General features: G+C 41.5%; 35 protein-coding genes and 1 pseudogene (2 of these 36 cut by a window edge). 18 read left to right on the forward strand and 18 right to left on the reverse strand.

Annotated elements, in window-relative coordinates; genetic code table 11:
* From carB to glmS, 4 genes are all read right to left on the reverse strand, one after another.
* On the reverse strand, nt 1-858 hold the beginning of the coding sequence (carB, locus tag I2I04_RS14235; RefSeq protein ID WP_195655302.1) for a carbamoyl-phosphate synthase (glutamine-hydrolyzing) large subunit. Its footprint begins 2,370 nt before the window's first position; 858 of the gene's 3,228 nt are visible here — the first part of the coding sequence; its start codon is at nt 856-858; its stop codon lies beyond the left edge, outside the window.
* 74 nt (nt 859-932) lie between these two features.
* Nucleotides 933-2,081, reverse strand: a complete 1,149-nt coding sequence (carA, locus tag I2I04_RS14240) for a glutamine-hydrolyzing carbamoyl-phosphate synthase small subunit (RefSeq protein WP_143259800.1) — start codon at nt 2,079-2,081, stop codon at nt 933-935.
* Between the two features lie 27 nt (nt 2,082-2,108).
* The gene (locus I2I04_RS14245) at nt 2,109-3,992 is read right to left on the reverse strand and encodes an amidophosphoribosyltransferase (protein ID WP_143259802.1); all 1,884 of its coding nucleotides are present in this window, start codon (nt 3,990-3,992) and stop codon (nt 2,109-2,111) included.
* A gap of 19 nt (nt 3,993-4,011) precedes the next feature.
* Nucleotides 4,012-5,856, reverse strand: coding sequence for a glutamine--fructose-6-phosphate transaminase (isomerizing) (gene glmS / locus I2I04_RS14250; protein WP_143259804.1), 1,845 nt, complete (start codon nt 5,854-5,856; stop codon nt 4,012-4,014).
* 362 nt (nt 5,857-6,218) lie between these two features.
* Here glmS and gltB point away from each other — a divergent pair, with 362 nt between their 5' ends.
* From gltB to I2I04_RS14270, 4 genes are all read left to right on the forward strand, one after another.
* Nucleotides 6,219-10,814: a glutamate synthase large subunit gene (gltB, locus tag I2I04_RS14255; protein ID WP_195471002.1), complete on the forward strand. Its 4,596-nt coding sequence runs from the start codon at nt 6,219-6,221 to the stop codon at nt 10,812-10,814.
* Between the two features lie 69 nt (nt 10,815-10,883).
* Complete coding sequence (locus I2I04_RS14260) at nt 10,884-12,224, forward strand: glutamate synthase subunit beta (protein WP_195655303.1); 1,341 nt, start codon at nt 10,884-10,886, stop codon at nt 12,222-12,224.
* A 214-nt stretch (nt 12,225-12,438) separates the two neighbouring features.
* Nucleotides 12,439-14,106, forward strand: coding sequence for an asparagine synthase B (asnB, locus tag I2I04_RS14265; protein ID WP_195655304.1), 1,668 nt, complete (start codon nt 12,439-12,441; stop codon nt 14,104-14,106).
* Between the two features lie 172 nt (nt 14,107-14,278).
* Nucleotides 14,279-15,046, forward strand: a complete 768-nt coding sequence (locus tag I2I04_RS14270) for a glycerophosphodiester phosphodiesterase family protein (protein ID WP_185911501.1) — start codon at nt 14,279-14,281, stop codon at nt 15,044-15,046.
* A 245-nt stretch (nt 15,047-15,291) separates the two neighbouring features.
* On the opposite strand, the gene I2I04_RS14275 is transcribed toward I2I04_RS14270, so the two are convergent.
* Nucleotides 15,292-15,588, reverse strand: coding sequence for a thioredoxin family protein (locus I2I04_RS14275; protein ID WP_143259811.1), 297 nt, complete (start codon nt 15,586-15,588; stop codon nt 15,292-15,294).
* Between the two features lie 414 nt (nt 15,589-16,002).
* On the opposite strand from I2I04_RS14275, the gene dapF reads away from it, so the two are divergent.
* The 6 genes from dapF to I2I04_RS14305 all read left to right on the forward strand — a co-directional run bounded on the left by dapF (nt 16,003) and on the right by I2I04_RS14305 (nt 23,446).
* Nucleotides 16,003-16,812, forward strand: a complete 810-nt coding sequence (gene dapF, locus I2I04_RS14280) for a diaminopimelate epimerase (protein WP_195655305.1) — start codon at nt 16,003-16,005, stop codon at nt 16,810-16,812.
* Between the two features lie 35 nt (nt 16,813-16,847).
* Nucleotides 16,848-18,080: an LL-diaminopimelate aminotransferase gene (locus I2I04_RS14285; protein ID WP_143259815.1), complete on the forward strand. Its 1,233-nt coding sequence runs from the start codon at nt 16,848-16,850 to the stop codon at nt 18,078-18,080.
* Between the two features lie 185 nt (nt 18,081-18,265).
* Nucleotides 18,266-19,027 carry a hypothetical protein gene (locus I2I04_RS14290; protein WP_195655306.1) on the forward strand — a complete coding sequence of 254 codons (762 nt, stop codon included), beginning with the start codon at nt 18,266-18,268 and terminating at the stop codon, nt 19,025-19,027.
* 149 nt (nt 19,028-19,176) lie between these two features.
* Nucleotides 19,177-19,533, forward strand: coding sequence for a P-II family nitrogen regulator (locus tag I2I04_RS14295; RefSeq protein WP_004303701.1), 357 nt, complete (start codon nt 19,177-19,179; stop codon nt 19,531-19,533).
* Between the two features lie 107 nt (nt 19,534-19,640).
* Nucleotides 19,641-21,080, forward strand: coding sequence for an ammonium transporter (locus tag I2I04_RS14300; protein WP_143259819.1), 1,440 nt, complete (start codon nt 19,641-19,643; stop codon nt 21,078-21,080).
* A 176-nt stretch (nt 21,081-21,256) separates the two neighbouring features.
* Nucleotides 21,257-23,446 (forward strand): glutamine synthetase III, encoded by a 2,190-nt coding sequence (locus tag I2I04_RS14305; protein WP_009040499.1) that lies wholly within the window; start codon nt 21,257-21,259, stop codon nt 23,444-23,446.
* Nucleotides 23,447-23,616: 170 nt separating this feature from the next.
* Here the strand turns inward: I2I04_RS14305 and I2I04_RS14310 are convergent, their stop codons facing one another.
* Complete coding sequence (locus I2I04_RS14310) at nt 23,617-24,195, reverse strand: HdeD family acid-resistance protein (protein ID WP_195470991.1); 579 nt, start codon at nt 24,193-24,195, stop codon at nt 23,617-23,619.
* Nucleotides 24,196-24,367: 172 nt separating this feature from the next.
* Between I2I04_RS14310 and I2I04_RS23275 the strand changes: the two are divergent.
* A pseudogene (locus I2I04_RS23275) lies at nt 24,368-24,481 on the forward strand (GNAT family N-acetyltransferase); the annotation flags it as partial.
* 2 nt (nt 24,482-24,483) lie between these two features.
* Here I2I04_RS23275 and bglX read toward each other — a convergent pair.
* From bglX to I2I04_RS14360, 10 genes are all read right to left on the reverse strand, one after another.
* The gene (gene bglX, locus I2I04_RS14315; RefSeq protein ID WP_143259824.1) at nt 24,484-26,757 is read right to left on the reverse strand and encodes a beta-glucosidase BglX; all 2,274 of its coding nucleotides are present in this window, start codon (nt 26,755-26,757) and stop codon (nt 24,484-24,486) included.
* Between the two features lie 44 nt (nt 26,758-26,801).
* Entirely contained in the window at nt 26,802-28,328 is a 1,527-nt protein-coding gene (locus tag I2I04_RS14320) for a cellulase family glycosylhydrolase (protein WP_195655307.1), read from the reverse strand.
* A complete protein-coding gene (locus I2I04_RS14325) occupies nt 28,325-30,172 on the reverse strand; it encodes a sialate O-acetylesterase (RefSeq protein ID WP_195655308.1) in 1,848 nt (615 codons plus the stop codon). The genes I2I04_RS14320 and I2I04_RS14325 overlap by 4 nt, the downstream gene beginning before the upstream one ends.
* Nucleotides 30,173-30,180: 8 nt before the next feature.
* On the reverse strand, nt 30,181-32,004 hold the full coding sequence (locus I2I04_RS14330; protein ID WP_143259830.1) for a cellulase family glycosylhydrolase: 1,824 nt from the start codon (nt 32,002-32,004) through the stop codon (nt 30,181-30,183).
* 12 nt (nt 32,005-32,016) lie between these two features.
* The gene (locus I2I04_RS14335) at nt 32,017-33,639 is read right to left on the reverse strand and encodes a SusD/RagB family nutrient-binding outer membrane lipoprotein (protein WP_143259832.1); all 1,623 of its coding nucleotides are present in this window, start codon (nt 33,637-33,639) and stop codon (nt 32,017-32,019) included.
* 11 nt (nt 33,640-33,650) lie between these two features.
* Nucleotides 33,651-36,863 (reverse strand): SusC/RagA family TonB-linked outer membrane protein, encoded by a 3,213-nt coding sequence (locus tag I2I04_RS14340; RefSeq protein WP_195655309.1) that lies wholly within the window; start codon nt 36,861-36,863, stop codon nt 33,651-33,653.
* Between the two features lie 32 nt (nt 36,864-36,895).
* Nucleotides 36,896-38,713 carry a glycoside hydrolase family 2 protein gene (locus I2I04_RS14345; protein ID WP_143259836.1) on the reverse strand — a complete coding sequence of 606 codons (1,818 nt, stop codon included), beginning with the start codon at nt 38,711-38,713 and terminating at the stop codon, nt 36,896-36,898.
* A 179-nt stretch (nt 38,714-38,892) separates the two neighbouring features.
* Complete coding sequence (locus I2I04_RS14350; protein ID WP_143259838.1) at nt 38,893-42,852, reverse strand: hybrid sensor histidine kinase/response regulator transcription factor; 3,960 nt, start codon at nt 42,850-42,852, stop codon at nt 38,893-38,895.
* Nucleotides 42,853-43,601: 749 nt separating this feature from the next.
* Complete coding sequence (locus I2I04_RS14355) at nt 43,602-45,941, reverse strand: LruC domain-containing protein (protein ID WP_195655310.1); 2,340 nt, start codon at nt 45,939-45,941, stop codon at nt 43,602-43,604.
* A gap of 296 nt (nt 45,942-46,237) precedes the next feature.
* Nucleotides 46,238-48,097, reverse strand: coding sequence for an SLC13 family permease (locus I2I04_RS14360; protein ID WP_143259842.1), 1,860 nt, complete (start codon nt 48,095-48,097; stop codon nt 46,238-46,240).
* Nucleotides 48,098-48,435: 338 nt separating this feature from the next.
* Between I2I04_RS14360 and I2I04_RS14365 the strand changes: the two genes are divergently transcribed.
* Nucleotides 48,436-50,061 carry a PAS domain-containing sensor histidine kinase gene (locus I2I04_RS14365; protein WP_195655311.1) on the forward strand — a complete coding sequence of 542 codons (1,626 nt, stop codon included), beginning with the start codon at nt 48,436-48,438 and terminating at the stop codon, nt 50,059-50,061.
* 190 nt (nt 50,062-50,251) lie between these two features.
* Here I2I04_RS14365 and I2I04_RS14370 read toward each other — a convergent pair whose 3' ends face one another.
* Nucleotides 50,252-51,397: an iron-containing alcohol dehydrogenase gene (locus tag I2I04_RS14370; protein ID WP_195655312.1), complete on the reverse strand. Its 1,146-nt coding sequence runs from the start codon at nt 51,395-51,397 to the stop codon at nt 50,252-50,254.
* 79 nt (nt 51,398-51,476) lie between these two features.
* Entirely contained in the window at nt 51,477-51,617 is a 141-nt protein-coding gene (locus I2I04_RS14375; protein ID WP_004300101.1) for a hypothetical protein, read from the reverse strand.
* A gap of 359 nt (nt 51,618-51,976) precedes the next feature.
* Between I2I04_RS14375 and trpB the strand changes: the two genes are divergently transcribed.
* From trpB to I2I04_RS14405, 6 genes are all read left to right on the forward strand, one after another.
* Entirely contained in the window at nt 51,977-53,164 is a 1,188-nt protein-coding gene (gene trpB, locus I2I04_RS14380) for a tryptophan synthase subunit beta (protein ID WP_143259850.1), read from the forward strand.
* 48 nt (nt 53,165-53,212) lie between these two features.
* The gene (locus I2I04_RS14385; RefSeq protein ID WP_143259852.1) at nt 53,213-54,619 is read left to right on the forward strand and encodes an anthranilate synthase component I family protein; all 1,407 of its coding nucleotides are present in this window, start codon (nt 53,213-53,215) and stop codon (nt 54,617-54,619) included.
* 145 nt (nt 54,620-54,764) lie between these two features.
* Nucleotides 54,765-55,331 (forward strand): anthranilate synthase component II, encoded by a 567-nt coding sequence (locus I2I04_RS14390; RefSeq protein WP_195655313.1) that lies wholly within the window; start codon nt 54,765-54,767, stop codon nt 55,329-55,331.
* A 4-nt stretch (nt 55,332-55,335) separates the two neighbouring features.
* Nucleotides 55,336-56,331, forward strand: a complete 996-nt coding sequence (gene trpD / locus I2I04_RS14395) for an anthranilate phosphoribosyltransferase (RefSeq protein WP_195470984.1) — start codon at nt 55,336-55,338, stop codon at nt 56,329-56,331.
* A 32-nt stretch (nt 56,332-56,363) separates the two neighbouring features.
* Nucleotides 56,364-57,146: an indole-3-glycerol phosphate synthase TrpC gene (trpC, locus tag I2I04_RS14400; RefSeq protein WP_143259858.1), complete on the forward strand. Its 783-nt coding sequence runs from the start codon at nt 56,364-56,366 to the stop codon at nt 57,144-57,146.
* A 27-nt stretch (nt 57,147-57,173) separates the two neighbouring features.
* A protein-coding gene (locus I2I04_RS14405; protein WP_143259860.1) for a phosphoribosylanthranilate isomerase crosses the window boundary here: on the forward strand, nt 57,174-57,671 show its 5' portion. It continues 132 nt past the right edge of the window; the window shows 498 of its 630 coding nt (coding positions 1-498); it begins with the start codon at nt 57,174-57,176; its stop codon lies off the right edge, out of view.

Below are 57,671 nucleotides of genomic sequence, written 5' to 3' on the forward strand. Positions count from 1 at the left end.
TTCGGGGTCGAAGGCATATTGCACATTACATTCGCCCACAATACCGATGTGGCGGATGATACGTATTGCCAGCTCCCGGAGTTTATGATATTCTTTATTGGTAAGTGTCTGTGATGGAGCAATAACGATAGACTCACCGGTATGAATACCCAGCGGGTCGAAGTTTTCCATATTACAAACAGTGATACAGTTATCGAAGCGGTCACGTACTACTTCATATTCCACTTCTTTCCAACCACGAAGAGATTTTTCCACCAATACCTGCGGAGAGAAAGAAAATGCCTTTTCTACCAAAACATCCAATTGCTGTTCATTATCACAGAAACCGGAGCCCAAGCCTCCCAAAGCGTAAGCAGCACGAACAATCACGGGATACCCCAGTTCTTTTGCTGCGCGACGCGCATCTTCCGCGTTTTCTACAGCTTCACTCTTAATGGTCTTTACATTGATCTCATTCAATTTCTGAACGAAAAGTTCACGATCCTCGGTATCCATAATGGCCTGTACCGGAGTGCCGAGCACCTTCACATTATATTTTTCAAGAATACCTTCTTTGTACAATGCCACTCCACAGTTCAAGGCTGTCTGACCACCAAACGCCAGCATAATACCTTCCGGTTTTTCTTTCTGAATCACTTTCTCTACAAAATACGGAGTCACCGGGAGGAAATAGATTTGATCCGCCACTCCTTCGGACGTCTGTACCGTAGCAATATTAGGATTGATAAGAATTGTTTCAATGCCTTCTTCTTTCAAGGCTTTGAGTGCCTGCGAACCGGAATAGTCAAACTCACCGGCCTCACCGATCTTCAGGGCACCGGAACCCAACAGCAATACTTTCTTTATATTTTCTTTCATTGATTCTACTTTCTGGTTCACCACAGATTACGCAGATTGACACAGTCTTTTTAATAACCGATGGTGAATATGAATTACAATAGTTTTACAAATTCATCGAACAGGAATTCCGTATCCGTAGGTCCACTCGCTGCTTCCGGATGGAATTGTGCAGAAAACCAGGGGTTTCTTTTATGCTTGATTCCTTCGTTAGAGCCATCATTCATATTGATAAATAAGGGTTCCCAATCTGCGCTCAACGTATTATTGTCTACAGCATAACCGTGATTTTGTGAAGTGATGAAGCAACGTTCCGTACCTACCATACGCACCGGTTGGTTGTGGCTACGGTGACCGTATTTCAATTTATAAATCTTGGCTCCTCCCGCTTTCGAAAGCAGTTGGTTACCCATGCAGATTCCGAAGATAGGCAGTTTCTCGTTTGCCATTGCCTTGCGGATATTCTGCACCGCAGCATCACAGGTATCCGGATCCCCCGGTCCGTTGGAAATAAACAGTCCGTCATACTTAAATCCGTTATAATCATAATCCCAAGGTACACGAATCACCTCAACATTCCGTTTCAGCAGACAACGAATGATATTAGTCTTCACACCGCAATCTACCAACACCACCTTTTTAAGTTGTGAGTTAAAACCTGAAAGTTGAGAGTTGAGCTGCTCAACAGGAGTCGTTAATGAGAAAGAATGAGAGGTTCCGTCAGGAAGATAAGAGATTATTTCTTTGCAACTTACTCTGTCTACATAATTAATACTTTCATAATCTTCCATTTTCAATTCATCGTTCTCCACTTCATCGAAAACGATTTTCCCCATCATTACTCCATGTTCACGAAGCACTTTAGTCAGCTCGCGCGTATCAATGCCTGTAATGCCGGGAACTTGCTCCCGTTTCAACCAGTCGCCGAGACTTTCCACTGCGTTCCAATGGCTGTATTCATAAGAATAATCACTTACGATAATCGCTTCCGCATGAATCTTTTCACTTTCCATGAAAGTGGCAAGTCCATTCGGCTCGATAGTGAAAGGAGGAACACCGTAGTTACCTACCAAAGGATAGGTAAGCGTCATCAACTGTCCGGCGTATGAAGGGTCAGTGAGGCTCTCCGGATATCCGGTCATGGCAGTATTAAACACTACTTCGCCCGCCACCGGCTTCTCGTAGCCAAACGACTTACCGGAAAACCGGCTCCCGTCGTCAAGGATTAATGTCACATTTCTCATTCTTATTATTGAATCGTTGTATGGTTGTTAGAATTGATACATTTGTTCTATATAGTCGATGAACGCCCGGTTCACCATTTTCACACCTCCCGGTGTAGGGTAGTTGCCGCTAAAATACCAGTCGCCTTTATGATGCGGACAAGCTTCGTGCAATCCCTCCAACGGTTGATAGACGATTTCCACTTTCGCCTTGGTTCCCTTGGGTGTCAGCAGTTCCACCATTTTGGCTGAGATTTCCTCATCAGTGAACGGAGCATAAATGTCTTTCACATAGTTTACCATCTGCTCTTTCGGCAGTCCTACCTGCTCTTTCGACTTACGATATGCGGCCGCAATCACATCTTTCATATCCCGTTCCTTTAAAAGTTCGACAGCAGCCCTGAAGGCGATAAACTCGCTCATCTTTGCCATATCAATACCGTAATAGTCAGGATAACGCACTTGCGGAGAAGAAGATACAATGACAATCTTCTTCGGACCGAGGCGGTCGAGAATACCGATGATACTTTGTTTCAGCGTAGTACCACGCACAATGCTGTCATCGATAATCACCAGATTATCGACACCGGGTACAAGACTTCCGTATGTAATATCATACACATGGGCAGCCAAATCATTACGGCTGTTTCCTTCGGCGATGAACGTACGGAGCTTAATATCCTTGATTGCCACCTTTTCGCTGCGAATGCGACGGGAAAGAATAACTTCCAGTTCTTCCATATTCGGGTTATGGCCCAATGCAGCGATCTGCTGCACTTTCTCTTCATTCAAGTAATCATCCAGTCCCTGCAACATTCCGTAGAAAGCAACCTCCGCAGTGTTGGGAATAAAAGAGAAAACCGTATGATCGATGTCATTATTGATTGCTTTCAGTATTCTCGGAACCAACTTTTCGCCCAACCGTTTCCTTTCTTTATAAATATCGACGTCACTGCCACGGGAGAAATAGATACGTTCGAAAGAACAGGCCTGATTTTCGCGCGGCTTATTGATTTGCGAAGTACGTATCTTACCTTCTTTGCTAATCAGCAACGCCTGCCCCGGTTGCAGTTCCTTGATTTCCTCAAACGGAACATTCAAAGCTGTCTGGATAACCGGACGTTCGGAAGCAAGAACAGCTATCTCGTCATCCTGATACCAAAATGCAGGCCGGATGCCCCACGGGTCGCGAATAGCGAAAGACTCACCGCTTCCGGTCAATCCGCAGATAACATACCCCCCATCCCATTCGCGACTGGAAGTACGCAGTACGTTTGCCAAATCAATATGTTCTTCTATATAATGCGTGATGCTCATACCCGTAAGCCCTTCGGCTTCGGCAAGATTGAATACACGCTCCACTTCACGGTCAAGACGGTGTCCCACCTGTTCCAACATGATATATGTATCGGCATATTTACGCGGATGCTGGCCAATGGCAGTGATACGGGCAAATATTTCGTCCACATTCGTCATATTGAAGTTTCCGCAAAGAGCGAGATTCTTGGCACGCCAGTTATTTCTTCTTAAGAATGGATGCACATAAGAGATGCCGGATTTTCCTGTAGTGGAGTAACGAAGATGCCCCATATATACTTCCCCGGCAAAAGGCAGGGTCCGTTTGGCATACGCAGCATCATGTAACTGTTCGGGAGTGAGATCCTTAAAATTGTTTTGAACATTTTCAAAAATCTCCGTAATAGCCCCGGAACCTAAAGCACGTTCACGAAACATATATTCTTCACCCGGATTCGCTTCCAGTTTCACACATGCCAGTCCCGCACCTTCCTGTCCACGGTTATGTTGTTTCTCCATCAACAGGTAGAGTTTATTAAGACCGTACATCCATGTTCCGTACTTTTTCTCGTAGTACTCCAACGGTTTAAGCAAGCGTATCATGGCAACGCCACATTCATGTTTCAATTGTTCCATCTATATACTATTTTAACTTTCACTCTACCGTTACCGACTTCGCCAGATTTCTCGGCTGGTCTACATCCATCCCTTTACATACCGCAATGTGATAAGCAAGAAGCTGGAGAGGTACCGTCGTAATTAACGGATCGAGACACTCTATTGTTTCAGGAAGTTCGATACTGCAATCGGCGATCTTGCTGATAACCGTATCTCCCTTCGTAACGAACGCAATCACTTTTCCTTTCCTCGCCTTGATCTCCTGAATATTACTTAGCACTTTTTCGTACAGTCCATTCTGCGTAGCAATCACCACTACCGGCATTTCCGCGTCAATCAGGGCAATCGGTCCGTGTTTCATCTCGGCAGCCGGATAACCTTCGGCGTGAATATACGATATTTCTTTCAATTTCAACGCACCTTCCAATGCAACAGGATAACTATATCCGCGTCCCAGGTAAATAAAATTATGCGCATACGTGAAAGTTTTCGATAACTCCGCCAGGGTATCATTCAGTTTCAGCACTTCTTTCATCTTCTCCGGAATATGATTTAATTCCCGTACAATTGAAAGATAATGCTGTTCGTCAATTGTTCCTTTCGTTTTGGCAAGCGTCAATGCCAGCATTGCCAACACAGTGACCTGTCCGGTAAACGCTTTGGTGGAAGCGACTCCGATTTCCGGACCTACGTGAATATACGAACCAGTGTGAGTGGCACGGGGAATAGAAGACCCGATAGCATTGCAAATACCATATATAAATGCTCCGCGGCTTTTTGCCAATTCCACAGCAGCCAATGTATCCGCAGTCTCACCACTTTGGGAGATTGCTATCACTACATCCTGTCCGTCAATCACCGGATCACGGTAACGGAATTCGGAAGCATACTCCACTTCCACCGGTATGCGGCAGAAACTTTCAATCAGATGCTTTCCAATCAGTCCGGCATGCCAGGAAGTTCCGCAGGCAACGATAATAAACCGCTTGGCATTCAACAACTTTTCCCGATGATCGATCACAGCGGAAAGTACCACATTGTCGGCTTCCACATTGATACGTCCGCGCATACAATCATGAATACAATCGGGCTGTTCGAAAATCTCTTTCAACATAAAATGCGGATATCCCCCTTTTTCCAGCTGGCCGAGATTAAGCTCCACTTTTTTAATTTCAGGTGTCATTTCAACATTACTCAAATTGACCACCTTCAGTTCTTTCCCCAGATGGAGAACAGCAATTTCTCCGTCTTCCAGATAAACCACCTTATCTGTATATTCTACAATCGGAGTGGCATCCGAAGCAAGGAAGAACTCGTCCGCTCCAATCCCCACTACCAGCGGGCTACTCTTACGGGCAGCAATAATCTCATCAGGATGCTCTTTATCAAGAATCGCAATCGCATAGGCACCAATCACTTCTCCCAACGCCAATTGAACGGCTGTCAGCAAACTGACTTGATTAGTGACTTTCATGTATTCTATTAATTGAACAAGGACTTCGGTATCTGTACTACTTTTAAAAATATAGCCTCTGGCTTGAAGTTTTTCTTTGAGAACGGCGTAGTTTTCAATAATACCGTTATGAATGAGAGCGAGCTTTTCGGAAGAAGAGTAATGAGGGTGGGCGTTAGCGGAACAAGGTTCCCCGTGAGTAGCCCAACGAGTATGGGCAATTCCGATTGTACCGGAAATATCTTTTTGCGTGACGAAATTTTCAAGATCGGAGACTTTTCCTTTCGTCTTATACACATTTAACTGTTGGTCATCACTAATAATTGCTACCCCCGCGCTATCATATCCACGATACTCCAGTCGCTTCAGCCCTTTTATAAGGATAGGGTAGGCTTTTCGTTTACCAATATAGCCTACTATTCCACACATATTATAATATTTTTATTTCGACTGCAAATATACACATTCCAAATAACATAAAGACAACAAAAAGCATATTTATTTGACAGAAATGCATAAAAAAGTTACAAACACATCAAAACGTTAAATAATATATTATTTTTAGCTCAAAAAGAAACAAATTACAATTAGTTTCCCATTAACACAAAAGAGCTAACAAATTAAAAGTAAATCTCCTTCTTTCAATTACAAATTAAAAGAAGACAGACTCTTGTTTTCATTTCGTGTTACAGAAAAGTTATATTTTACTATCATTTTGAAATTAAACCATTAATTTTGCCGAACAAATTGACACTCCAATTAGGTATTATCATACAATAAAGCTAGTAAGAATGAAGAAACAAGAACTTTTTAACAACGTAACAGAAGGATTCCCTTACCAACGACAGCCCAAACAGATGGGCTTGTACAATGCGGCATACGAACACGATGCCTGCGGTGTTGGTATGCTGGTAAACATTCATGGAGAAAAGTCACACGACATTGTTGAGTCGGCTTTAAAGGTATTAGAGAACATGCGCCACCGCGGCGCCGAAGGTGCGGATAACAAAACCGGTGACGGTGCAGGTATCATGCTGCAAATTCCGCATGAGTTTATTTTATTGCAAGGTATTCCTGTACCCGAAAAAGGACGGTACGGCACAGGATTGTTATTTTTGCCGAAAAATGAGAAAGACCAGGCAGCTATTTTAAGTATCATTATTGAAGAAATCGAAAAAGAAGGACTCACATTGATGCATTTGCGCAATGTGCCCACCTGCCCTGAAATTTTGGGAGAATCCGCCCTGGCAAACGAACCTGACATCAAACAGGTGTTTATCACCGGATTTACAGAAACGGAAACGGCCGACCGGAAGTTATATCTGATCCGGAAAAGAATCGAGAATAAGGTCAGATTGTCATCCATTCCGACAAAGGACGATTTTTATGTTGTTTCGCTTTCTACAAAAAGCATTATATATAAAGGTATGCTTTCGTCGTTACAACTGCGCAACTACTATCCGGACCTGACGAATAGCTATTTTACCAGCGGACTGGCACTGGTGCACTCTCGTTTCAGCACCAACACATTCCCTACATGGGGATTGGCACAACCATTCCGCCTTCTGGCACACAACGGTGAAATCAACACGATCCGTGGTAACCGCGGATGGATGGAAGCCCGCGAAAGCGTACTCTCCACTCCTACTTTAGGTGATATCAAAGAACTTCGCCCGATTATACAACCGGGCATGAGCGACAGTGCTTCTCTGGACAATGTACTGGAGTTCCTGGTGATGTCGGGGTTGAGTCTGCCACACGCTATGGCTATGCTCGTGCCGGAATCTTTCAACGAAAAGAATCCCATCAGTGAGGATCTGAAATCATTCTACGAATACCACTCTATCCTGATGGAACCGTGGGACGGACCGGCTGCACTTCTCTTCAGTGACGGACGATTTGCAGGAGGTATGCTCGACCGCAACGGTCTGCGCCCTGCCCGTTATCTGATTACTAAAAACGATATGATGGTAGTGGCTTCGGAAGTCGGTGTGATGGATTTCGAACCGGGAGACATCAAAGAAAAAGGTCGCTTACAGCCCGGTAAGATCTTGTTGGTGGATACGGAAAAAGGGGAAATTTATTATGATGGAGAACTGAAAAAACAGTTGGCTGAAGCCAAACCTTACCGCACCTGGCTGGCTACGAACCGAATCGAACTGGATGAACTGAAGAGCGGACGCAAAGTAGCTCATCAGGTAGAAAACTACGACTGCATGCTTCGCACTTTCGGCTACTCCAAAGAGGATATCGAAAAACTGATTATGCCGATGGCAAGCAGCGGAGCAGAACCGATCCATTCAATGGGTAATGATACTCCGTTAGCTGTACTTTCGGATAAGCCGCAATTGCTTTACAACTATTTCCGGCAGCAATTTGCACAAGTGACCAATCCGCCCATCGACCCGCTCCGCGAAGAACTGGTGATGTCATTGACTGAATACATCGGGGCAGTCGGCATGAATATTCTGACCCCCAGCGAAAGCCATTGCAAAATGGTCCGCCTGAATCATCCGATTTTGAGCAACACACAACTGGATATTCTTTGTAATATCCGTTATAAAGGTTTCAAAACAGTCAAACTGCCCATGTTATTTGAAGTAGCGAAAGGGAAAGCCGGATTGCAGGAGGCACTGAACAGCCTCTGTAAAATGGCGGAAGAATCTGTGACGGAAGGCGTAAACTACATTGTCCTGACCGACCGTGACGTGGATATTACCCATGCAGCTATTCCTTCATTGCTGGCAGTAAGCGCCGTTCATCACCACCTGATTTCAGTCGGCAAACGTGTACAAACAGCATTGATTGTAGAAAGCGGTGAAATACGTGAGGTAATGCACGCTGCGTTATTACTGGGTTTCGGAGCAAGTGCCCTGAATCCTTACATGGCATTCGCCGTTCTCGACCGCTTGGTTAAAGACAGGGATATTCAGTTGGATTATGCCACTGCTGAAAAAAATTATATCAAATCCATCTGCAAAGGCTTGTTTAAAATCATGAGTAAAATGGGGATCTCTACCATCCGTTCTTATCGTGGCGCAAAGATCTTCGAAGCCGTCGGTTTGAGCGAAGAATTGAGTAAGGCTTATTTCGGCGGACTCGGTTCGCCAATCGGAGGTATTCGCCTGGAAGAAATAGCCAGAGATGCCATTGCTTTCCATGAGGAAGGATTTGAAAAAATCAGAAATGGAAATGAAGGAACACAGAGTAATTCTCAATCTTCTACTTTCAACTTTCCATTATTAAAAAACAACGGTTTGTATGCCTTCCGCAAAGACGGAGAAAAGCACGCATGGAATCCGGAAACAATCAGTACACTGCAATTGGCTACACGGCTGGGAAGTTACAAGAAATTTAAAGAATACACTCATCTGGTAGACGAAAAAGAGAAACCTATTTTCCTTCGTGACTTCCTGGGATTCCACCGTAATCCGATTTCTATCGATCAGGTAGAACCGGTGGAAAACATTCTGCGTCGTTTCGTCACGGGGGCCATGTCTTTTGGTTCTATCAGCAAAGAGGCTCATGAGGCAATGGCTATTGCCATGAATAAAATCCATGGACGCAGCAATACCGGTGAAGGTGGCGAAGACGCTGCCCGTTTCCAACCGCTGCCCGATGGCAGTTCCTTACGAAGTGCAATCAAGCAGGTAGCTTCCGGTCGTTTCGGTGTAACGGCAGAATATCTGGTTAATGCGGACGAGATTCAGATTAAGATAGCACAAGGGGCAAAGCCGGGTGAAGGTGGACAACTTCCGGGATTTAAAGTGAATGATGTGATTGCGAAAACACGCCATTCCATTCCGGGAATTTCACTGATTTCTCCCCCGCCTCATCATGATATTTATTCGATTGAGGATTTGGCACAATTAATCTTCGATCTGAAAAATGTAAATCCACAGGCCAAAATCAGTGTGAAACTGGTAGCAGAAAGTGGCATCGGTACGATTGCCGCCGGCGTGGCAAAAGCAAAGGCGGACCTGATTGTCATCTCCGGTGCTGAAGGGGGAACAGGTGCTTCTCCGGCTTCTTCTATCCGTTATGCGGGCATCTCACCGGAATTGGGATTGAGCGAGACACAGCAGACATTAGTTTTGAACGGACTTCGTGGTCAAGTAGTTCTGCAAGCCGACGGACAACTGAAAACCGGGCGTGACATCATCTTAATGGCGCTAATGGGTGCCGAAGAATATGGCTTCGCCACCTCGGCATTGATTGTATTAGGGTGTGTAATGATGCGTAAATGCCATCAGAACACTTGTCCGGTGGGAGTTGCCACACAGAATGAAGAATTGCGTAAACGCTTTCATGGGCGTAGTGAATATTTGGTAAATTTCTTCACATTCCTGGCACAGGAGGTCCGCGAGTATTTGGCTGAAATGGGATTCACCAGAATGGATGATATTATCGGGCGCACAGACTTGATCGAACGCAAGCCCGTTGCCAACGACCCGAATCCGAAACATGCGTTAATCGACTTCACCAAATTGCTGGCACGCATTGATAACAACGCGGCTATCCGCCATGTCATCGATCAGGATCACGGTGTTTCTACTGTAAAGGATGTAACCCTTATTGATGCGGCACAGGAAGCTATTGAACATGAGAAAGAGATTTCTTTAGAATATACGATTGCCAATACAGACCGTGCAATAGGTGCCATGCTCTCCGGAGTGATTGCCAAGAAATACGGTGCCAAAGGATTGCCGGAACATACGCTGAATGTGAAGTTCAAAGGCTCGGCAGGTCAGTCTTTCGGGGCTTTTCTCGTACCGGGAGTTAACTTTAAACTGGAAGGTGAAGCGAACGATTATCTGGGTAAAGGATTGAGCGGCGGGCGCATCTCCGTATTGCCTCCTATCCGCAGCAACTTCGAAGCCGAAAAGAATACAATTGCCGGTAATACCTTGCTTTATGGAGCAACAAGCGGTGAAGTATATATCAACGGTCGTGTAGGAGAACGTTTCGCAGTTCGTAACTCCGGTGCAGTTGCCGTAGTGGAAGGTGTGGGCGACCATTGTTGCGAATACATGACAGGAGGTCGTGTCGTAGTCCTCGGGCAAACCGGACGTAACTTCGCAGCCGGAATGAGTGGCGGTGTGGCTTATGTATGGAACAAGGATGGCAACTTCGATTATTTCTGCAACATGGAAATGGTGGAACTGTCACTCATCGAAGAAGCCAGCTATCGGAAGGAGCTACACGAACTAATCCGCCAACATTATCTGTACACAGGCTCAAAACTAGCCCGTACCATGCTTGACAACTGGAATCATTATGCAGACCAGTTCATCCAAGTAGTACCCATCGAATACAAAAAAGTATTGCAGGAAGAACAGATGAGAAAATTGCAACAAAAAATTGCAGACATGCAAAGAGACTATTAACCGGCACCGGCAAAGTGCCGGAGCCAGGTTTCCATGCGGAATTATTTGAACTTAAAACTGAAAAACAATATGGGAGATCCTAAAGCATTTCTAAATATACCTCGACAAGAGGCGGGATACCGCCCTGTAAACGAGCGAATCGCTGACTATAGTCAGGTAGAACAGACTTTGAATACAAACAGCCGTAAATTGCAGGCGTCACGCTGCATGGATTGCGGTGTACCTTTCTGTCATTGGGCATGCCCGATAGGAAATAAACAACCGGAATGGCAGGATGCATTATACAGGGGAAAATGGAAGGAGGCATACGAAGTATTGTCGTCTACTTGCGATTTTCCGGAATTTACGGGACGTATTTGTCCTGCTCTTTGCGAGAAATCGTGTGTGTTGAAACTTTCCTGCGATCAGCCGGTGACTATTCGCGAGAATGAAGCAGCTATCGTGGAAGCGGCTTTTCGTGAAGGATATATACAGGTAAAGACGCCGAGAAGAAACGGAAAGAAAGTGGCGGTGATTGGTGCGGGTCCTGCCGGATTGGTAGTGGCTAATCAGCTGAATTTAAAAGGATATAGCGTTACTTTATTCGATAAGGATGAAGCACCCGGAGGGTTATTACGGTTCGGTATTCCTAATTTCAAACTGGATAAGAATGTGATTGACCGACGGATGAAGATATTGGCTGCAGAAGGAATACAGTTTGAAATGGGAGTAGAAATAGACGTCAATCATTTGCCGGAAGGATTCGACGCTTACTGCATCTGTACCGGAACGCCGACTGCACGTGATTTGAGTATTCCGGGACGTGAACTGAAAGGCATCCATTTCGCACTTGAAATGCTGGCACAGCAGAACAGGATTCTGGCAGGACAGACTTTCCCGAAAGATAAATTGGTGAATGCCAAAGGCAAAAAAGTACTTGTGATAGGTGGCGGAGATACCGGTTCCGACTGCATCGGAACCAGTGTGAGACAGGGAGCCGTCAGTGTCACTCAAATCGAAATCATGCCGAAACCTCCTGTCGGCTACAATCCGGCTACTCCTTGGCCGCAATGGCCGGCAGTCTTCAAAACGACTTCCAGCCATGAAGAAGGTTGTACACGCCGCTGGTGCCTGGCTTCCAATCAGTTCCTCGGAAAGAATGGAAAAGTGACAGGTGTAGAAGTGGAAGAAGTGGAATGGATTCCGGCAGCAGATGGCGGACGTCCCACGATGAAACCAACAGGGAAGAAGGAAGTCATCGAAGCTGATATGGTATTATTGGCGATGGGATTCCTGAAACCGGAGCAACCGAAATTTGCAAAGAATGTATTCCTTGCCGGTGATGCCGAGACTGGTGCCAGCCTGGTGGTACGCGCCATGGCGGGCGGACGAAAGGCCGCTGTGGAAATAGATGCTTATCTGAAACAATAAGTTCTGCAACAGTATACAACAGGAAGCTCGATCGCTATTACCGGTTCGTTCCATATCTGTGGAACTAAAAGATAACAGATATGGAACTAAAGGGAAACAGTTGTGGAACTAAACGATAACAATTATGGAACGAATTAAGAATAGCTAGTCAGCTTCTTAGAAATAGCGAATAAACAATCAACAGATTACATTACCCCCTCTAAAAATTAAAGTTATGTGTGGAATAGCAGGTATACTCAACATCAAAGTTCAAACGAAAGAACTAAGAGATAAAGCACTGAAAATGGCCCAGAAGATCCGTCATCGCGGACCGGACTGGAGCGGAATCTATGTAGGCGGAAGTGCCATCCTGGCACACGAACGTCTTTCCATTGTCGACCCGCAGAGTGGCGGACAACCGTTATACTCTCCCGATCGTAAGCAGGTGCTCGCCGTCAACGGTGAGATTTACAATCACCGTGATATTCGCGCTAAATATGCGGGAAAATATAACTTTCAAACCGGAAGTGACTGTGAGGTAATTCTTGCCCTTTACAAAGATAAAGGCATCCATTTTTTGGAAGATATCAGCGGTATCTTCGCTTTCGTTCTTTATGATGAGGAAAAGGATGAATTTCTGATTGCCCGTGATCCGATAGGGGTTATTCCTTTATATATAGGAAAAGATAAAGAGGGAAAAATCTACTTCGGCAGCGAGTTGAAAGCTCTCGAAGGATTTTGTGACGAATATGAAGTATTCCTTCCCGGACATTATTTCTATAGTAAAGAGGGAAAAATGAAACGTTGGTATTCGCGCGACTGGACAAAATATGAAGCTGTAAAAGAGAATGATGCACAAACCGATGATGTGAAAGTGGCATTAGAAAATGCCGTACATCGTCAGTTAATGAGTGACGTACCGTATGGAGTACTTCTTTCGGGTGGGTTGGATAGTTCCGTCATCTCCGCCATTGCCAAAAAATATGCGGCAAAGCGTATAGAAACAGACGGTGCAAGCGATGCATGGTGGCCCCAACTCCACTCTTTCGCCATCGGTCTAAAGGGCGCCCCCGATTTGATTAAAGCGCGTGAGGTGGCCGAATATATCGGTACCGTCCATCACGAGATCAACTACACTATTCAGGAAGGTCTGGATGCTGTTCGCGATGTTATTTATTTCATCGAGACGTATGATGTAACTACCGTACGCGCTTCCACTCCCATGTATTTATTGGCGCGTGTCATCAAATCAATGGGTATCAAAATGGTGTTGAGCGGTGAAGGCGCCGATGAAGTTTTCGGAGGTTATCTGTACTTCCACAAGGCCCCCACTCCACAGGCATTCCACGAAGAAACAGTACGTAAACTTTCAAAGTTGCACATGTACGATTGCCTCCGTGCCAATAAAAGTTTGTCAGCATGGGGAGTAGAAGGGCGCGTCCCTTTCCTTGATAAAGAGTTTCTCGATGTAGCAATGAACCTGAACCCGAAAGCTAAAATGTGCCCCGGAAAAAACATCGAGAAACGAATTGTCCGCGAAGCCTTTGCCGATATGTTACCGGAAAGTGTGGCTTGGAGACAGAAGGAGCAGTTCAGTGACGGTGTAGGATATTCATGGATTGACACATTGAGAGAAATCACAGCAGCTGCCGTGAGCGATGAGCAAATGGAACATGCTGCCGAACGTTTCCCGATCAATACGCCACAAAACAAAGAAGAGTACTACTATCGTAGCATTTTCGAAGAGCATTTCCCCAGTGAAAGCGCAGCACGCACCGTCCCCAGCGTTCCTAGCGTAGCCTGCTCCACAGCAGAAGCACTGGCATGGGACATCGCTTTCAGAAATCTGAACGAACCTAGCGGACGTGCAGTGAAAGGAATACATGAAGAGGCCTATACTTAACTGATAAAAAATAACGGAAATAGTAAATTCTGTTATTCTTTTGTAGCATTTCTATTCTAAAATCCCAAGGATTAACGCAGATTAGCATATTATCGGCTGATTTGCGTTATCTTTTTTATAATTTTGAGGCCAAACCCAATTAAATCTATCAAACTTTTAAAAGACCAAACAAATGAATTTAAAAAAAATGATGATGGCTTCTGCCCTTCTAATGGCTGCTTGCTGTATGCAGGCACAGACAAAAGTGATAGCTCACCGCGGTTTCTGGAAAACTCCGGGATCATCGCAGAACAGTATTTCATCACTTCTAAAAGCAGATTCCATCGGTTGTTACGGTTCAGAATTTGACGTATGGATCGCGAAGGATAACAAGTTAGTGGTTAACCACGATCCCGTATACAAGATGAGGCCGATGGAATATTCCAAAGGTGATGCGCTGACCGGACTTAAATTATCCAACGGAGAAAACTTACCCAGCCTGGAACAGTATCTGGAAGCCGGAAAAAACTGTAAAACCCAACTGATTCTCGAACTGAAAGCACATAGTAACAAGAAACGCGAGACTAAAGCGGTGCAGGGAATCGTTGCCATGGTAAAGAAAATGGGATTGGAAAACCGTATGGAGTACATCACATTCTCTCTGCATGCCATGAAAGAGTTTATCCGTCTGGCTCCTGCCGGTACTCCGGTATTTTACCTTAACGGAGACCTGTCTCCCAAAGAACTGAAAGAACTCGGTGCTGCCGGTCTTGACTATCACATGGGAGTGATTAAGAAACACCCCGAATGGATCAAAGAAGCCCACGACCTCGGCTTGAAAGTAAACGTATGGACAGTGGACGAAGTAGAAGACATGAAATCGCTGATTGAACAAAAGGTAGATTTCATCACCACTAATGAGCCGGTCATCTTACAAGAAGAGCTTAAAAAGCTTCAATAAGAAAAAATATTCACATATTAAACAATTCAACATCTGGGCTGTAAGGAAACGAAATCTTCCTTTAAAAGAAACAGGTTGTTTCTCGGTGTCAAACGGGTGTTTCCTTTTAAAGGAATCACCCGTTTCTTTAAATGGAAAATCATCTTCTATAACGCTCTAAATACCAACACTTTAAAAGTGTCATTTTTTTTAATTAAAAAGAAAAGGGATCTTCCTATGAATAACAATAAAAGATTACAGACAATTCATTGGAAATCATCCAATACTTCTTTTAATTCTTCTACTGTAAGCTCTCCTACCTGTCTCCATAGTTCATGACTATTATGCAATAGAAGGAAAGCCGGTACTGTTTCTACATTATGTGCATCGGCAATTGCTCTATTCTCTTCTGCATTCACTCTAATCAATTCTACAGTTCTCTTTTCGTAAGTTCGAAGCACAGGTCCTATCCACTCATAATGAGGGGACCAATCGGCATAGAATACCACCAACACCAGATGGTTGGTTTTAATTGCTGTTTCTAGTTGTTTCTCTATATTCATATCGCTACGTTTTTATATTAATGATAGTGCTAAAACAATGAATACAGAAAAAGGTTCTTCAAAATATCCCGCAAGCAATATGATAGAGAAATAAGGTTTTTCACTTTCATATCGTCAAAAGAAAAAAGATGTATTTCCTGTTTTTATAACTGGTTTCATCGATTATCAGGGCTAAATATTCTTCATATATTATGAAAGGATATGCAAAACGATTCACCCAAATAACAATTTATTAATATAGATATATATATAATTTCAAATTATAACTAAACATAGTCGTATAAAAGGCGATTATAAGTTTAAAGAAAATAAATAGAGATTAGACATACTTTTCAGCAAAATATAAAGCAAAAAGTCATACCTTTGTATCGTAATAAAACAAAAGGATACAGCAACCAATAAATACCAATCAAAATGACATCAAAGATTAAGTTCACTAAAATGCATGGAGCAGGAAATGACTACATATATGTAGACACGACCAGATATCCGATAGCAGACCCTGAAAAGAAAGCGATCGAATGGAGCAAGTTTCATACAGGAATCGGAAGCGATGGACTTATATTGATTGGTGTCTCTGATAAAGCAGATTTCAGTATGCGTATTTTCAATGCCGACGGTTCGGAAGCAATGATGTGTGGCAATGGCAGCCGCTGTGTAGGCAAATATGTATATGAATACGGATTGACTGATAAAACAGAAATAACTTTGGAAACACTATCGGGAATTAAGATTCTGAAATTGCAGGTAGAGGAAAAAACAGTCAGTGCAGTCACCGTAGATATGGGCAGTCCGCAAGAAACAGGAGAGATTGATTGGGGAAAGAAATATCCTTTCCGATCTACTAAAGTATCAATGGGTAATCCTCATCTCGTCACATTTGTTGATGACATTACCCAAATTAATCTTCCGGAAATTGGTCCTGAACTGGAGAATCATCTTCTCTTTCCCGACAGAACGAATGTAGAGTTTGCACAGTTCGTCGGTAAAGACACCATACGGATGAGAGTGTGGGAAAGAGGATCGGGAATTACTCAGGCTTGCGGGACAGGTGCTTGCGCCACAGCAGTAGCCGCCTTCATCAACGGACTTGCAGGAAGAAAAAGCGATGTGATAATGGATGGAGGAACAGTTACCATCGAATGGGATGAAACCTCCGGACATATATTAATGACCGGACCGGCAACCAAGGTTTTCGATGGAGAGATTGATGATAAGTATTAAGTATTAGATTTTGCAGAACTTAAAACAATAACAAGATGGCATTAGTAAACGAGCATTTTTTAAAATTACCGGGAAGTTATTTATTCTCGGATATAGCGAAAAAGGTAAATACTTTCAGGATAACGCATCCCAAACAGGACATCATCCGGCTAGGTATCGGCGACGTTACGCAGCCACTTCCTCCAGCCTGTATAGAAGCAATGCACAAAGCAGTAGAAGAACTGGCCAGCAAGGATACATTCCGCGGATATGGTCCTGAACAGGGATATGATTTTCTGATTGAAGCAATCATAAAGAACGATTTCGCTCCACGCGGGATTCATTTCTCAGCATCCGAAATTTTCGTCAACGACGGGGCTAAAAGCGATACCGGAAATATAGGTGATATTCTTCGCCACGACAATAGCGTAGGTGTTACAGATCCCATCTATCCGGTTTACATAGATAGTAACGTTATGTGTGGACGCGCCGGGGTACTGGAAGAAGAAACGGGTAAATGGAGCAACGTTACTTATATGCCTTGCACAAGTGAGAACAACTTTATCCCGGAAATTCCGGTCAAACAGATAGACATCGTTTATCTCTGTTATCCGAACAACCCGACAGGGACCACCTTAACCAAACCGGAACTGAAAAAGTGGGTGGATTATGCCCTGGCAAACGATACACTGATTCTGTTCGATGCTGCTTACGAGGCATATATCCAGGACGAGAATGTCCCCCACTCTATCTATGAGATTAAGGGAGCTAAAAAGTGCGCGATTGAATTCCGTAGTTTTTCAAAAACGGCAGGATTTACAGGAGTACGCTGCGGATATACCGTGGTTCCGAAAGAGCTCACTGCCGCCACTCTGGAAGGCGATCGCATACCACTCAACAGATTATGGAACCGACGCCAGTGTACTAAGTTCAACGGCACTTCTTATATTACTCAACGGGCAGCAGAAGCCGTTTACAGTGCAGAAGGCAAGGCTCAGATTAAAAAAACAATCGACTATTATATGACCAACGCAAAAATCATGAAGGAAGGACTGGAAGCGACGGGATTGAAAGTATACGGCGGAGTCAACGCTCCTTACTTGTGGGTGAAAACTCCGAACGGACTTTCTTCATGGCGATTCTTTGAACAGATGTTGTATGAAGCCAATGTGGTCGGGACTCCCGGTGTAGGCTTCGGACCAAGCGGTGAAGGGTATATCCGGCTGACTGCATTCGGCGAACGCAACGACTGTATCGAAGCGATGAGAAGAATAAAAAACTGGCTCTGATTGAACGAATAATGGATAGCGGGAAATGGAAAGTTCAACATCCCCCATTAAACGAACATCATCATTCCCGCATGATCAGTTATCCATGATCGGTTATCTATAAAAAACGATAGTATTTTGCGCGCTACTATATAACAAATGGACCGTACATCCACATTTTTCTAACTTTTAAAGGTAAAAAGACGATGAAAACGACGATTAACAACAAATTGGGGGTAATAACAGTAGCATTATTACTGTCAGGACTTGTCCCGTCTACAATGATGGCACAAGATAAGGTAGAAGCTTCCGTTGGAGCAGATTTGGTAAGTGGTTACATCTGGCGCGGCCAGAATTTAGGCGGGGTTAGCGTCCAGCCTTCACTGGGAATCTCTTACAAAGGTTTATCACTCGGAGCATGGGGATCGGTGGGAATTGAATCCCAAGATGCAAAAGAGTTTGATTTAACTCTCGGTTATTCAATGGGTGGATTTAGTGTTTCAATAACGGATTATTGGTTTGATAAAACATATACAGGGGATGTAGATGAATACGGAAAGGAGATTTATACAACCAATAAATATTGCCAATATGGAGCCTATTCTACGGCTCACGTATTTGAAGCACAAGTGGGATATGATTTCGGTCCGCTAGCCGTCAACTGGTACACAAATTTTGCAGGTGCCGACGGTGTGAAAGGAAACGGCAAAAGAGCTTACTCTTCTTACCTCGCACTTAGCGCACCATTCAAATTGGGAGGTCTCGACTGGACAGTAGATTTAGGTATGGTTCCCTGGGAAACGACTTTTTATAATGGCTATACCAGTGGATTCTGCGTAACAGACATCAGTCTCGGAGCATCCAAGGAGATTAAAATCACAGATTCCTTCTCCATACCGACATTTGCCAAAGTAACAGTGAATCCACGCACTGAAGGAGCCTACTTTGCTTTCGGACTAAGTTTTTAAGAGAGAGAATTTACAATACAAAGAGTGTATAGGGATTAGAAAAGGTAGTTAGAGTTTAGATTTTATCGGTTTGTTGTATGGTAACCTGCTATGGCTGCCGCTACCCTATACCTCTTTCTTTTACAAGACATACTAATATTTTAAGGTATATGAAAAAGATTGAAGCTATTATCCGTAAGACCAAATTCGAGGACGTAAAAGACGCTCTTCTCGAAGCGGACATCGAATGGTTCTCTTATTACGATGTAAGAGGCATTGGAAAAGCACGGCAAGGACGTATCTACCGTGGCGTAGTATATGACACCAGCACCATTGAACGAATTTTGATCTCTATTGTCGTACGCGACAAGAATACCGAGAAAACAGTGCAGGCTATCATCAAAGCTGCACAGACCGGAGAAATCGGTGACGGACGTATTTTCGTCATTCCTATCGAAGACGCTATCCGCATCCGCACTGCCGAACGTGGTGACATAGCCCTCTACAATGCAGAACAAGAACGTTAATCGGCAGCGGCAAGGTGCCGCTCCCAGGTTTCCTTGCGGATTATAACGTTTATAAAGAGGTTTACAACATCACTAATAAATAATAGGTATAAAATAAGATAATTATTATGGATACAAAATATAAAAGCCATAGCTTCGTAAAGCTGTGGATAGCCACTACTATATTCATTTTGTGCTGTTTTACTACTGATATGTCGGCACAAAACACAGCCGCTGCCGATACAGTTACAGCAGTTACAGAAACAATTACCGAAGTCGTTGCCGCTCCTGCCGAAGAAGCATCAGCCGCTCCCGATACGGTTGGAGAATTAGCTCTTGGATTGAATACTGTATGGATGTTGCTTGCAGCAATGCTCGTATTCTTCATGCAGCCGGGATTTGCATTAGTAGAAGCTGGTTTTACCAGAGTGAAAAATACTGCCAATATTCTGATGAAGAACTTTGTAGATTTCATGTTCGGCTCTTTACTATACTGGTTTGTCGGTTTCGGATTGATGTTCGGCGCAGGTGGATTCATCGGAATGCCCCACTTCTTCGACCTTTCTTTCATTGATAATGGTTTGCCAACCGAAGGATTCCTCATATTCCAAACCGTATTCTGTGCGACAGCATCTACAATTGTATCAGGAGCCATGGCAGAACGTACAAAATTCTCCATGTATATCGTCTACACCATCTTCATCAGTGTACTGATTTATCCGATATCCGGTCACTGGACATGGGGCGGAGGCTGGTTGATGAACGGTGAAGAAGGTTCTTTCATGATGAATCTCTTCGGAACCACATTCCATGACTTTGCCGGTTCCACAGTCGTTCACTCTGTAGGCGGATGGATTGCTTTGGTAGGTGCTGCCATTCTTGGTCCCCGTATCGGTAAATATAGTAAAGAAGGCAAATCAAAAGCTATCCCAGGCCATAGCCTGACTATTGCTGCACTAGGTGTATTCATTCTTTGGTTCGGATGGTTCGGATTCAATCCCGGTTCTCAATTGGCAGCAGCAACCGAAGCTGACGCTATCGCCATCTCCCACGTATTCCTGACTACGAATCTGGCAGCTTGTGCCGGTGGTTTCTTTGCTCTGTTGGTGAGCTGGATGAAATATGGAAAACCTTCTCTGTCATTGACACTGAATGGTATCTTGGCAGGACTGGTAGGTATCACAGCAGGATGTGACGCAGTATCTCCTGCAGGAGCAGCCTTAATAGGTGCAATATGTGGTGTCGTAATGATATTCTCCGTTGACTTCATTGACAAGGTTTTAAAGATTGACGATCCGGTAGGTGCATCTTCTGTACATGGTGTTTGTGGCTTTTTAGGAACTATTCTTACAGGTTTGTTCTCCACCAGTGAAGGTTTATTCTATGGTTACGGTTTCGGATTCCTCGGTGCACAAATATTCGGAGCATTGATAGTAGGTGCATGGGCAGCCGGCATGGGATTCATCATTTTCAAAACGCTTGATAAGATTCACGGACTTCGCGTTCCGGCACGTGTAGAAGAAGAAGGCCTTGACATTTACGAACACGGAGAATCTGCTTACAACTAATTTAGTGATGAACGGTTTAGTGATTAGTGAAAGACAGCTACGCACCACTTACTACTAATCACTCCCCCGCTAATCACAGAAAAAACTTCCGGACAGGTTTGATCGCCTTTCCGGGAACTACATAACAAAGTAATTATTTACTCTAACATATTTAACAACAAATCAAATCAGGTATTATGTCAAAACTTAGATTCAGAGTAGTAGAGACAGCTTTCAAGAAAAAGGCTGTTGAGGTAGCAACACCTGCCGAACGTCCTTCGGAGTATTTCGCCAAGTATGTATTCAACAAGGAAAAAATGTTCAAATACCTTCCCAGCAAGGTATACAATGCACTGATTGACGCCATTGACAACGGTGCTCCGCTAGATCGCAGTATTGCCGATGAGGTAGCTGCCGGCATGAAGAAATGGGCCATCGAAATGGGTGTTACTCATTACACGCACTGGTTCGCACCGCTGACCGAGGGTACAGCTGAAAAGCATGACGCTTTCGTTGAACATGACGGCAAAGGCGGTATGATGGAAGAATTCACAGGTAAACTGCTTGTACAACAGGAACCGGATGCTTCTTCTTTCCCGAATGGCGGTATCCGCAATACATTCGAAGCCCGCGGATACAGCGCATGGGACCCCTCATCACCTGCTTTCATTGTAGATGATACACTTTGCATCCCAACTGTGTTTATTGCATATACCGGCGAAGCTCTCGACTATAAAGCTCCCTTGCTGAAAGCATTGCGTGCCGTAGATAAGGCTGCCGTAGACGTATGTCGTTACTTCAACCCGGAAGTGAAAAAAGTAGTTGCTTACTTAGGCTGGGAACAGGAATACTTTCTCGTAGACGAAGGATTGTATGCTGCACGTCCGGACTTGCTAATGACCGGTCGTACTTTGATGGGACATGACAGTGCCAAAAACCAGCAGTTGGAGGACCACTACTTCGGTGCTATCCCCACCCGCGTAGCCGCTTTCATGAAGGACCTCGAAATTGAAGCGTTAAAGCTGGGTATTCCTGTTAAGACTCGTCACAACGAAGTTGCCCCGAACCAGTTCGAATTGGCCCCTATCTTTGAAGAATGTAACCTTGCTAATGACCATAACTTGCTGATTATGTCATTGATGCGTAAGGTAAGCCGCCGTCATGGTTTCCGCGTACTACTTCATGAAAAACCTTTTAAGGGCGTCAACGGATCGGGTAAACACAACAACTGGTCGTTGGGAACTGACACGGGCATATTATTAATGGGACCGGGTAAGACTCCGGAAGATAACCTGCGTTTTGTTACATTTGTTGTTAACACACTGATGGCAGTTTATCATCATAACGGATTGCTGAAAGCTTCTATCTCCAGTGCTACCAACGCTCACCGTCTGGGAGCTAATGAAGCACCTCCTGCCATCATCTCCTCTTTCCTCGGAAAACAATTGTCACAGGTATTGGATCACATTGAAAACAGTACGAAAGATGACTTAATCAGTCTTAGCGGTAAACAGGGAATGAAGTTGGATATTCCGCAGATTCCCGAATTGCTGATTGACAACACTGACCGTAACCGCACCTCTCCTTTTGCTTTCACCGGAAACCGTTTTGAGTTCCGTGCCGTAGGTTCCGAAGCAAACTGTGCGTCTGCCATGATTGCATTGAACTCTGCCGTAGCAGACCAATTGGTGAAGTTTAAGAAAGACGTGGATGCTTTGATTGAAAAGGGGGAACCTAAAGTGTCTGCCATTCTTGAAATTATCCGTGGATATATCAAGGAATGTAAAGCGATTCATTTTGACGGCAATGGTTACAGCGACGAATGGAAGAAAGAAGCAGCCCGCCGTGGATTGGATTGCGAAACCAGTGTTCCTGTTATCTTCGATAATTACCTGAAGCCGGAAACAATTGCCATGTTCGAAGCTACCGGCGTAATGACAAAGAAAGAACTGGAAGCCCGCAACGAAGTAAAATGGGAAACGTACACGAAGAAGATTCAGATCGAAGCACGTGTATTGGGTGACTTGGCTATGAATCATATCATTCCGGTAGCCACTCAATATCAAACGGATTTAATTAATAATGTCTATAAGATGCAATCTCTTTTCCCGGCAGAAAAGGCAGCGAAATTGTCTGCTAAAAACCTGGAACTTATTGAAGAGATTGCCGACCGCACAGCCTTCATCAAGGAACATGTAGATGCAATGATTGAAGCTCGTAAGGTTGCGAACAAGATAGAAAGCGAACGGGAAAAAGCCATTGCCTACCACGACACGATCGTTCCGGCACTGGAAGAAATCCGCTACCACATCGACAAATTGGAACTCATTGTTGACAACCAGATGTGGACGCTTCCGAAATACAGGGAACTGTTATTTGTGAGATAGAAAAAAAGAACGGTGAACAATAAACAGTAGACGGTAAACCAACTGTATTTTTAGACTACAATGTATTTACCGTTAACCATTCACAGTTCACCGTTATGAAATTATCTATTTCTTTTGTTGGTTGTTTTAAGTTTGCGGGGAGGGGTGCTGTGAAGCAGTCCTCTTCTTTTTTATTCGATTATCTTTGCATCCTCAATATCATCATCATCATGTACTACCGGAGTCTTTGGACGACGACGGTCAAACTTGAACCAGTTGATTAATTCGGTAAGCGAATAAACCAAACTACTCACACCAATAATTATAAATGCAGTATTACGTGCTCCTGTCGGATTAAACAAAGCGATGATACCCGCAATGAGAATCAATGAAGGAACCAGATAAAACGCTCCCGGAACAGGCATCCACCGACGTGCCATCGATAAAGAAGCAATCTGTTGCACTCCTCCCATTATCAGGATAAATCCCAATAGAAACATCAGAACATCTGCAAAGAATTCAGGCATCACAATCAGCCAAAGTCCAAATAATAAACTACCGATTCCTTCTATCGGGAAACGGGGAGCCGCCTCACCTTCCTGTCTTTTCCGACCGAAATAGCCCAAAAGGCTGATAACACCGGGAATCAAAAAGGCAACACCAACTGTTATGACAATATAACTGGCAGCCGCATTGGGCCAAATCACGAGCACCAATCCTATCACAAGTGCAAAGAGAATGCGAATAAGGGAATAATTCATTGTTTTCATAAATTCTATATTTTTTTAACCGATTCTGTTCCAATACTTTTGCGAATATAAGTGTTTCTACTGATATATAAAAATAACAAATAAACATTGTAATAAGTTCGTAATAATATCGTTATGACGATTACATCTCACATTGATATTTTTGCAGAAAATTTAGACAGTTCCCTTTCATAAATCAGCGGCTAATGAGTTCGACAAACAATTTCCTCCAAAAGAAATTGAGGTTGGCACTCCGTCACAAAAAAGATTTGATTTGCTGGTAGTAATGAGAAGAAAAGCGATTTAAGGTCATTCAACCTTAAATCGCTTGGTTTGTACATCACAGGAGTTCGGTCCTACCATGACATCAAATTCTCCTGGCTCGTAGATATATTCCAAACCGGAATTATAGAATCTCAGATCATTTTCCGTGATAACAAACTTAATGTCACGACTTTCGCCACTCTTCAGGAAAATACGTTCAAAACCTTTCAGCTCCTTCACCGGACGGGCAATCTCTGCATAAATATCACGAAGATATAACTGCACAATCTCGTAACTGTCATAGTCTCCTTTATTGGTGACAGTCACAGAAACCGTTAACTCACCGTTTTTAGGTAAAGTTTCCGAACTAATCTGAAAATCACTATAAACAAAGTCTGTATAACTCAAACCATATCCGAATGGATACAGAGGCCCATTACTCTCATCCAGATAATTACTGGCATAACGATTGAATATACGATTGTCAGGATCAGGACGGCCAGTATTCAGATGATTGTAAAATAATGGCAACTGTCCTACCGAACGCGGGAAGGTAGTTGTCAGTTTACCACTTGGAGATACTCTACCGAACAATACGTCAGCAACTGCATCCCCCGTTTCACTACCACCAAACCAGACATTCAAGATAGAATGTACATTTGTAGCCTCCCAGTTCAAAACCAAAGGACGACCCGTGAACAAAAGAAGTATGACAGGTTTGCCCGTCTTTACCAAAGCTTTTAATAAGTCTTGTTGAGCATCAGGTATCTCCAGACTGGTACGTGAAACCGATTCACCACTCATTTCCGCACACTCACCCAAAGCAGCTACAATCACATCAGCACGGGCAGCTATACGTAAAGCCTCATCCAATAACTGCCGGTTGTCTCCACGTTCAAGCGGCCGAATACCCATAGCCGCCTTTTCCGTTTCTGCATCATAATATATGTTACTGCCTTTCGCGTACAGTATTTCAGCCTTATCACCCACTGCCGAACGGATTCCTTCCAATAATGTTCCGTGCCGGGAAGGAGTACATGTCATACTCCACATTCCACACATATTATTACGCGCATCTGCCATCGGACCAATCAGGGCAATCTTTCCTTTTATGTCCAAAGGAAGTAAACGATGATCGTTCTTCAACAAAACAAAAGTTTCAGTTGCAATCGTACGGGCGGAAGAACGATGTTCGGCCGTATAAAGTTTTTCCCGGGTACGCAGAGTATCACAATATTTATACGGATCAGAGAATAATCCCAATTTATATTTGGCTTCCAGAACACGACGGCAGGCCGCATTTATCTGTTCTTCTGTTACTTTTCCTTCTTTCAGAGATTCCTCCAGTGTGTTCAGAAAACCACAGGAAACCATATCCATATCTGTCCCTGCCTGCAAAGCACGTATGGAAGCTTCTTTCAGAGGGGCGACACCGTGAGAAGACATTTCGGCTATCGAATTATAATCTGTTACCAATAGTCCCCCGAAGCCCCATTCATCCCGAAGCAGATCAGTCAGTAACCATTTATTGGCCGTAGCAGGAATACCGTCGACGATATTAAAAGAACTCATGACACTGCCTACACCGGCATTAACGGCAGCTTTATAAGGAGCCAGAAATTCGTTATACATACGCAGGCGGCTCATATCCACCACATTATAATCACGTCCTGATTCAGACGCTCCATAAAGTGCAAAATGTTTCACACAGGCAAGTATTTCATCGTTGCCCTGCATATTGTTTCCCTGATAACCACGCACATACGCTTTAGCCATTAAAGAACCCAGATAAGGATCTTCTCCGCTCCCTTCTGCGATACGTCCCCAACGGGCGTCACGACAAATATCGACCATCGGGCTGAATGTCCAGTTAATACCGTCTGCGCTGGCTTCAATGGCAGAAATGCGTGCCATACGTTCGACGACCAGAGTGTCCCAACTGCAAGAAAGTGCCAATGGGATCGGAAAAATAGTTTCGTAACCGTGGATAACGTCTGCACCTACAAGTAGAGGTATTTTCAACCGGCTTTCTTCTACCGCAAGGTGTTGCAGGGCATTAATTTTCTGAATACCCTTGACATTGAAGAAGCCGCCGATTTCCTGTTTACGAATCATATCGCTAAGTTCACCATTCATCACCGAACCTGTCACAAGATCACCACCCGAAGGCAGGTTTAATTGCCCGAGTTTCTCACGGAGAGTCATCCGGTCCATTAAGTCAGTAATGAAACAGTCCATTTCATTCTCGTGATGATTTTGGGATAACAGAGTCGGTATTAATAATATATTATATATAACTAAAAGACAATATCTTTTCATTCTTCTCATCATTAACATGAACACTTAAATTAATTACCTTACTTCTAATCAGTGACTTCTTTAAACAGTTCAAATTTATCCAAAATAGGTCCTCCATTCGTTCCCGGAGTAACACACAAGACACTCTGTCCTTTGGGTAAATTGATATAGATTTCTGTTTCTTCAAATTTATCATACCAACCACCTGTATTCGGACAACGGATTACCTGACGTGAATTCCCTATTTGCAAATTAAGACCCACATCTTCTCCACTTGTATAGCGTATCTTAAATAAGCACTCACCAGCATTTTCAGTAACGACATTAAAGGTCAAACTACAATTACCAAAGAAATCCTTCACCACCTCACCGTTTGAAGCATAAGGGTTGGCTATAATAGAAAGAGAGCTTCCAGTCATTTCGCATTTCTCTGCCTCAATCAAACTTTTTTGTTCCCAATCCCTAATATCCTTACCTTGCAGAATAGCGAGAAGAACACCATCTTTTATGGCTTTATCCGTGTTACAGAAACCAAAAATAGATTTGTAATCCCAGCATGCATAAGCAACTTTCTTTTTCTGAAATATGGAGATTAAATCTCTGTACCAGTTATAACGTGAAGCATGGTTTCCAAACGGTAGACAGCCGAATTCTCCACAATATAATCTTACCCCATTCTCTTTAGCCACTTTTAATGCCTGTTCTATTTCATGGGCAATGGTCCTTTTACTATACATTCTTTTATAAGGAGCAACAATCTTTTTCTCTTCATCAGACAATTTCTCAAAATCCTTTTCATTAATTAAATCACCCGGATATGTCAATGTCACATCAAGTTTGGCAAAGTCTGTCCACGACGCACGATAATGGGTCAATAGATAAGGTTCATAACAATGGAATGTTAACATGATATTACGATCACCTTTAGGTATCTGCAAATCTTTTATCGTATTAACACTGTTATAAGAATTAGATCCTAATATAAGCATACGCTTGGGTGCTACTTCCCGTAGCTCCTTTATCAGGCGCTTTGCCAATTCATTCCAAACCCCATTTTCCGGAGCTACCGGCTCATTCAATAGTTCATATGCCAGTAAATTCTCCGGATACTTTTCCAATTCCCTATTTATAAGCTTCCACAAATGAATAAACTTGTCCTGTTCAATGGGGTCTGCCCATAGAGGTCTCTCATTGTTACCAAAATGATGAGAACGAAGAATATGAAAATCAACAATTATCCGCATTTGAAACTCACGGCACCAACTAATTGCCTGATGCATCAATCCCATCGTTTCTGCATCTACATCCCCTGAAGGAGTGAATAACTGTTCTTCATCAACCGGCAAACGTAAATGGTCAAATCCCATCTTTTTAAGAAAAGCGACTTCGTCCTTGCCAAACTTACTTTTCCGCAACTCACCCCTATCTTTACTTTGAGAAAGCCAGTGGCTAATATTCACTCCCCTCGTAATTTCGAAATTTGACTGTAGACTTTCCATCTGGACATTTCCCCATATTGTATGGTTAGTCCACATCACCGCAATTATAATCAATAATACTGTAACTCTCATTCGAACAATCTGATTCATCATTTTCTTTCCATCTTTACAACATTAACTTTATCCAAGTTGGGACCTCCATTGATTCCCGGAATTATCACGATAGTATTTTCCCCTTTTAATAGTGTTACTGCCATTCCTGCAAATTGTAACTTATTCCACCAACTACCGGATGCAGGACAATTCAGATTCTGTTGTACTCCTCCATTTACTTGAATCCGGACGGCAGCATCCACCTCATTCATATAATATACACTCAATTCATATAAGCCTTCCTCTTCTACTGCTAAACTCAAGTTCAAACGTGCATCTCCGTAAAAATTAGTTAGAAGGCGCTCGCCTGAAGCATATGGATTATCGCTCAAAGCCACTGATGTGCCACTTGAAGTTCCACTTTCAGCCTCAACCATATAAGTCCCTCCAATATTGCTCTCACCCCTAAAAGGAATCAAAGGTAACCCCGCCTTGTTTCGCATATATCCCAACATAAAATTATGGAAACAATAACGGATATGCTTAGGAACAGCAACCTTATCTGAAGAAACAGTGACTACATCACCATCCCCAAATGATATATCCGATGCCGGATAGAAAACATAACATCCATCGACCAGTGTTTTTCCATCTGACAGCTCGAAATTTTGAAGCACACTATTCTTATCAATGTCCATCCAGCCACCACCCACATTTTTAAAAGTTAGTAAAACTCTACCATCCTCCATACACATTCCCTCAAAAGAAGGACTGGTAGAGATTATTTCACCATGCTCGTAAGTTTGGCTCAAAGCCAAATGTGCCAGACGCATACCTACTCCTTTTTTATTTGCCGGATGTATCTGATTCTCCTCTGATAATGCAACCAAATCATTTGTGCAAACCATACCAGCCGGCATAATCTCTTTCTGAACTTCATATTGGACCTCACGCAAAAGAGCAGAAACAATTCCTGTGGCTCCATTATCTTCTGGCAAAGCATACGGTGCAATCTCAGCATAATAAAAAGGCATATTTTCACCCGTCCCCAAAGAGCCTTCCCACAATGAACGCCACGATTTTACCAACTCTTTCATATTCTTCCGATATTCATACCATTTCCAGACATTCGATTCTCCCTGATACCACAGAAATCCTTTAGCTGCATACTTATGACATGGATAAAGCATACCATTATATTTATCTCCACCGGGTAGCCATGATTCTATATCAGAACCACCCCAGGCAGCAACTACCAGTCCAACAGGAACATTCAACTTCTCCTGTAGCTCCAACGCAAAATAATAAGCAACAGCACTAAATCTTTTTACTTGTCCAGAAGAAGCAACCAGCCAGTCTCCTTCCAATTCATTTTGGGACACAGTTGCACTGTTGCGTTCAACCGTCAACATACGAATATCCGAATGTTTATCAGCATTTGTCACAGCCTCTTCCATATTATCTACAGGACATCCCTCCCAGCCTCCTAAAGGCATCTCCATATTCGACTGTCCGGAACATATCCAAACTTCCCCGATCAATATATTCCGTACGATTAATGGGGCGGAAGCGCCATCATCAAACGAAAGCGTCTGCGTTTCAGGACCACCGGCAGGCGTCATAATAGACGCCTGCCATTGCCCTTTACCATCAACATTCACTACTATATCCTGCTTTATCCAAGAAGCTGATATTGTAACTGTACATTTAGGTGTAGCTTCTCCCCACAAAATTACTTTTGAGTTTTGCTGCAATACCATGTTATCACTAATCAAATGAGGCAACTTTATTGAAGTAGGAGCCTTACTCACAGGAATATCATCATTAACAGGTGTCTCCGAATCTCCACACCCATAAGCGAAGCCAGCCATCCATAGAAAAAACAGAAATATATATTTTGCCATATACCTACTTACTTCTTTATTTTACAAACCTCAAATTTATCAAGGATAGGACTTCCCATTGGTTCCGGAGTGAAAGATATTGTGTTTTTACCAGCCGAAAGATTTACAACAGTCTTTGTATCTGTAAATTCACTCCACCAACCTCCGGAGTTCGGACAAGGTATCATTTGCTTCACTCCGTCATTCACTTGAGAGTAAATCCACACGTCAGTACCACAAACGTAACGAATCTTCAAATAATAAACTCCCTCCTCTTCAACAGTCACATCAAATTTCAAATTAGAATCTCCCCAAAAATGATTCACATGTTTTCCTCCTGAAGCCGCAGCATTGTCTTCTATAATCATAGTGCCTCCGCCTTTTTCACAATCCTCTGCCTCAACAGCATAAATGGTAGTCAGTTCCGCTCCTTCTCTCCCTAACAATATATCGACTAAAGTGGCATCCTTCAATCCTCCGTCAGGAGTACAGAAACCAAAGAGCGCATTGTATTCCCATGCACCATAAGAAATCTCGGTCTCATTAAAAATAGAAACTAAATCACGATACCACGCATAACGTGAAGTCAGATTAGAATAAGGCAGGCAACCAAATTCACCACAATACAATTTCACTCCTTTTGACCGAGCTGCCGTAACAGCCACATTGATGTTATTCAAAATAGATTCACGGGTATATTCCTGTTTATAGGGACGCACAATCTCCTGTTGATCCGCAGGAAGATTATTGAAATCTTCATCTCTGACCAAAAGTCCCGGATAATTCAATGGTAAATTAAGATTGGCAAAATCTGTCCAACTAGCATGATAGTGAGTCAACAAGTAAGGCTCATAATAATGGAAAGTCAACATTATATTTTTATCTTCACTTGGTATCTGCAAATCACTTATTGTAGACACGCTATTCCATAAGTTAGAACCAATTATCAACATTCTTGCCGGGGCAACTTCACGCAATTCTGTTATCAGGCGATTCACTAACGTATTCCAAATATCACTGCTGGGAGCTACAGGTTCATTCAGTAACTCATACGCTAACATATCATCAGGATATTGTTGAAGCTTGTCATGAATTGTTTTCCACATCCGTACAAACTTATCCTGCTCTTCTTTACTAGTCCATAGAGGTTTATTATCCGCTTCATAATTATGGGACCGCAGTATATGAAAATCAAAAATCAATCTCATATCATACAATTGGCACCAATCTGCAGTTTTATATATCAGATTCAAAGTTTCTTCATCGACTTCACCTGATTCCGTAAACAACTGCTCTTCATCCACCGGTAACCGCAAATGGTCAAATCCCTGCTGACTTAAAAAGATAGCATCAGTTTCCTTAAACTTATTCTTCCTTTCTTCTCCTCTTGCACTACTTTGTGAGAGCCAATTACCGATATTCACTCCTTTGTGAATTTCAAAACCAGAAAACTCTCCGCCAATACCCGTTGAGTACACATTAAGGTTCACTTCCCGAGTGGTTTCATAGCTGGCAGTACTTACAACCAACTTCAAACGATAAATTCCCGGAGTCTCATTGCTGTATTTAAATTCATCTCCAGTTCCCTCTTGTACTCCATCCACATACCATACAGCTTCTGCATATTCAAAAGGAGTATAAATAGCCTTTATCGTAATTGTCTCCCCCTGCTTTACATTGAGTTTTCCCAATTCCCCATTTTCACCTTTCATTGGTAATGTAGGACTTGTTGCAATGATGCGAGGATAATTATCTGCTGAAATAGATTCTTCTGCCGCATCATCATTGCACGCGGCTATTAGTACATAAAAACTAATAAAAAAAATTGATTTTATAATATTCCATGTTTTCATAATCATAGTATTTTATTCTTTGTCCCACCAAATTCTACAATTCCAGTTATCTTCTCCTCCCATTCTTCCGACTGCTTCATAATATCCGGTCGGATTATAAGTCTGCTCAAATAACGGGTACTTCAATCTTCTGGGAATAGTACGGGAGTCTTTGACTGCCGCGCCATATTCTGTTGAAGGTTTCAATACAGGATATCCCGAACGTCTCCAGTTAGAATAAGCTTCTGACGGATTAATCAAATGTAAAATCCATAATTGCTCATTGATAAATTGTAATTGTCCATCTTTATCTGATGGTAGCGGATTCCGGGACAGATAACTGGCCATTTCCGTATTGGAGACTTCTTCTCCCAGATCAAATTTTTTCAGTAATCCCATGGCTGCCTTTACTCCATTTGAATAATGCACCTCTACTGTTTTACTGTCATTTATGGCCGGCCAGCGAAGTTTTGCTTCTGCCAGTAAAAGTTCTGTCTCTGCATAGCTCATAAAGATGGCAGGAGAATCTCCCTTTATAAATCCCTTGTTCAGTTGTGGACGACATTCCTTTCCGTAATACGTATCTCCATCCATAAACCCAGCAGGCCAATTATCCCACCAATAGAATCCTGGTTTTACTGCTTCTATTGATTCCAGTTGCTTCGGGGCCTTCTCTATAATAAAATCCGTCAAATCTGTTCTTAAAAATGGATCTGTTGAATCTTCCGCATAACATCTTCCTAAAATCAACAGACGGGGATCATTGGTCGTTTTTAACTTATCCCACATCGTAGTACAGAAATAACACATAGGAGCATTCTCCCGGCTACGCCACAACTGCGCCAAGCCATTACGTCTGAACTCCGTTTCGTCCCAATCCAATAAATCCATATAATGAATTAATGCATCATCTCCAGCCCCCAAAAGCCCCGATTCAATATTACAAATAGCAGTCACCCATTCTTCCGCGAGCTCCGGAGCTACTTTAACCAATCTCATTGCAATACGAAGGTTTAAAGTATTGGCAAACTTTCTCCACTTCTTTAGATCACCACTATAAATTATATCACCGGTCAGTTTATCAGCATTTTCATCCAGTTGCTCCTCCGCTTCCAGAAGTTCTTTATGCATGTCTTTATAAATCAATTCCTGCTCATCAAACTTTGGGGTAACATTTCCTGTTATATACCCCTGCTCTGCCTCAAAATATGGAATATCACCATACATATCAGTCAGGATAAGAAAAAAGTAGCATTTCAGAATCCGGGCCACCGCATTTATATTTTTCTGTTCAACATCCGCCTCCGTTCTCCAAAGAATATCCGCCAGATTTTTCAGATGACAAGTATAAATACGCTCCCATGGTTGTTGAAACTGTGCATCATCAATCAGGTATTCGCCACCAAAATGCGTTGCCGACCAGTCACCTTGCAGTTGTTGAACAAAACCTGAATAATAATAGGCAAACGGTTGTTCCATCAGCCAATCACCACCCATACATAATTGTATGTAGGATAACTGTGAGTTCGGATCGATAATCGTAGCCACTACTGGATTTTTATTAAAATCCTCATAGTCTATGCAACTACTAAATCCCATCAAAAGGACACTTAATAGCAAAGAGTGCATCCACTTTATATTCAATATTCTTTTCATAATCGGACAATTTAAAATTTAATATTCACATTCAATCCAAAACTTCTTCTGGAAGGTAACGAACCATATTCCAACCCTATAGCAGAAGTATTATAATTTGAGTCCGGATCAATATTCGGTACATTTTTATAGATAATAAAAGGATTTCGCGCAACAAATGAAACACTTAACGATTCAACATAACGCTCTATCAACTTTTTGGGAAAGGTATATCCGAATGTTAACTCACGCATCTTGACGTAACTATTATCATAGATAAAAGGTGAAGCTGTCTTATCACAGATATATCCCCAATAATCGTATGGAGCAATCGCTTTGGTATTTTTCACCCAAGATACATTGCCTGCGGCATCCACTTGCTTAACAACTCCTTCTGCAACATACCCACCGGTAGATTGCCAATTTCCTTCAACAACTCCAGCTTCCAAACGCTGTTCTTCCGATTTATGCCATTCGTCACGTCCCCTTACAGTATATGCTGCCTTACCTGATTTGGCCAAGCCACGTGCCGTCATGGAATAAATATCTGCTCCTACTTTAATATCAAAAATTGCCGATAAAGTAAATTGCTTATATCTGAAAGTAGTCGTTAGTCCCCCTGTCCAATCCCAGGTTGCTTTCCCTAACTTTTTCATATCACTGGTTATTTCAGGCAAACCGGAATCAGCATTGATAATCACGTCTCCCTGTTCATTTCTCAAGAAATCCTGCCCCATAATCACTCCGTATTCTTCTCCCGGAACAGCCAGTACCTTTACTCCCAGCCAACGGGCAGCTGCCAATTCCAGACTCTCGATTCCTGTTGACAAGGACTTCACTTTATTACTATTCTTCGAGAAGTTAAAATTAAAATCCCAAGAAAAATCTTTCGTTTGAACCGGTGTCGTATTCAATGCAATCTCTACTCCCGAGTTTTCTATTTCCCCTGCATTTATCAGTTTGGTACCATAACCTGATGTTACTGATGTGGCAACATTCATAATCTGATTATTACTGTTTTGTTTATAGTAAGTAAAATCCAATCCGATCCGGTTATTCAGAAACTTTAAATCCACTCCAATCTCAAAAGAATTGGTTTTGGATGGTTTCAGGTCTTTATTAGGAATAGTACCCGTACTAATATATCCCGTAGAATAATTACCAAAGGTTTTGTCCGTCATAATGTAGTTCAAATCCAACATGAAAGGGTCTGCATCACTACCGACTTGTGCCCAGGAAGCTCTTAATTTACCAAATGAGAAAATCGGATTCGGCTTAATCAATTCTGAAAACAAGAAGCTTCCACCAACTGAAGGATAAAAATAAACGTTATTGTTTACCGGCAGTGTGGACGACTGGTCCCGTCTTAACGTCACATCTGCATACAGTAAATCTTTCCAAGAAAGGTTTACCATTCCAAATAACGAATTAATCTCTTTACGCCAACTACCTTCCGTAATCTCTTTTTGCAGGAAACTTTGCAGAGCCACTGTCTCATGCATTGACATATTTTTAGCTGTTATGGTATGGGACTTATTATCTACGTGATACACATTCCCTCCTAATGTAATTCCATAATTGAAGCGTTTGAAGCTATTTTGATAATTAGCCATAAACTCTACATTATAAGACTTATTTTCAAAAGTTCTTTTTTGTAATTGTCCCAATAAAGTACTAGGGGTAGAATATGGAATATAATCCATAAATGAGAAGTTCACGTTTTCACCACCACCGGTCAATTTGAAATACAGATTCTTATTTACACTATATTTAAATGAAGCGACCGCAAAATACTGGTCTTTCTGTGTCGTATTCTTCATTGCATATTGCACCCAATAGGGGTTGATATTCCAGACATCTCCTCGATTCCAGTCGTAGTAGGTTCCATCCGAATGTATATAATTATCCTTCAACCATACCTGATCAAAGTTTCCTGCCAGATTCATCAGATTGTTAGCTACATTCGTTCTCGAGTCTGCCAATGCCGGACGGTTCTTTACATATTCATTTACGTAATTGACTTTGAAATCAACTTCCAGTTTCTCTGCAAGCTTAAAGAATGTTCTTAAATCAATCGTATTCCTGCTTATCTTGGCATTAGGCATAATATCCTTATTAGTCAGATTCGTATATGACAATCTTATACTGTTGTTCTCTTTGGCAGAACTTAGAATCAAAGAATTTGTGGCTGTAACACCTGTGTTAAAGAATCCCTTTATATTGTCTTTCCTGTATATAAAAGGACGAGTCACTCCATCAAAATACTTAAAAGCAATTCCTTCATCGTATCTGGGTCCCCAACTGGCACAAGCCGATTTTGCATCATCATCATTCAGATTTATTCTTCCATCCCATCCCTGACCGAATTCTGTCTGAACATCATCATATTCTGTAAGTTGCTTTTCAAAAGTAACGGTTGAGTTTACCTCCACTCCTATCGTCCTGCGATTCTGATTCTTTTGTGCTTTCTTGGTCGTTATAAGAATAACTCCATGCGCAGCACGACTACCGTATAAAGCAGAAGCAGCAGGACCTTTCAACACAGACATGGATTCAATATCATCGGGATTGATGGACGAGATTCCATCTCCCAAATCATATCCTCCATAAGCACCGGCCGAACCGAAATTAGAATTATCCAACGGTACACCATCTACTACATAAAGAGGTTGGTTGCTACCAGTTAAAGAAGTATTACCTCTAATAATTACTCTCGTACTTCCGGCTGGGCCACCAGCTGTTTGAGAAATGACCAGTCCCGGAATCTTACCAGCCAATGCATTTATAACATTGGTCTCTTTCGCTTTTTCAAGTTCTTTTCCTTTCACGTCACTGACAGCATATCCCAAAGCTTTCCTGTCACGTTTAATACCCAAAGCAGTCACTACCACTTCATCAAGTCCGGCAGTTTCCTCTTTCAATACAATATCATAGGTACGCTGTGAATTGATTTTCAGTTCTTGTTCTCTATAGCCGATATAACTTATAATGAGAACACCACCGGGAGGCAGCACGATCTCAAAATTACCATTAACATCGGTTACCGTACCATGTGTCGCATTCTTAATTTTCACAGTCGCCCCTATCAGTGCCTCTCCTTTCTCATCAGAGACTTTTCCTTTAATCTTCCAATATTGCTGTTGCTGGGAACTCCCCGTGTTTTCCAACGTAGTATTTGCATAACTTCCTTCAGACCAAAGAAAAGCCAGCAAGACACAAGCCATTAAAAATCTTAATTTTTTCATATTGTATTAAATTTATAAGAGTTATTCTATTACTAACGCAATGCATTACATATCTTCTCATTTATTTTTCGTAAGCGTTCTTCATCAAGCTTTATAACCTTACGGTCATAAGTCAGTAAACCATTTATTTCAATCTCAACATCAGAGGTTTGTGTATAAACAGCAGCGGAAAAACCTCTCGGAATAAGTTTATACAGCATATCCGCATATTTCTGATATTCGTCAGTAGCCTCTTGAGAAGAATTGAATTGTACGTATCCCCAATTCTTATCCGGTTCCCACAGATGTTCTTTACAGATCATACCAATTCCACCGAACTCTCCTAAAACATTTGCTCTTTGAGCATCATAAAGATACATTTCAGGAGCCGGATAATTATGTAAGTCAAGCATATCCCCACATGTATAATGATTGCCGCCACTTGCCGGATTCACTAAACGAGACGGATCATATTGTTTGGTCCAAGCTGCAATCTCCGGTGTTTTAAATTGTCCCCAAGCCTCATTAAATGGAATCCAGACACCAATACAAGGATAAGAATATAAGTAATCAATGACTTCTTTCCATTCCTTACGATAAATCGCTTCCGATTCTGGAGAACGTTTAAAATCAATACCATCAAAATAACTCCGGTTTTGCCATTCATAATTACGATCACCACTTGGCATATCCTGCCACACAATAATCCCTAGCTGGTCGCAATGTGTATACCATCGGGCCGGTTCCACTTTGATGTGTTTACGAATCATGTTAAAGCCAAAGTCTTTTGTCTTTTGAACATCATAACGCAAAGCCGCGTCACTGGGAGCTGTATAGAGGCCGTCAGGCCACCATCCCTGATCCAAAGGGCCAAATTGAAACAAGTCCTGATTATTTAGTTGCAACCGCACTATGCCATCCTTATCCCGTCGGGTTGAATATTTCCGCATGGCGACATAACCATTCACCTTGTCCATCGTTTTGCCATTGCTTTCCAAAGTCACCTCTGTCTTATAAAGAAAAGGAGATTGAGGAGACCATAGTTTGACATTTTCAGGCATTGCCAGTTCAATAACCTGTTTATTTACAGCTACTCCTTCAGCAACCAGCTGTTCACTATCAAATACTTTCACTCTTACCCGGCCGGTAAAGTACTCACTGGTAGTAACCGCCACATTGATTCGACGTAAATCAATATCAGGCGTCGTACGCACGTTTGTGATATGGCAAATAGGTACAGGCTCCAGCCAAACAGTCTGCCAAATACCTGTAACAGGAGTATACCAAACACCTTCGGGACGTTCCACTTGCTTTCCTCGTGGTTGTACTCCTTTATCTGTCGGATCCCAAACACGAACAGTCAGCTTATTTCCTCCTTTTTTTAAGGCGGAAGATATATTAAATGAAAAAGGTGTATACCCACCTGTATGTTCTCCTACTTTAATATCATTCACCCATACATCGGTTTTCCAGTCCACAGCTCCGAAATGAAGAAGAACATTCATTCCATTCCACTTCTCGGGTACATTAAATATACGGTTATACCATACTTCCTTTTCACCTCCCACTCTTTTTCCCACTCCGGACAGTGAAGATTCAACAGCAAAAGGGACTAATATCTTACCATCATACACAACGGGGGCTTCCATACCTTTAGGAACAATGGCATAATCCCAACAACCGTTCAGGTTCATCCATTGGGGACGCTCCATTATGGGCCGCGGATACTCCGGTAATACATTATTCGGGTCTATCTGCTCCCCCCATCGAGTCTTTATTTTGTCACCTGCCGGCGACCATTGCGCAAATGCTGCAACATTAAAAATCAATATAAATAAGAATAAAAAAATAGGCCGGATGAAGTTCTTCATAAATTGCTTCGTTTAAAGTTAATAATAGATTTGATACTTTGTTTTCACGTATCCAAAAGTAGCCACTACCCTCTAAATTCAGTAGAATTATTGAAGCTATTCATATAACAATCGAATCAAAATCTTCATTTGATTCGATAATTGCCTATGTAGAAAGGATAATTGCAGAGAAAGGTTGTCTACATCTCCACAAAGTCCTTTGGAAGTACCCCAAATTGTTTTTGGAAGCACTTTGCAAAATAAGAAGGAGTACTAAAACCAACCGCATAACAGACTTCATTTATTTTATAAGATTTATCTTTGAGAAGTACAGCTGCTTTCTTGAGACGCTCTACCCGAATATAATCATTGGGAGTCATATCAAGTATGCCTCTAATTTTCCGGTTCAAGCTGGAACGACTCATGTTCAGTAACTGTGCCATATTATCCAGATTAAAATCCGGGTCCTGCAAATTATCATATACTATTTTATTCAATTCTTCCAGAAAAACCCTATCGGCATTCGTTTGTGCCATCGTTGCTGTAAACACAAAAGGAGAATGGCAGAATGCCTGTCTTAGTTTCTCACGATTACAAAGCAGGCTCTCAATTGTAGCTATCAAATATTCTACAGAGAAAGGCTTTTCAATATATGCATCTGCTGCCAGCCTCAATCCCTCTATTTTCGATTCAAGATTTGTTTTGGCAGTCAACAGTAGTACAGGGATATGACTATACGTAAGATCTGTCTTCAATTGATGACACAATTCCATCCCGTCCATCCGTGGCATCATAACATCGCTAATCAATAAATCAATATTTGCATTCTCCAATACTTCAAGAGCTTCAACTCCGTCTTTTGCTTTCAGAACAACATAGGCCGAAGATAATTGTTTAGCTATAAATGCCAGCATATCCTGATTGTCCTCCACTATCAGAATTACAGGAAGATGAGTTCCCTTTTCCAGTTCTTCTGCCATCAGATTTTCAAGATCTGATGTTTTTTCTTCCTCCTCTAATACATTCTTCTGTAATTCCTGTGCTTCCTCTACATGGCTGACTGGAATTTCTAATGCAAAACAATTGGCTCCTTCCATATTTTCAAGACATAAGGTTCCATGATGTAACTCTGCCAAAGAACGTGCCAAAGCAAGACCGAGACCGGTACCGGAAGCATATTTTTCGTTGTTCTGAACCTGAACAAAAGGTTGAAAAATCTCTTCCCGCATATGAATGGGAATAACAGACCCGTCATTGCATACTTTTATTATAAAGCTGCTTGCATTGCACTTTACTGTTATAGTTATATAAGTAGTTGCAAATTTCACAGCATTACTCAACAAATTGCTTATAATTTTAATCAACGCTTCGCGATCGACAGCAGCGGAAATCTTTTCCGAAGGCAAATCGATAGAAAGTTTTATATCTTTTTGTCGTGCCAAAGATGTAAAACGGATATAAACTCCATACACTATTTCCTGAATATCACATTCAGATAAAATGAGTGTGAAACTATTATTGGCTGTTTTGCGAAAATCCAACAACTGATTTATAAGATTCAATAAGCGGTCAGAATTTTGCTTCATGATAACCAAATCCTCCCGCACATCATCTGCTAAAGGTTTATCTTTCAAGATACACTCCAAAGGACCTTTGATTAACGTCAACGGAGTCCGTATTTCATGTGCTACATTCGTAAAAAAGTTAATTTTGGCAGAATAAAGTTCGCGTTCTTTCCTTTGCTCAAACTTTTCCATTTGCTGCATATGCTTGCGAGCCATCCGACGCCTGGAATATCGTATAATAGCATAAAAAGCACACAATAATAAAAGAAGATAAACAGCATAAGCCCATCCCGTCAGATAAAACGGCGGACGAATATAAATATGTAATTTTAATGGCACATCATTCCAGACTCCGTCACTGTTCACTCCTTTTGCATAAAGGATATACGGTCCATATGGCAAATTAGAATAACTGACTAATGATCCCCTTGCTTCATACCATTCTTTATCAAATCCTTCCAACTTATATAATAGTTTATTCTGATCTAAAGTAGAATACCCCAGTGTCGCAAAGCGAAATGAGAAGGAATTTTGAGATGCGGTCAGTTCAATGGAGTCTGACACCGTTATACTCTGTTTCAAAGGTGATCCTTTTGTATTTGGTATTACTTCTTTATTGAAAATCATAAAGTCCGTTATCACCAAAGGAGATACATAATCATTATCGATAAAAGTAGACGGATCAAAAGATATAAGCCCTGTAATACAGCCAAAATAGATTCTTCCATCCGCCGTTTGATGACTTGAACGGTAATTAAATTGATTGCTCAATAGTCCATCGGCAATGGTAAAGTTTTTAATAACTTTGGTGTCCGGTTGGAAACGAACTAGTCCTTTGTTTGTGGTCAGCCAAAAAACACCACGCTTATCTTCTATAATCTGATGAACAACATCACTTGGTAGTCCGATAGAATTCGAATCATAACATTCGAAAGTTCCGGAATCTGAAACCAATCGACAGAATCCTCCACCTTCAGTAGTAAACCATAATTGATGACGGCTATCTTCAAAGATACTTAGAATTTTATCAGAAGATAAGCTTAGTGAATCATTTTCCTTATGGTAGAAATGAATACACTTTTGCTTCTCTGTTTCTAACTTATACACTCCATTAAAGGTTGCCAACCAAAGGTGTCCTTTTAGGTCTTCATGCAAATCATAAATCAAAGTAGGTGGGACAGATTCAATTCGTGAAAAGCAATCATTCTCATTATGATATTCAAATAGTCCGTCAGCAGTACCCAGATATATTTTACCGGACACTGTGCGTCGAATCACAAAAATATCACTGGAACTCAACCCACAGGAATCTTTTTTCCGGTAAGTTTTCACAGCATTCGTCTGTAGATTGATTCGATTAAGTCCTCCTGAAAATGTACCAATCCACAAAAATCCATTCTCCAGACATAATCCATGAATATTATGATAAATAGAATGATGATGGAACGGTTTCAGCTCCTTTGTCGTAGGATTATAATAAAACAAACCTTTATCCTCTGTACCAATCCACAAATTTCCTTTTTCGTCTTCTACGATTTCCCGAACACGTTCACCCAGTTCTTCCATTCCTTTATGAGGATATATTTTCTCAAAGAATGTATATTGTTTAGGGTAATAGTTTATTCCTCCAAAATAAGATCCAATCCACATTCCTCCTTCTTTATCTTTATATAAAGAATAGACAACATTATCTGATAATGCATAGGAAGTTCCCACCAAACTTTGAATATGGGTTATAGAACCTTTCTTGATGTTATAAGTATAAATACCGGATTCCGTACCGATCCACAACTCATTTTCAGAATAGAGCGCAATTTCCCGCACGTAAACATCATCGCCTTTATCATCTACAGATAGCAACGTACGGACTTGCCGGGTCGCCAAATTGATTTCTTTCAAGCCTTTAGTCAAGCCAACATATAACAGATTCTCTTCTCCTTTAATTATTTTATTGACTACTTCATTCTTAAAGGGTTGGGTACCATCCTGTGCGATAAAAGGATATACAGTGTTGAAATTATCAAGAGTAAAATACAGATTATCGGCATAAAAAGCTCCCCAACAAGTTCCCTGATCGAACAAAAAGTTTTTCATACCGGCCCAGGGTATTTTTAATTGTACCAAATCTTTTTGTTGTGGGTGAAAACAAAAAAATCCATCAGCAGAAGAGATATAAATGCCATCTTTATTCTCATCAATCATATATACAGAACGGGTAATACCTAAACCATCAGCAGTCTTTACATCAAAAAAATATGTATTCTCACATGAAATAGAATAAATATAGACTCCGGCATCGGTACCGATCCAGATCTGTCCGTCCTTATCTTCATAAAGTGCAGTAACACAATTATTACCCAGCATACCATTAGCTTTGCAATATACTTGAAAAGAAGTTCCATCAAAGCGATTCAATCCATCTTTAGTGCCAAACCACATAAAACCAAGATGATCTTGCAGAATAGCATATATACTATTCTGTGATAAACCATCATTAATGTTCCATGAACGGAAATAATATTGATTACTAGTCATTAAATTAGCGAATAGCAATGCAGGACAACTAATTAACACTAATAACAAAAATCTTTTCATAATATTAGATATTTAAAAATAAGCCTCAATCACATAGTGAAATCACTCTGCATATTTAGTCTCTCACCTTGACAAATATACAAAATATTAGTAATTGACAACTATTTCACTATTATTTCCTATTAAATAAATTAGGAGAACTTCTTTCTATTTTACAAAAAGTCACTACTGACACTTTGTAATTCTTAATCTATCAGAAATCGCTTCTTTCCTCCCTTTACGCTGGAGTAAAGTATTTCTGCCAACGTAGAGGCATTTAACAAAGTCACTATTATATAATCAAGCATGATATATACACATTTTGATAGATCAAGAAAACTTTTAAAATCTAAAAAGCATCATCTATACCAATAAAGTTCCCTTTTATTCTTTTCTATTTATCATTATCAAAGACCGAAATAGAAAAATCAATGGAAGGAAAGTAGAAAATACTAACAATATTTACGACATAGCGACACTATCCCAATGGTTTGCTTACTCTATCCATAGCTTTTGGTGACATTATCCGCATCTTTTGCTTACTTTATCCTTATGTTTTTCACAAATATAACGATGCTTTTCCGATAAAAACACGGTGTTTTTGTACAAAACAAGCAAAATTTTCAGCATTTTAAAGGTTTTTGCTTGCTAACAGAGAGAAATAACAAAACATGTGAGATAGCAAAATCCCTGATTACACAAACAATCGTCAGTATAATCAGGGATTCTAAAACTTTATGTAAAAAGTGTAGAGATGACGAAAAGTTTATTTAGTACAGAATCACCTTATCACTGCTAACAGTCTTATACCAATCTGTAGTTGAGCTCTGATCGTGTGCCCAATCTGCAAATTTAGAATATGCGTTCGTTATCACTGTTGTTTCTATTGGATAAGCAAATTTATCAGGAACACACAGAGCCCATGTATTATTAACAGCCTTGATTACCTCGAGCACTTCATTATCTGCCAATTGACCATTCGCCGTAGCCGAATTAAAATGAGTCAAATGGATTTCCGTTCTCTTTTGACCTATCCCCTGATAAGCAATGAAGAAGTCTAAACCATCTGTCACACTAGGGACAGATATTGCATTCTTAAGTTTGACGTTCACTTCAAGAGTGTATATATCGGTCAGAGGAGTACTAGTATTCCCTGTATTCAACATGGGACGTTGTGCTCCTGTATATCCATATATATAATGTGCATCTCCAAATAAAGGAATCACAAGTTCATTACCATTCGTTTCATAAGATGCATTTTCAAATATCCCGGAACTTAATGAGGCGGTACGTTGAGCAGCGCCTGCACCAAAACTTACCTCTTCTACATTATTTTTATCTATTCCTCGTATTCTCAAACCAGCACCTAATTGTTTCACGGCACCAACCGCCCGAAGGTCGATTTTATATTTCAGTTCTTTCACGTCATTACCGGCTGCAGGCAAAGTTACATTCAACACAATATCATTGAAATCATAATCTCCTGCTTTCGGATAGTTATCTTCGAAAGCATAAGAATAAACCGCATATCGGATCTCTACATTATCCGGTTCTTCATCAGAGTTATATCCTTCTTTAATACAGTCACCGTCAGCAGGAAATATAAATTCTGCTTTACCCGGGTTACAATAGGTAGCACCTTGCTGCAATCCTTTATTTGTCAGCCAATCAAAAGAACTCCATTCCCATTGATTTTTACCATTAGATGTTTGATCCGTTATTTCACAAATAATATTATTCGTTACTTTTGAATTAGAATAAGCCAAACCGGAAGTATTGTCTATTGTATGAATTCTTAATAAGGCAGTTCCTTGTGTCGGACCGATAACTGTTCTGAATAAATTAGCTTTGCCCGTACAAGTCAACATGGATTGTGCTTCCATCACGATATTATTATTATTTCCATTACCCGTCAATTCTTTGCAAACAGCTTCGGAAGTATTTCCCATAACAAGTGTACCAAATTGTAATTTTCCTGCCTTCAGATAACAACCGTTTTTAATATTAGTATTGTTGTTACCATCTATATTTTCAACTTCAATCGTTCCATGATTTATCAATGTGGTACCATTGGTAGAAGCATTATAAGAATTCAGTTTAAGTGTTCCATAATTCACAAAATCAACTCCACTTCCAACTCCATCAATTTTCAAAAAGTCACAATCAATCGTACCGGCATTATAGTTCGTACGCCCGGCCGAACTATTTGTTATCTGAATACCTCTGTCGCCTACAATACTTCCTTCCTGCATCACAGTTATATAAGAAGCTTGAGTTAATACCAGGCTCCCATTTTTAGCGACCTCTATCTTTCCACCATTCTCAACTATAATTTCTGTGATATTAGAAAATTGATTACTATTTTCTATAACCCATGTGCTTCCTTGAGGAACAATTACTTTCACAGCTTGGGCTCCGCCACTACTTCCAGTGGTAGTTAAGCCTCCACTAAAAGTACCATTCGGAATCTTAAACCAACGTTCTTGTTCCTTGAATACAGGCAAATTAGCATACTCAAACCATCCGAAACCTGCCCCCAAATCCCAACCGTTTTTAACTTCAGTAGCCGTCATTTTTTTATCACTAATAAACTCTGCTGTATATGGAGCTTCCACAACTGGTATACTAGTCGCCACAGCTCGTGACATAGAACGTGTTGGCGTACCTTTGTCTCCAAAATGCACTGTCACTGTACCATTTTCAATCGCTGCCGGTTGAACCAGATAACGTTTGTGCTCATCAATACGTGCAACAAACACCTTATCAAGCGCTGTTGCACAATCCATCCCCACATTCAAAGTCGTACTTTGATTGACAGTTTCTTCCGCTAAGAGTTTTGCTGTACTTCCCGGACTTAATGGATCGGCATCAAATATTTGTATCTTATAATCTATTCCCTGATCTCCATTGACTGATACATGCGCCGTCACGCTTCGTGACATTGTCCAATCACCATCAGGGTCGATGTTTTTTACAGGAAAAGTTTCTTCGTAAATTTGTCTCAGTTGATCTGCATTAAACAGATTTTTCTCATTATCAACACAACTGATAAAACCGATGAAAGACGCTAATAACGAGAAAGTGAATACTTTTGCAATGTTCTGTTTCATAATCTTTTAATGCTTTAGTTTGTTTTATTTGTGAAAAACACAAATCACTACCAATCAATAATCAGTAATGGATATACAAAGATAATTGTATTTATAAACATTATACAGATTACGTCGCATTTTCCGATTTGCAGTTAACATCTTTTAAGCCGCCTCACTCTAATTATTTATATTGAAAGACTGTTAGTTATATCGTTGAATATAAAAGTTTAATACTACTTATTCAACAGCATATAGCAAAAAAAGAGTTGCATATTTCTTTCATCTCTCCCCATTGACAAGATAAAAATCAAAGACTAAAAGGGAAAAATCAATGGCAATACAAAAATCATCACGATTCCCATAATAATCTGCAACGGCAATCCCACTTTTACATAATCCATAAAGGTATATTGTCCGGCAGGCATCACCAAGGCATTAGGCGGTGTAGAGAATGGAGAAGCAAAACACATACTTGCACCTACCGTCACGGCAAACAAGAAAGGAACCGGACTGACTCCAATCTGTATGGCACTTTGCAAAGCAATCGGAGCAAGCAAAACAGCGGTAGCCGTATTACTAATAAACATCGTCATCAACGAAGTTGTAAAATAAATACCTGCCATCAATGCAATCGGTCCGTATGATCCCAATCCGTTCACCAATGTATTGGAAATATATTCTGAAGCTCCCGTTTTCTCCAATGCCAGAGACATAGGGAGCATGGCAGCAATCAATACAATACTTTCCCAGTTGATCGTTTTATAAGCCGCTTCCACATTGCGGAAACATCCCGTGAGCACCATCAATATACCCGCTATCATAACAGCTGTAACCGGAGCAACCGGAATGAAGTCAAAAACCATCATTGCCACCATTAATACCATAATAGCAGCTGCTACCGGAGCTTTATAATCTAACGTAACTTTAGCCGCTTCCGCCAAAGGTTGCCCCAAAACAACCCAATCAGAATCTTCCTTACTAAGACGGGCAATATTATTCCAGGTTCCTTGTACCAAAAGCACGTCACCACTATGAATACGCTCATTCCCCAAATCTTGTAATAAGTATTCCTTTTTACGACGAATCCCCAATACGTTCACATTATACTTATCACGGAAACCAGCTTCTTTAATTGTCTGGTTTATCAAATTAGAGGATGGCATCAATACTATTTCAGCAATACCAATATCATAAAAATCCAGAGAGCTAGCCGTGTTTTTTGTTTCTTCCGTTGCATGGTCGCCCAAGATCTCCAACAGGTAATCTTCCGCAAAGAGTTGCACCTTATCAAAGTCTCCAGTCACATACAAAATATCCTCTACTTCTAACATCGTGTCCGGTGCAGCAAACTTTTGAGTAATCGTTTTCAGAAAACGATGTTGCGATGCATCACCACGACGAACTTCCATAATATTCAGCCCGTATTTACGGCGAACATCCAAGTCAATAATTGTCTTCCCCAAAAGCCGTGAATCTTTTATCACCTGTAAACGAAACAAATTACTGGAGAGTCCATATTCATTAACCAACTGTTTCAATGACTTGCCCGAACGTTTATTATCATCTTTCTGGCCTTTTTTAGAAAGAAACCATTTACTAAGCGGCATCAGAACCAGTGTACCGACAATTACACAGACAATGCCGACAGGCAGGAAAGAGAAGAAAGAAAGCGGCTCAAGTCCGGCGGAAGTCAACGTATTCTGTATCACAAGGTTCGGCGGAGTACCAATCAAAGTCATCATACCTCCCATACTACTTGCAAAAGCCAACGGCATCAACAGCCTGCTGGGATTCATGCCGGCACTCATCGCCAGACTAACAACAATAGGAAGCATCAATGCCACCGTACCTGTATTACTGACAAACGCACCAATGACAGAAGTCACCAACATCACCAATAGAAACAACCGAATCTCACTGGTTCCCGCAAGTTTAAGAATTCGGGAACTAATCATTTTTGCCAGTCCCGTCTGAAAAATAGCCCCTCCTACTACAAACAATCCGATCATCATAATGACTACCGAATTGGAAAAACCGGAGAGTGCCTCGTCAGGAGTTAATATCTGAAAAACAAGTAAGGCTATCAGCGCACATAGTGCCACAATATCCGAACGAATCTTACCGTTCACGAAAAAGACAGCCGAAAGAACGAGAATAATAATAGTTATTATCATACGTAATTAAATGATTGTTTTATTTTGACTCTATCAAAACGAATTTAGGTGAACAAAAATAGAAAATACTCCAGCGTTATTAAAACAAATTAGAAATGATTTTAGTTCATGAGACATCATTTAATATTTTAATACATTTCCCGGCTAAAAAAAAGATTCAAAACCAATCAGAACATCATACCATACAGGAAATAAAAGATACCATATAGCCATATCCATTCCATCATATATGATTACAGCCTTACAATATAATGTTGAAAAGCAATATATTTATGTATTATCTTTTGATAGTTAGAGAACAATTCATATCTTTACACCCTATTTATATCAAACATTTTATGGCAAACAATATTTTGTTAATTTTATGGATTGGCGAAGCACATTGGGGTTATAATTATTTACTGGTAATTATTTTACTCCTTATCATCAGCATCTTATTATATAGAATCCGCAAATTACAAAAAACAATTAAAAAGACCAATCATTCCTATCGTTTCTCTTTTGATATTCTCGACAACCTCCCTTTTCCTATCTTCGTAAAAGACATTACAAATGATTTCCGATACTATTACTGGAATAAAGAATCGGCCGCTCAATCCGGCATTAGCAGTGAAGAAGCCATCGGACATACAGACTATGAAATATACGGAGAAGAAAGAGGAGAAAAATACCGGAATATAGACAAAGAACTTGTACAAGAAAACAAAGTATATCGCAAGGAAGAAAAATATACCACCCCCGATGGAATCACACATGATACGATTGCCGTAAAATCAATTATTTCATGGGAAGGAGAAAAAAGATGGCTGTTGGCAACCCGATGGGATATCACTCAACTCAAGAATTATGAAAGAGAATTAGTTGCAGCCAAAGAAGAACTGGAAAAAGCATTGAAGAAGCAGAAACTAGCTCTAAAAAGTATTGATTTCGGACTTATCTATATTGATAAAAACTATCGGGTACAATGGGAAGAAACAAGACAAATCGCCAGTCTGGTAAAAGGAAGACAATACATACCGGGAAAAATTTGCTATCAGACCAGTGCGCTCCGTAATGAACCGTGTAGACAATGTGCTTTCAAAAAAGCAATCGAACAAGGCAAAATTATCCGACATACAATCAGAATAGACGATGTAGATTTTGAAGTGACCGCAACTCCCGTTTTCGGTGACGAAAAAGAAACTGAAATTATTGGCGGATTACTTCGTTTTGAAAACATCACTGAAAAATTAAAAATGAACAGGATGTTGCAGGAGGCAAAGGAAAAAGCCGAAGAATCCAATCGACTGAAATCTGCCTTTCTCGCTAATATGAGCCACGAAATACGAACCCCACTAAACGCAATTGTAGGATTCTCCGAAATGGTTTGTCAAACAGAGGAGGAGGAAGAAAGACAGGAATTCGTAAAAATTATCTCCAACAACAATATCTTATTATTGCAACTGATAGACGATATTCTGGATCTTTCCAAAATCGAAGCCGGTACTATGGAATTCACATTTGCGCAAACTGACATTAATGAACTGATGGAAGGCATTTGCAGACAAATGCAAGAAAAAAACTCTTCACCAGAGGTACAAATCGTATTCAGAGAGAGAGCAGATCAATGTATTATAAATACGGACCGCATACGTTTATCACAGGTTATCATCAACTTTACAAATAATGCCTTAAAATTCACTTCCAAAAGTTCTATCGAAATGGGATACCGGATTGATGAAGCAAGTGATGAAATATACTTTTATGTAAAAGATACAGGTATCGGAATTCCTGCTGACAAAATAGATAAGGTGTTCGAACGTTTTGTCAAACTGAATTCGTTTATTAAAGGAACAGGACTCGGACTAGCCATTTGCCGTATCATAGTAGAACGACTGGGCGGAGTGATCGGAGCAGAATCTAAAGAAGGAGAAGGTTCTTGTTTCTGGTTCAAAATTCCAAGAACAGAGAATATTGAGAAATAACAAACAGAATGTCTGAAAAGCTTTTAGTAAAAAAAAACAACCCTTACTACTACAAAAAAAGAAGAGCACCCTAAAAGTTTTGTGACTAACTTTCCGAATGCTCTTCATATCTTGCAGCAAAGAGATCTTTTCGTTTTAGAATCTTTCAGTTATCTTCCTAATTCTACTATTTCTCTTATGTAGGAATATGCTAAAGTGCAGTCTCTAATATTCTACGAGCGACAGCACCTGTTACATTTCCATTCTCGCCATATTTAGCACCACGCTCATTGAAGCGGCGTTCGATTTCCAGAATAGTTTCCTGTCCGATGTTCTCTTCATGCAAACGTGTAGTCAGTCCCAGTGAACGGAAAAATTCTTCGGTACGGCAAATCGCTTCATCAATCCGCTCTTCTCTCGTACCGGAAGTAATTCCCCAAACTCTTTCACCATACTGCAAAAGCTTATCTCCTTTTTCTTCATGAAGCACTTGCAGAGTAGCAGGAAGAACAATAGCTAACGTATGGCCATGTGTCAATCCGTGCAACGCAGTAATTTCATGCCCGATCATGTGAGTAGCCCAGTCTTGAGACACTCCCATAGCAATAAACCCATTCAATGCCATTGTAGCCGAAAGCATAAAATCAGCCATCAGTTGATAATCATGCTGGTTTTCACGAATTTTCGGAGCGATCTCCACCAAAGTTTGCAGAATACCTTCCGCCCAACGGTCCATAACGCGACTCTGTCCGGAAGTAGTCATATATTGCTCCATCACATGAACAAAGGTATCGGCCAATCCACAAGCCACCTGATGAGGAGGCAAGGTAAAGGTTACTTCCGGATCGAGAATAGAGAAGATTGGATAGTTGGCATAAAAAGGATATTTCTCTTTCGTTTCGCGGCGGGAAATAACTGCTCCGTTATTCATCTCCGAACCGGTAGCCGGCAAAGTCAATACAGTGGAAAGAGGTACAGTATGAGTTACCGGTCGGCCGGCAAGTACTAAATCCCAGGCATCACCATCATACAGGATTCCTGCGGAAATCAATTTCGTACCATCAATAACAGAACCGCCGCCAACAGCCAGCAAATAGTCCACTTTCTCTTCTTTTCCCAAAGCAATAGCTTTACGGAGAGTTTCGATGGCAGGATTGGGCTCGATTCCCCAGAATTCTACCGTAAAATGGTCCTTTAATGCTTCCTTTACTTGATCGTACACTCCGTTTTTCTTTACGCTTCCGCCACCAAAAGTAATCATAATACGTTTGTTGGATGGTATTTCTTTAGCCAGCCGGGCAATCATCCCTTTTCCCATGATCAGTTTCACGGGATTTTGAAAAATAAAATTTTCCATATCTTAGTCTATTGTTATTATTGGGGTTATTAGTCACTATCCTTGCAAAGATACATGATTTATCCGAACCCTGTCAGACTCAAGCAAAGAATTGTTGTGCCACGGAAGGAACCATAGCCGACAACCAGGGTTTCATATCCTCCGCTACCAATAACCAATACAATAATAATATAATGAAAATGGCAATAGCGATACCTACTAAAACTTTTCTCTGTTTCATAATTGTTTTTGTTTAAATATTCAATATTTATAAGAACAGTTCAGGTTGAAAATTGTTCTATATCAGAAAAATGAAGGCAAAAGAGAAAAAAAGTCATATTTTGTTTGCTGTTTCAAACAAAGTGTCTATATTTGCCCCCATAAAATTACAAAAGACAATGAGAACAATGTTAGTAAATACATATTGGTGGTGGCACCCGTTACAACTCCGACAGTCGTAAGGGAGCAGTGCTCGTATGTATATACCTCATTAAAGATATAACAAAATTGAAAGAGCCCTGTCGCAACCTGCGACAGGGCTCTTTTTATTTACCCGTTTCAAAACAGATTCAATAATAACATAAAAACAGATATAGGATTATGAAAAGTTTTTTAGTTGACCAGGATGGCTATTACGGAGAATTCGGTGGTGCTTATGTACCGGAAATCCTCCACAAATGTGTTGAGGAACTAACGAATAAGTACCTCGAAGTGATTGAAAGCGAAGATTTTAAAAAGGAATTCGACCAGTTACTGCGTGACTACGTAGGACGTCCTTCTCCACTCTATCTGGCCAAACGTCTTTCTGAAAAGTACGGTTGCAAGTTGTATCTGAAACGGGAAGACCTGAATCATACAGGTGCTCACAAAATCAACAACACTATCGGACAAATCTTACTGGCACGCCGCATGGGAAAGAAGCGTATCATCGCCGAAACCGGAGCCGGACAACATGGAGTAGCAACAGCTACCGTCTGTGCATTGATGGATATGGAATGTATCGTTTATATGGGAAAGACGGATGTAGAACGCCAACACATCAATGTAGAGAAAATGAAAATGTTGGGAGCCACCGTTATCCCTGTCACTTCCGGAAACATGACGCTGAAAGACGCAACCAACGAAGCGATCCGCGACTGGTGCTGTCATCCTGCCGACACTTATTATATCATCGGATCTACCGTAGGTCCTCATCCCTACCCTGACATGGTGGCACGCCTGCAATCTGTTATCAGCGAAGAAATCAAAAAGCAACTACAAGAAAAAGAAGGACGTGATTATCCGGATTATTTGATAGCCTGCGTCGGAGGAGGAAGTAATGCTGCCGGAACGATTTATCATTATATCAACGACGAACGGGTAGGCATTATCCTGGCGGAAGCGGGAGGTAAAGGAATAGAAACCGGAATGACCGCCGCTACCATCCAACTCGGCAAAATGGGAATTATCCACGGAGCACGTACCTACGTCATCCAAAACGAGGACGGACAGATCGAGGAGCCATACTCCATTTCCGCCGGACTGGATTATCCGGGCATTGGTCCGATACACGCTAACCTTGCCGCCCAAAGCCGCGCCAATGTATTGGCAATCAACGACGACGAAGCGATAGAGGCTGCCTACGAACTGACCCAACTCGAAGGTATTATCCCTGCGTTGGAATCTGCCCATGCATTAGGAGCTTTGAAAAAATTGAAGTTCAAGCCGGAAGATATTGTTGTATTGACTGTTTCAGGACGAGGAGACAAAGATATTGAAACCTATTTGTCGTTTAACGAACAGCTATAAATAATTAGTCAACCATTATTTGTAATCAATAATCAAGCAATTATAGAAATGAAAACATTTAATTATACTACCCATAGCAAACAAGTGCTCGGAGATATGCATACTCCCGTCAGCATTTATCTGAAAGTGCGCGACATGTATCCGCAATCCGCATTAATGGAAAGTTCCGATTATCATGCAGGAGAAAATTCCCTGTCATTTATAGCCCTTTGCCCTTTGGCAAGTATCGGTGTAAACGGTGGTATTGTTACTGCCAACTATCCCGATAATAGCCGTACGGAAGAACCGTTGACAAAAACATTCAATGTAGAAAAGGCCATGAACCGATTTATCAATCAGTTCCAGGTGACCGGAGATGATAAGAATGTATGCGGACTTTACGGATACACGACGTTTAATGCTGTGAAATACTTCGAGCATATCCCGGTGAAAGAAAGTCACGATGAACAGAATGATGCTCCGGATTTATTATACATATTATATAAGTATATCGTTGTTTTCAATCATTTCAAAAATGAACTGACATTAGTTGAAATGTTGTCCGAAGGAGAAGAAAGCGGTTTGCCGGAATTGGAAGCAGCCATCGAAAACCGGAATTATGCTTCTTATAATTTCTCTGTAACAGGCCCCGTAACCAGCCCCATCACTGACGAAGAGCACAAAGCAAATGTCCGCAAAGGAATCGCACACTGTATGCGCGGAGATGTTTTTCAAATCGTGCTTTCCAGAAGATTTATCCAACCTTATGCCGGAGATGATTTCAAAGTTTATCGCGCACTTCGCAGCATCAATCCTTCTCCTTATCTTTTCTACTTCGACTTCGGAGGATATCGCATCTTTGGTTCTTCGCCGGAAACACATTGCAAAATTGAAAACGACCGTGCCTACATTGATCCGATTGCCGGAACCACCCGTCGCACAGGAGACACGGTAAAAGACCGCGAATTGACGGAAGCTTTATTGGCCGACCCTAAAGAAAATGCAGAGCATGTCATGTTGGTTGATCTTGCAAGAAACGACCTTTCACGTAATTGCCATGATGTACGCGTGGTATTCTATAAAGAGCCACAATATTATAGTCATGTTATTCACTTGGTAAGCCGTGTCAGCGGTATGTTGAATGAAGGCGCAGACAAAATAAAAACGTTTATTGACACGTTTCCGGCCGGTACGTTAAGCGGTGCTCCAAAGGTACGCGCTATGCAGTTAATCAGTGAAATCGAGCCACATAATCGTGGCGCCTATGGTGGCTGTATCGGATTTATCGGATTGAACGGCGAATTAAACCAAGCGATCACCATCCGCACTTTTGTAAGCCGCAACAACGAGCTATGGTTCCAAGCCGGAGGAGGTATTGTAGCACGCAGCCAGGATGAATATGAGCTACAAGAGGTAAACAACAAACTGGGAGCACTGAAAAAGGCGATTGATTTAGCAGTCAAATTAAAAAATTAGCCGAACATAGTGACTCACTCCCCAATTATGCACGATGATTGCATAGAGTTATACATGATGACTGCATAGAGTTATGCATGATGATTGCATAGAGTCATGCACGATGACTGCATAAAATTGAAAAACAAGCTAATTAAAATCAAAAATGAAAATATTACTTTTAGATAACTACGACTCTTTCACTTATAACCTGCTACATGTAGTGAAAGAATTAGGGGCCACAGATGTAGAAGTAGTCCGCAACGACCAGATAGAACTTGATGAAGTAAATCGTTTTAATAAAATCATTCTGTCTCCCGGACCGGGCATACCCGAAGAAGCCGGATTGTTACTACCTATTATTAAAAGATACGCTCCGACCAAAAGTGTTCTGGGTGTCTGCCTGGGTCATCAGGCTATCGGCGAAGCCTTTGGAGCACATCTGGAAAACCTCAAAGAAGTATATCATGGCGTACAAACTCCGGTGAATATCATTGGTCAGGATCTGCTTTTTGAAGGGTTAGGAAAGGAAATCCCTGTCGGAAGATATCATTCCTGGGTAATCAGCCGGGAAGGATTTCCCGACTGCCTGGAAATAACGGCAGAAAGTCAGGAGGGACAAATCATGGCAATCCGCCATAAAACGTATAATGTACATGGTATTCAGTTCCATCCCGAATCAGTATTAACTCCGCAAGGAAAAGAAATTATCAAAAACTTCTTAAACGATTAAACTTATGAAACAGATTCTATACAAGCTTTTCGAACATCAATATTTGGGACGCGATGAGGCGCGCACCATTTTACAGAACATCGCGCAAGGAAAATATAATGATGTACAAGTAGCCTCACTCATCACCGTCTTTCTGATGCGTAATATTTCCGTAGAGGAATTATGCGGTTTCCGTGACGCACTGTTGGAAATGCGTATTCCGGTTGATTTGAATGATTTCGCTCCGATAGATATCGTAGGAACCGGAGGTGACGGAAAAAATACATTTAATATTTCCACAGCTTCCTGCTTTACAGTTGCCGGAGCCGGCTTCCCGGTTGTGAAACATGGTAACTATGGAGCAACGTCAGTCAGTGGTGCCAGTAATGTAATGGAGCAACACGGTGTAAAATTCACCAGTGATGTAGACCAACTGCGTCGTAGCATGGAAAAATGCAATCTTGCTTATCTGCATGCCCCTTTATTCAATCCGGCATTAAAAGCAGTAGCTCCGGTTCGTAAAGGATTGGCAGTGCGCACTTTCTTCAATATGCTCGGTCCATTGGTAAATCCGGTATTACCTGCTTATCAACTGTTAGGAGTTTACAATCTACCGTTACTTCGCCTTTACACCTATACTTATCAGGAAAGCAAAACGAAATTTGCCGTTGTTCATAGCCTTGACGGATATGATGAGATTTCTCTGACCAATGAGTTTAAAGTGGCAACCAGCGATCATGAAAAGATTTACACTCCCGAAAGTCTCGGCTTCTCCCGTTATAAGGATATTGACCTGGATGGTGGACAAACACCGGAAGATGCAGCTAAGATTTTCGATCATATCATGAATAATACAGCTACGGAAGCTCAAAAAAATGTAGTGATAGTCAACTCCGCTTTCGCTATCCATGTGATTTGCCCGGAAAAGACAATTGAAGAATGTATCGCTCTCGCCAAAGAGTCATTGGAAAGCGGACGCGCATTGGCAACTTTGAAGAAATTCATTGAGTTAAATAGTTAAATGTAAAATCAGGCATGAATATCAATTAAAATATGAAAGATATATTATCCGAGATTATAGCAAACAAACGATTTGAAGTTGACCTGCAAAAGCAGGCTATTTCTATCGAACAATTACAGGAAGGTATCAGCGAATCTCCGGCTCCCCGCTCTATGAAGCAGGCATTATCCTCTTCCGCATCGGGAATTATCGCCGAGTTCAAACGGCGCTCTCCTTCCAAAGGATGGATAAAGGAAGAAGCGTGTCCGGAAGAGATCGTTCCCTCCTATGCAACGGCAGGGGCCTCCGCCCTTTCCATCCTTACTGATGAGAAGTTTTTCGGAGGAAGCCTGAAAGATATCCGTACCGCACGTCCTTTGGTGGAAATTCCCATTCTTAGAAAGGATTTCATCATTGACGAATATCAGCTTTATCAAGCTAAAATTGTCGGTGCAGATGCCGTACTTCTTATCGCAGCAGCACTAGAACTGGGAAAATGCAATGAACTTGCAGAGAAAGCTCATGGATTAGGTCTGGAGGTCTTATTAGAGATTCATAGTTCCGAGGAACTGGCGTACATCAACAAAGGAATAGATATGGTAGGTATCAACAACCGTAATCTGGGTACTTTCTTCACCGATGTAGAAAACTCTTTCCGCCTGGCCGGACAACTTCCTCAAGATGCTGTATTGGTATCTGAAAGCGGTATTTCCGATCCGGAAATAGTTAAACGCCTCCGGACAGCCGGATTCCGGGGATTCCTGATTGGCGAAACTTTTATGAAAACACAGCGACCGGGAGAAACCTTACAGAATTTCCTGCAAGCCATTCAATAAACTAATTATTCAAAACGGACAGCCCCTATGATTAACGGAAAAATTATCAAAGTATGTGGTATGCGAGAAGCTGAAAACATACAGGACGTAGAGTCTATCGAAGGCATAGATATGCTGGGATTCATCTTTTATCCTAAATCTCCCCGATGTATCTACGAGCTTCCGGCTTACTTGCCCATTCATGCCCGGCGTGTCGGAGTCTTTGTAAATGAAGACAAGCAAGTGGTCAGCATGTATGCTGATCGTTTCGGACTGAATTATGTACAACTCCACGGAAATGAATCGCCGGAATACTGCCGGTCTTTACATTCTACTGGATTGAAAATCATCAAGACCTTTTCAGTAGACCGCCCCAAAGACTTGAAAAAGGTATATGACTACGAAAAAGTCTGTGATCTTTTTCTGTTCGATACAAAATGCGAACAATACGGTGGTTCAGGAAATCAATTTGATTGGAGTATATTGCATACATACAACGGACATATACCTTTCCTTTTGAGCGGAGGTATCAACTCATACAGCACC

Origin of the sequence: Bacteroides sp. 1001136B_160425_E2 (assembly GCF_015559655.1) — a bacterium.
In the GTDB taxonomy this organism is placed as follows: Bacteria; Bacteroidota; Bacteroidia; order Bacteroidales; family Bacteroidaceae; genus Bacteroides; species Bacteroides luhongzhouii.

Excerpts from the sequence above, each read along its gene's own strand:
- carA (WP_143259800.1), bottom strand. The coding sequence starts at position 2,081 with ATGAGAAATGTGACATTAATCCTTGACGACGGGAGCCGGTTTTCCGGT.
- I2I04_RS14245 (WP_143259802.1), bottom strand. The coding sequence starts at position 3,992 with ATGGAACAATTGAAACATGAATGTGGCGTTGCCATGATACGCTTGCTT.
- glmS (WP_143259804.1), bottom strand. The coding sequence starts at position 5,856 with ATGTGTGGAATAGTAGGCTATATTGGTAAACGAAAAGCCTACCCTATC.
- gltB (WP_195471002.1), top strand. The coding sequence starts at position 6,219 with ATGAAGAAACAAGAACTTTTTAACAACGTAACAGAAGGATTCCCTTAC.
- I2I04_RS14260 (WP_195655303.1), top strand. The coding sequence starts at position 10,884 with ATGGGAGATCCTAAAGCATTTCTAAATATACCTCGACAAGAGGCGGGA.
- asnB (WP_195655304.1), top strand. The coding sequence starts at position 12,439 with ATGTGTGGAATAGCAGGTATACTCAACATCAAAGTTCAAACGAAAGAA.
- I2I04_RS14270 (WP_185911501.1), top strand. The coding sequence starts at position 14,279 with ATGAATTTAAAAAAAATGATGATGGCTTCTGCCCTTCTAATGGCTGCT.
- I2I04_RS14275 (WP_143259811.1), bottom strand. The coding sequence starts at position 15,588 with ATGAATATAGAGAAACAACTAGAAACAGCAATTAAAACCAACCATCTG.
- dapF (WP_195655305.1), top strand. The coding sequence starts at position 16,003 with ATGACATCAAAGATTAAGTTCACTAAAATGCATGGAGCAGGAAATGAC.
- I2I04_RS14285 (WP_143259815.1), top strand. The coding sequence starts at position 16,848 with ATGGCATTAGTAAACGAGCATTTTTTAAAATTACCGGGAAGTTATTTA.
- I2I04_RS14290 (WP_195655306.1), top strand. The coding sequence starts at position 18,266 with ATGAAAACGACGATTAACAACAAATTGGGGGTAATAACAGTAGCATTA.
- I2I04_RS14295 (WP_004303701.1), top strand. The coding sequence starts at position 19,177 with ATGAAAAAGATTGAAGCTATTATCCGTAAGACCAAATTCGAGGACGTA.
- I2I04_RS14300 (WP_143259819.1), top strand. The coding sequence starts at position 19,641 with ATGGATACAAAATATAAAAGCCATAGCTTCGTAAAGCTGTGGATAGCC.
- I2I04_RS14305 (WP_009040499.1), top strand. The coding sequence starts at position 21,257 with ATGTCAAAACTTAGATTCAGAGTAGTAGAGACAGCTTTCAAGAAAAAG.
- I2I04_RS14310 (WP_195470991.1), bottom strand. The coding sequence starts at position 24,195 with ATGAAAACAATGAATTATTCCCTTATTCGCATTCTCTTTGCACTTGTG.
- bglX (WP_143259824.1), bottom strand. The coding sequence starts at position 26,757 with ATGAAAAGATATTGTCTTTTAGTTATATATAATATATTATTAATACCG.
- I2I04_RS14320 (WP_195655307.1), bottom strand. The coding sequence starts at position 28,328 with ATGATGAATCAGATTGTTCGAATGAGAGTTACAGTATTATTGATTATA.
- I2I04_RS14325 (WP_195655308.1), bottom strand. The coding sequence starts at position 30,172 with ATGGCAAAATATATATTTCTGTTTTTTCTATGGATGGCTGGCTTCGCT.
- I2I04_RS14330 (WP_143259830.1), bottom strand. The coding sequence starts at position 32,004 with ATGAAAACATGGAATATTATAAAATCAATTTTTTTTATTAGTTTTTAT.
- I2I04_RS14335 (WP_143259832.1), bottom strand. The coding sequence starts at position 33,639 with ATGAAAAGAATATTGAATATAAAGTGGATGCACTCTTTGCTATTAAGT.
- I2I04_RS14340 (WP_195655309.1), bottom strand. The coding sequence starts at position 36,863 with ATGAAAAAATTAAGATTTTTAATGGCTTGTGTCTTGCTGGCTTTTCTT.
- I2I04_RS14345 (WP_143259836.1), bottom strand. The coding sequence starts at position 38,713 with ATGAAGAACTTCATCCGGCCTATTTTTTTATTCTTATTTATATTGATT.
- I2I04_RS14350 (WP_143259838.1), bottom strand. The coding sequence starts at position 42,852 with ATGAAAAGATTTTTGTTATTAGTGTTAATTAGTTGTCCTGCATTGCTA.
- I2I04_RS14355 (WP_195655310.1), bottom strand. The coding sequence starts at position 45,941 with ATGAAACAGAACATTGCAAAAGTATTCACTTTCTCGTTATTAGCGTCT.
- I2I04_RS14360 (WP_143259842.1), bottom strand. The coding sequence starts at position 48,097 with ATGATAATAACTATTATTATTCTCGTTCTTTCGGCTGTCTTTTTCGTG.
- I2I04_RS14365 (WP_195655311.1), top strand. The coding sequence starts at position 48,436 with ATGGCAAACAATATTTTGTTAATTTTATGGATTGGCGAAGCACATTGG.
- I2I04_RS14370 (WP_195655312.1), bottom strand. The coding sequence starts at position 51,397 with ATGGAAAATTTTATTTTTCAAAATCCCGTGAAACTGATCATGGGAAAA.
- I2I04_RS14375 (WP_004300101.1), bottom strand. The coding sequence starts at position 51,617 with ATGAAACAGAGAAAAGTTTTAGTAGGTATCGCTATTGCCATTTTCATT.
- trpB (WP_143259850.1), top strand. The coding sequence starts at position 51,977 with ATGAAAAGTTTTTTAGTTGACCAGGATGGCTATTACGGAGAATTCGGT.
- I2I04_RS14385 (WP_143259852.1), top strand. The coding sequence starts at position 53,213 with ATGAAAACATTTAATTATACTACCCATAGCAAACAAGTGCTCGGAGAT.
- I2I04_RS14390 (WP_195655313.1), top strand. The coding sequence starts at position 54,765 with ATGAAAATATTACTTTTAGATAACTACGACTCTTTCACTTATAACCTG.
- trpD (WP_195470984.1), top strand. The coding sequence starts at position 55,336 with ATGAAACAGATTCTATACAAGCTTTTCGAACATCAATATTTGGGACGC.
- trpC (WP_143259858.1), top strand. The coding sequence starts at position 56,364 with ATGAAAGATATATTATCCGAGATTATAGCAAACAAACGATTTGAAGTT.